The sequence below is a fragment of the Paraburkholderia sp. GAS32 genome, from assembly GCF_050434225.1.
GTDB classification, from domain to species: Bacteria; Pseudomonadota; Gammaproteobacteria; order Burkholderiales; family Burkholderiaceae; genus Paraburkholderia; species Paraburkholderia madseniana.
On record NZ_JBNPVS010000006.1, the window covers coordinates 57672 to 115342 of the forward strand.

The following is a 57671-nucleotide window of genomic DNA, read 5'->3' on the forward strand; positions in this document are numbered from 1 at the left end:
CGCCGAAGAAATGATGACGCTCTATGCACGGCTCTCGGAACGCGGCGCGGGTGCCGCCGAAAGCGGGATGCTGCGGGTCGGCGCGATCGCGTCCGCGCAGGTGTCGTTTCTCGCCGACGCGCTGGCCCGCTTTCGCGACGACCGTCCCGGCTGGCGGATTCGCGTGGTGCCCGGCGTGTCGCTGGGACTGCTCGGGCAGGTGGACTCGGGTGAGCTCGATCTCGCAGTTATCATCAAACCGCCGTTCGCGCTGCCGTCCGAACTCGAATGGCGCACGCTCGTCACCGAACCGTTCGTGCTGCTGGTGCCCAAGGCGCTCGCGCGTGGCACGCCGTCCTGGCGCGAGCTGCTCAGGAGCGAACCGTTCATCCGCTACGACCGCGGATCGTTCGGCGGCAGGCTGGTGGACCGCTTTCTGCGGCGCGCGCGGCTGAACGTGCACGACGTGATTGAACTCGACGAGTTGCAGGGTATCGCGCAATTCGTCGCGCGCGGCATCGGCGTGGCACTGATTCCGAATACGGCGGGATTGGGCAAGTGGCCCACCAATGTCACCGCGCTCGAACTCGGCGACGCGACGTTTCACCGTGAAATCGGGCTCGTGCAGCGTCCACGGCATAGCCGGCAGGCGGTGGCGGGGGCTCTGGCGGATTGCATCGAAACGGCGGCGGAGTCGTGAGCTGGCTGAGTTGGCTGCGGCGGCTCACTGCCCGCCGGAGTTGCCCCACAAACACCCGATTGTGCCGCCGCACAGGCCATCAACTGTATCTGTGAGATTCGCGCGTGGGCGAGCAGAATCGTTGTTCGCGCATCGATCCATGCGATTCCCCCGTGCCGCAACGAGCGGCGCAGTTTGCCCGCCGCCGAGGTTCACACGCCCATGACCGCCAGTTCCTTCCTCACCGCCGATGTCCTGATCGCTTACAGCGCCTACTTCGTCGGCACGGCGAGTCCGGGGCCGAGCAATCTCGCGATCATGTCGCTGGCGATGAGCGCCGGCAGAAAATCCGCGCTCACCTTCGCGCTCGGCGTGGTGTCCGGTTCGTTCTTCTGGGCGTTGCTGGCGTCGCTGGGTTTGTCGGCGGTACTCGCCACTTACTCCGAATGTCTGGTGGCGATCAAGATTGCCGGCGGACTCTATCTGCTGTGGCTCGGCTTCAAATCCGCGCGCTCAGCATTCAGCGCGGAAGAGCTGCCGACGAATACCGCACGCGAAGGCGAACCGCTCAAACGGCTCTATCTGCGCGGCCTGCTGCTGCATCTCACCAATCCGAAAGCGATTCTGGTGTGGCTCTCGATCGTTTCGCTGGCTATGTCGCCCGCAGGCGGCACGTCGCACACCGCGCCGGTGGTGCTCGGCTGCATGGTTATCGGCGTATCCGTGTTCAGCAGCTACGCGGTGCTGTTTTCAACCGCGTCCGCACGGCGCATTTACGTCGAGATCCGTCGCTGGCTGGACGGGTCGCTCGCGATCATGTTCGGCATTGCCGGGATCAAGCTGCTGACGTCGAAAAGCTAGCCGCGCCTTCGGGGTGCGCCCGCTCTGCGATACTGTCACCCTGATGACACGAGCGGACACACGAACACGATGAGCGGTGGCAATGACCTGAATCCGGCAGCAAAGCGCTCGTCCTTGCAAAAACGGCTTTATCTGGCGGGCGCCGTCGTGCTGCTCGCCGGTTTGATCGCCGCGGCGATCATCTATGCCATGGCGCCAGCGCCAGACAGCGCCGTCTCGATGTACAGCATCGCAGACCCGCGCTATCAGATCGAATTGCAGCGCATTGGCGGCAACGCGGCGGTGGTGATGGCGCAGCTTCATCAGTGGTTCGACAGTCTTTGGCACGGTACCGCGCTCGCCTACACGGTGGCCGTACTCGGCGCCCTGCTCGCGGGCGCGTGCTTTTTTATCGGCTACTTCTTTGCCGATGAAGAGCCGCAGGTCTGAAGCAATCCACCACGTCTGGCCAAACAGACCAAACAGACCCAAATGACGACTACGACGCGGCTTTGACCTGCGTACCGGGCTGCTCCACGCCTGCCAGGCGCAGCGCGTCATGCAAGGTGCTGAAAATGCAGTTTGCGCCGACGATCGGCGTGATGCCATGCCGGTCCATATCCGAGCGCAGATACTGATTCACGCGCGCAAAAATCACTTCGACGCCGCTACGCTTGAGCATCTCGCACAACTCGCCGACCGAACGCGCCGCCGAGTAGTCGAGGTCGGTGATCGCGCCGGAATCGATCACGAACCAGCGCACCGCGCTCGGCGCATGATCGATCAGGCTGCGGGCATCGTCGACGAAAAAGTGGTCGTTCGCGTAGAACAGATCGGCGCCGAAGCGATAGACGATCAGTCCCGGCCCGGTCTGGATTCCGGGCGCGGCCGGCACCGGCACCCAGATGCCGCCTTCGCCGGGCACGAGGACCATGGTGTGCGGCCGGTAACTATGCCGCACATGCCGCAGCAGCGATAACGCCACCGCCACCAGAATGCCGTGCTCGACACCGATCAGCACCACCGCCGCTGCGGTAAACACGGCCAGCGTGAATTCACCGGGACTTTCGTGGCGGATCGAAAACAACGTCTTCAGATTGATCAGGCCGATGGCGATCGTAAACACAATGCTGGCCAGAATGCAGTGCGGCAGGTACTGCAAATAACCACTGAAAAACAGCAGCACCACGACCACCACCACCGCGAAAACGACCTGCGCGAACTGGCTGCGCGTGCCGGCGCGATCGGCCATGGCGGTTTGCGTCGGACTGCCGTTCACCACGAAGGCGCCGGAAAATGCCGCCGCGGCGTTGGCGGCGGCGATACCCAGCAGGTCGGCATTGGTATCGACCGTCTCGTGATAGCGCTCGGCAAATACGCGGCTCGCGGCGGCGCTTTGCGCGACGATCATCACGAAGCACGAGGCGGAGACCGGCAGCAGTTCGAGTAATTGCTGCCACGTGACCGATGGCATACGGAGCGGCGGCAGTCCCCCTGCGACCGGCCCCAATACAGAAATGCCGTGGGCAGCGAAACCGTAAATATCGCTTGCGGCAATACCCGCCACCACCGCGATCAACGGCACCGGCAGGCGTGGCGAAAAACGCTTGAAAACCAGAATGGAGATCACCACCAGCGCGGAAATAGCGAGCGTCGGCAGATTGATCTGCGCCGACTCGCGCACCACGAGCGCGAGTTGATCGATGCTGCGTGCGGCATGTCCGGGGACGCCGAACATGTCGCCCAGCATGGCGATGCCGACCTGCACGCCGACACCGGCGAGGAAGCCGACCAGCACCGTGCGCGAGAGAAAGTCAGCGAGAAAACCGAGCTTGAAGATCCGCGCGATAAGCAGAAGCGCGGCAGTGAGCAAGGCGACCATCCCGGCGAGCGCCGCATATTCCGCGCTCGACGCCGGCGCCATGGTCGAGAGGCGGCTCGCAAAAATGGTTGCGGTGGCGGAGTCGGCTGCCACGACGAGGTGCCGCGAGGCGCCGAAGAACGCAAACGCGATAAGCGGCAGAAAGACAGTGTAAAGACCGGTAACGGCCGGCATGCCGGCAATGCGCGCATAGCCGAGCACTTGCGGAATATCCATCGACGCAAGCTGCACGCCGGCCAGCGCATCGCGCGCCGCCGCGGCACGGCTCAAAGGAAGCACGCCCTTCAAAACGCCAAGGCGCGTCGTGATGTTTGTCAGAAAATCTCGCATACGCGATAGTGCCCCAAACTTAGGTTATCGCGCATCGTGCCGTGACTCGGCATGCCAAGGCAAGGGTTGAGGCTTTGATCGGCGAAAGAGAATGGTTAAAACCAGCAATGGCTTGAACACCCCTGCCGAAACTGCCCCATTTTGGGTCTAACGCCTGAACTGCCCTGTCAGCGGATCCACGTGCCGCGCGAAACCGAACAGCGCGGCGATGCAGATCGGACAGGCGATGATGAACACGGCCAACATCTCGCACCCCGTAACAAATTGTTACTGCCAAGTTTAAGCGATTGCCGTGCGAAATGAATGAGGGAAAACGCAAAACACTGTTGCGGACTATTACAACACCGTTACTGCCGGGCGGTAGGTGGCGCGTGAAAAAACCCCTGAAAACGCGGCAAATAATGTGAAAAAATACGCGCTTGATACCGTGCGCTATGATGCGCAAACGTTCGCCCACCTACAAACCGATTACGCCATGTACACGTCAACTTTCATCTTCGCGACGAGACAATTAGACGAACGCTTCTACCGGCTCGACGAGACCATTGCCACCGCCGCCAAGGCCATTCCCGGTTATCTCGGCGAAGAGGCGTGGGAAAACGCGTCGACTGGACTGACGTCGAATGTGTACTACTGGGCCTCGCTCGACGCATTGCAGGCGTTGATGCAGCACCCCGCACATCTGGAAGCGAAAGCGGCGCAGGCGAACTGGCTCGATGGGTATCAGGTGATCATCTCCGAGGTGCTGCGCACTTACGGCGATGCAGGGTTTGCGCATCCTGCAGCGGCCCATCAGGTCCAAGATGGACCGCTTGCCCAAGCCACATCGCCCGCACCATGAAAGTGCAGCCCTATTTCGCTTCCTTGAACAGCACCACGCCGGCGAAACTCACCAGTCCGCACGCCAGTACGTACCATGCCGGCGCGTAAAAACTACCGGACATGCGCCACAACGCGCTGACGATCAACTGTGCGAAGCCGCCGAAAATCGTCACGCCCAACGCATAGATGATGCCGAGCGAGGTCGCCCGCACGTCCGGTTTGAACGCTTCGAGAATCAGCACGAAACCCGCTGGACTCGAAAGCGTCATCAAACCGATCAGCACGAACACGACCAGTACCACCGTGTAGATCGACGGCCAGGTTTTGATCGCGTAAAACGCCGGCAGCAGCACCATCAGCGACACCACCGACACCGCGTACAGCAAAGTCTTGCGACGCGGCATGCGGTCGGCGAGACGGCCGGCGAACGGCGAGCCGATCAGCAACACGAGGCCCGCCGTGCAACCGGCCAGTAGCGAAACAGCGGCCGGCATGCCGGTCGTCATCGTCAGGAACGACGGCAGGAAAAACACGATCACGTACATCGACGAAGTGCCGCCGATCACCAGCATCGTACCTGCCACGATCTGCCGCCATTCGATGCGAGCCTTCGGCCGGGCCGCGTCGGGCCGGGCCGTTTTCGCTGATTGCGCGGCAGGCAAGGTCTCGTCCAGATGTTTGCGCAGATAGAAACCGACCGGACCGATCAAAAGCCCGATCAGAAACGGCACACGCCATCCCCAGGCAAGCAATGCCTCGTGCGAGAGGCTGCGCGAGAGCGTCGCCGCCACCAGCGCGCCGGCAAGCGCCGCGCCGCCCTGCGAGGCCATCTGCCAGCTCACCAGCGAACCTCGCTGCCCCGCGCTGCCCGACTCCATCAGCAAGGTGGTCGCCGCGCCCACTTCTCCGCCCGCCGAAAAGCCTTGCAGCAAACGGCCCAGCACGATGATCGCCGGCGCCGCCAGACCGATCGTCGCGTAAGTCGGCGCAAGGCCGATCATGCCCGTGCCGAGCGCCATCAGCGAAACGGTGAGCACGAGGGCCTGCTTGCGGCCCGCGCGGTCGGCATACGCGCCGATCACGATGCTGCCGAGCGGCCGCACGACGAAGCCGACGCCGAAGGTTGCGAGCGACATCATCAGCGCGCCCACGTCGCCGCCGGCCGGAAAGAACAGCTTGCCGATCAGCGCGGCGAAGAAGCTATAGACCGTGAAGTCGAAGAACTCCAGGCCGTTGCCGAGCGCCGCGGCGAAGACAGTCCGGCGCGACGCGTGCCGCTCTTTCACGTCGGTCGCCTCGGTCGCGACAGCACTAGCGGTGTGTTGGATTGCATTCATCGGGAGACTCACGCCTAGAAGTTGTGATACATGCCCAGCGACACGGTGACCGGCGTCGTGCCGAGTTCCGGTGCGGTGCTACCGGTTTGCGTCGGCAGCGGATTATTGTTCAGCAGTACGGTGGAAATACCGTAGTTACGGATGAAGCCGGCGCGCGCGTAGAGCCCTGTGCGTTTGGAAAGGGTGTAGTCGTACCCGAGCATTACGCCGAATGCCGAATCTTTCGCGGGATTATTTGCCGGGTCATGCACGCCGGACGTATCGCGATACACCACCGAAGCGCGGAACGCATTGCGCCCGACCGGCCAGATCGTGCCGAGCGTATAGACGCGCGCGATGCCGTCGTTGGCGAGCTTCGGCGCGTACTGGTTGAACGCGCCGGACAGCACGATCTTGCCGGTGTCATACACCACGCCAAAACCGTACAGATCGTTACGCACGGTGCTCGTGCCGCCTGTTCCGGTCGCGCCCCACACCTGGTTGTAGGTGCCCGTCACGTAAGTCGTGCCGTCATACCACTGCAGCAGCGCGCCCTGCGCCGCCGCTGTCGGCGACTGCCCGGCCACATTGCTCGGCGCGTACATCAGTTCCGTGCTGAAGCCCGCAAAACTCGGCGACAGGTACGTGATCGCGTTATTCACCCGCGCGGGCAGTTGCGTCGCGCCGGCGCCGAGGTCGCTGTTGTAACCGAAACCCTTCGACGTTTGCACGACAGCGGTGCCGAGCCACGTGTAGGCCGAATTGGTGCCCACCGTGCCGAACACGTCGACGAAGAGCGGCAAGCCCGTGCCGATCTGTTTGCCGAAACGCACTCGCCCATAAGTCGACGAGTTCAGCCCCACCCATGCCTGGCGATTGAGGAACGAGGTGTTGTCCTGCATGGCGCCGCTATTGGCGAGAAAGCCGCTTTCCAGATTGAATTCGGCACGCAGGCCTCCGCCCAGATCTTCCCGTCCGAAGAGGCCGAATTTCGACGTCCATTCGCCACCGCTCTGGGTCTGCACCAGCGACTTGCCGCCCACGGTCTGATAGTTGATGCCCATATCGACCGACCCATACAGCGCCACGCCTTCGCGCAGGCTGCCGTTGAACTCCGGCAGTGCGCTCAGCAAAGTCATCTGATACGGCTCGGCGTCCGCTGTCCCCGTTCCGAGCGTCAGCAGTGCCGCGCTCATTGCGATGCATTTTTTCATGGGTCTCCCTACTCCTCGCGTGCAAATGATGTCTAGAAATGAAGTGCAAGACGGAACTGAAGATTCCAGCGCACTGGACGCCGGATCGAAACCCGGCGAGTGGACCGTGCTCAGGTAGCGCTCAGAGCATGCTCAAACAGCGCTCGGCAAGTCCGACGAAGTAAGCGGCCCCCCAACTGATCGCCGCGTCGTTGAAGTCGTATGCCGGGTTGTGGACCGCGCAGCCGCCCTTCGAGTCGACGCCGTTGCCGAGCACCACGTAACAGCCCGGCACCATTTCGGTCATCCACGAAAAGTCTTCGCTGCCCATTACCGCATCGGGCATGAGCGTGTAGCCCGCCGGGCCGGCCAGGGCCTCGATGGTTTCGATCGCGAGGTCGGCCGCGCCGCGATGATTGACGAGCGGGCGGGAGATCTGCTGGTAGTCGACTTCAGCCGAGGCGCCGTAGGTTTGCGCCTGTAACTGCGCGATGCTGCGGATCCGCGCTTCGACCAGGTCGCGCGTTTGCGAATCGAGCGCGCGCACCGAGAGTTTCAGCGTCGCCGTTTCGGGGATCACGTTGGGTGCGCTACCGGCGTGGATCGCACCGACCGTCACCACTGCCGCACGGGTCGGCTCGATGTTGCGCGCGACGATCGATTGCAAGGCCAGCACGATGCTGGCCGCCGCGACGATCGGATCGCAGCCCAACTGAGGCATCGCGCCGTGCGTACCTTTGCCGGTCACGGTGATCGTCACCGAATCGGACGACGCCATCATGCAGCCGTGGCGCAGTGCGAAATGGCCGACCGGCAGGCCGGGCGCGTTGTGCAGCGCGAACACCTGGTCGCAGGGAAAGCGCGCGAAAAGACCGTCCTCGATCATCTTCGAGGCGCCGCCCAGGCCCTCTTCCGCGGGCTGGAAGATCACGTTCAGCGTGCCGTCGATTTCGCCCCGGCTAGCGACGCGGTGCGCGGCGGCCAGCAGGATCGCGGTGTGGCCGTCGTGGCCGCACGCATGCATGGTCTGCGCGACGGTGCTCGCGTACGGCAGGCCGGTGGCTTCCTGGATCGGCAGCGCGTCCATGTCGGCGCGCAGTCCGAGCGTTCGGCTCGACGTGCCGCGCCGCAGTTGGCCGACCACGCCCGTGCCGCCGACACCCGTTGTCACTTCATAGCCCCACTCCGCGAGCTTGCGTGCGACCAGTTCGGCGGTGCGCGTTTCAGCAAAGCCGAGTTCAGGATGCGCATGGATGTCGCGGCGAATCGCAAAGAATTCGTGTTCGGTCTCGCGCAGTTCGGCGAGAAGCTGGGGAAAAGATTGCGTCATTCGTTGTGCTCCGATTAAGCCGGCTGTCGTTTCGCAACCGTCGAAGCAAAGCGTAAAGATCCGGCCCGAAAACAAATAAGCACAAATTTTGATGCGCATAACTGCCAGTGCTATATTCCGCATCATGAAAATCCATCATCTGCGAGCACTGGTTGCGATTGCCTCGACCGGCAGCATCAACGGCGCGGCCAAAGCGCTGTTCGTGACGCAACCGGCCATCACGAAGGCGGTGCGGGAACTGGAAACGGAATTCGGCGTGCGGCTGCTGGAGCGCAACCCGTGGGGCGTCGTGCCCACGGCCGAAGGCGCGGCGCTGGTGAGCCGGGCGCGCACCGTGGTGCGCGAGATGGAGCGCGCCGAGGAGGATATGGCGCATCTGAAGGGGCTGCGCGACGGCAGCCTGGTGATCGGCATCACGCCGATTGTCGGCACCACGGGACTTGCCGAGGCCTTCGTCGAATTTCGCAAACGCTGGCCGATGGTGACGCTGGAGTTTCGCGAGCTGGGTTTCAACCAGTTGCATGAGCAACTTCGCAATCGCACGCTGGATCTGGCGTTCGCCGCGTTCGCGCGACCGGTGAGCGATCTGGGCAGCGTAAAGCGGATGGTCTCGTTCGAAACCGTATTCGTGACGCGCGCGCAGAGTCCCTATGCGGACGCGGCGTCGCTCGAGGCGGTACAGGAAGCCGAGTGGATTCACACTGACGTGACGGACAAGTACCCGGGCTTTATCCGCGCGATGTTCGAATGCGCCGGGCTCACGTCACCCCGGCGAATCACGCGCTGCACGTCGTACGCGCTGTTTTACAGCCTGACCATCAGCACCGACGCGATCTTCGCGTGGACCACGCATTCGCTCGAAGAAACCGCGCTCGGGCAGAGCTTCGTGCGTCTCGCGCTGCCGGTCGCGCCGCCGCCGTTGCAGTTGTATCTGCTGTCGCCGCAGGAGTCCCAACTGACGCGGCCGGCGGAATATTTCGTCCACTGCATCGAGCAGGCGATCGAGCCGTTGTTGAAGAGACCAGTGGCGTAGGGAGCGGGTTTGGAGCGGTTGCACCGACCATTGACCGCCCTATTTTGTACGATACTTCAGGCTAAATTACATTAACTGCCTAAAGTATCGTACGAATCTCAGAAATTTTGGACCAGATCAATACACCTAGCCCCCTGATTCAGCAAATTTGTCCGATACTTTTGACATACTCTTCATATTTGCCTAATCTATCGGACATGCCCCGTACCTTTCAACGTCCCTTTCCGTCGGTCGAGAAGCAGATGCGTGCGCTCGGCGAACGGCTGAAACTCGCCCGCCTGCGACGTGAACTCACGACCGTTCTGTTCGCTGAAAGGCTGGGCATTTCGCGCGACACGCTGAGCCGCCTCGAGAAAGGCGATCCGAATATTGCGCTCGGCACCTATATGCGGGCGCTTCGCGTGTTGGGTCTCGACAAGGACATGGACGCCATCGCCCGCGACGACGAACTCGGCCGCAAGCTGCAGGATCTCAAGTTGCCGGGTCAGCGCAAACCGCGGACGAACACGCCCGGTGCCGCTCCTGTCAAAACCGGGCAACCGGCAAAAAAACCCCCGAAGAAATCTGATGGTCAGCAATAAACCTCGCGATGCGTTCAAGGTATTCCTCGACGCAACCGAACTGAGCAGCCGGCAGCAGGTCGGCACCTTGTATCGCCAGACTGCACGCACTGACTTGCCGGCATCCTTTGCCTATGCGAAGAGCTGGGTAGATGGGCGTAACGCATTCATGCTCGACCCGTGCCTCGAGTTATGGACCGACGAGCAATATCCGCCTGCGAAGTCCGCCGCATTCGGCGTCTTCATGGACTCGGCGCCGGATCGCCGGGGCCGCGTGCTGATGGAGCGCCGCGAGGCCGCGGCGGCAGATCGCGAAGACCGGCCCATGCGTAATTTGCAGGAGATCGATTTCCTGCTGGGCGTGCATGACCTGACACGAGTCGGCGCGCTGCGGTTTCAGAACGTGGACGGACATTTTCTCGACAACAGCGCCGATGCCGCGCCGCCGGTCACCGACCTCGCGACCCTGGCCTATATCAGCCTGCGCATTGAAGAGGCAGATATCGAAAAACTGCCCGAGTACGAGCAGTGGCTCGCGATGCTGATCGCGCCTGGCACCTCGCTCGGCGGCGCTCGCCCGAAAGCCAACTTCACCAGCCTGGGTAATGATCTCTGGATCGCCAAATTCCCCGCGAAAGACGACCGTTATGACATCGGCGCGTGGGAAACCGGGACGATCATCTGCGCAATCACGGCTTCATTCGCGAGGCTTCGGGCTGGCGGCTCTCGCCAGCGTTCGATATGAATCCAAACCCGAGCAAGCGGGAACACGCGCTCACGCTGGACGGTATGAGCGCCCTGCCGGATCTTGAAACCGCGATCGACACCGCTGAGTTTTATCGACTCGACGACTCAGACGCGCGCCGCGTCGTTGCGGAAGTTCAAGACGCCGTCAACACGTGGCGGGAAGAAGCCACCGCGCTGAATCTGTCCCGGCCCGAAATACAGCGAATGGAGTCTGTATTTCAGGCGTGATGTCTTCGCATAGCGGCCACACGTTCGAGCCGTGCCAGTCACATCCGGCACCTGGACGCTCGTGTTCCGGCACATGTCTCCATACCCTTTATAATCCGGCATGATCCGAATCCCGCACCTCCCCTCGCAATCGGCCACACATGGCCGATCAGCCCCCCACCGCGCTCCGGTGGCCGCATGAAAACACCCAAACGTCTGCTCCCGCTGGTCGAAGAGGGCCTGATCGACGAAGTCATCTCGCAGTTGATGAGCGGCAAGGAAGCCACCGTCTACGTGGTCCGCAGCGGCGAGTCCACGCGCTGCGCGAAGGTCTATAAGGACGCCAAACAGCGCAGTTTCCGCCAGGCCGCGTCCTATCAGCAGGGCCGCAAGGTCAAGAACAGCCGCCAGCAGCGCGCCATGGAAAAGGGCAGCCGCTATGGCCGCGAAGTGCAGGAACAGGCGTGGCAGAACGCGGAAGTCGATGCGCTGTTCCAACTCGCCAACGCCGGCGTGCGCGTGCCGCAGCCTTTTATCTGCACCGACGGCGTGTTGCTGATGGAATTGGTGACCGATGCGGACGGCAACGTCGCGCCGCGTCTGAACGATGTCGAGATGACCGAAGCACGCGCGTTCGAACTGCACGCGCTGCTGCTCAACCAGGTGGTGCGCATGCTGTGCGCCGGCATGATTCACGGCGACCTGTCCGAATACAACATCCTGCTCGCGGCAGACGGCCCGGTGATCATCGACCTGCCGCAAGCCGTGGATGCCGCCGGCAATCTGGAAGCGCCGGCCATGCTCGAGCGCGACGTGAATAACCTCGCCACGTATTTTGGCCAGTTCGCGCCCGCATTGCTCGATACGAGCTACGGCAAGGAAATCTGGTCGCTGTACGAAGCAGGCGCCTTGCACGTGGATGCCGAATTGACCGGCCGTGTCGAACTCGACACTACGCCGATCGATCTCGAAGCCGTACTACAGGAACTTGAAGACACGCGCCTCGACGAAGAAGCGCGCCTGCGCTACGAGCAGTCGCTGCGCAGCGGGACGTAAGCGGGGCCAAAGCAGCCCCTACGCAACACGTAAGCGACCAATAAGCGGCACCTGCGTGCCGCTTCGCGAAGAGGCTACGACGCGATGCGGCAGTTGGCCGCCTTGCCCCTGGTCAACGAAGCCGCCGTACCCGGTGCCGGCCCCACCGATTCCCGCATCGTCACGCTCACCGGAAACTCGCGGATGATCTCCCATGAGGTCCGGTAGCACTGATTGACCAGCCAGCGCACGGCGTTCTGCGTCAACTCCGCTGTCGGGATATGCACCGAGGTGAGTCCAGGCGCGGCATACGCGGCCGAATAATCATCGTCGTAGCCGATCACCGAGACTTCGTCCGGCACGGCAATACCCGCCTGGTGGAAACGCGCCAGCGCGCTCACCGCCATCGTGTCGTTCGCGCAAAAGAGGCCGGTGAAGCGCCGCTTCGAATCGAGCAGCTTCTGCGCGGCAACGTAACCGCCTTCCGGCGAGAAGTCCGATTCGATCAGCGTGACGTCCTCGCGCGCGATGCCTTTGCGCGACAATTCGGCAAAGAAGCCTTCGAGTCGGGTGTGATTGTCCGAAGCGCTGAACGGCCCGGAAATCACCGCAATGTCCCGATGCCCATGTTCGAGCAGCGTGCGTGCCGCCAGTTCACCCCCGCGCCGATGATCCGCGCAAAACGACGCTTCAGGCAACTGATCGAACGCGCGATTCAGAAACACCATCTTTGGATGCATGCGATGCAGCATGTCCAGATCTTCGTCGTGCAGATCGTGGCTGATTACCACCACGCCATCGCAATCCCGACCGATCAGAAAACGCACCGCCTCGATCGCCTGCTCGCGCGGCGACACTTCCCCGCAACCCGTCGCCACCACCACGTGACGGCGCACCGCGCGCAGTTCGGTGTCGGTCTGTTTGAGAATCGTGCCGTAGTAAGAGCCGAAGAAAGTCGGCACGAAAATGCCAACCATGCCGAGCGACTGCGTCGCCATGGCCCGGCCGATGGACGACGGCCGGAAATTCAGCGCTTCGATGGCGGCCTTCACACGCGCGGCGGCATCGGCTGAAATGGGTCCCTTACCGGAAATGGCTCGCGACGCAGTCGACATGCCGACGCCGGCCAGTGCCGCGACATCCTTGAGTGTTGCCACGCGGTTCTCCGTCAAGCTTGCTGTATTCAACGACGCTGCGTCCCGTCACTACAGACGCGCACCGCCTTCTTCCTCGAACAGCGAAATATGTGCGCCATCGAACGAAAACGCCGCGGCATCCCCTATCGCCACCGGTGTCTTCGTCTGGTCGATCGACGCGATTTGCACTCCATGATAGTCGAGCCAGATGACACGGTGGTTGCCCATCGGCTCGATCAGTGAAATGTTCGCGCGCTCGCTCATTTTTGTGTTTGAACCGCTTGAACCGCTTGAGCCCTCGCCCACGTGCACGTCTTCGGCCCGTACGCCGAGTACGCAAGACAGACGATCCGTCGGCAGGTTCTTGAAAGGATAGTGCGACACATCGAGCCGCAAATGCGCTGTACAAAAGTGTAGCGCGCCGTCGCGCGGCTCAAGTGTGCCCTTGAGCACATTCATTGCGGGCGAGCCCAAAAACGTCGCGACAAACAGATTGTTCGGCCGCGCATAGACTTCGGCGGGCGTGCCGAACTGCTGGATCACGCCGCCGCGCATCACCGCCATACGCGTGGCAAGCGTCATCGCTTCGACCTGATCATGGGTCACGTAGATCATCGTCGCGCCCAGACGCTGGTGCAGTTGCTTGAGTTCGCGACGCAATTCGGTGCGCAATTTGGCGTCGAGATTCGAGAGCGGCTCGTCGAACAGGAACACATCGGCCTCGCGCACGATCGCACGGCCGATCGCCACCCGCTGCCGCTGCCCGCCGGAGAGTTGCGCGGGCTTGCGCTTGAGCAACGGGCCAAGTTGCAGCATGTCGGACGCCCGCGCCACACGCCGCTCGATTTCCGCCTTCGGCGTGCCGTTGATACGTAACGCAAACGACAGATTGCGCTCGACACTCATGGTCGGATACAAGGCATACGACTGAAACACCAAGGCGATACGGCGATCTTTCGGGTCGGCCCAGGTCATGTCAACGCCCGCAATTTCGATGCTGCCGTCGGTCACGTCGATCAGACCAGCGATGCTGTGTAGCAAGGTGGATTTGCCGCAGCCCGATGGGCCAAGCAGCACGACGAACTCACCCGCTCGCACATCGAGATCGAGATTCTCGATCACCGTATTCGCGCCGAGCCGGATCTTCAGATTGCGCACCGATACGTTGGCCGGATTCGACAGACCCGCGGTGTCCGCCACGTGGCCGACATTCGCCGCATCTGCCGGGGTAGCCAAGTCTGCCGCATTTACCGCCGCACCTACCGCCACATTTGCCATCGCGTTTTCCACATTCGCCAGGTTTGCCATGCTTTATCGCCCTATCCCTTGACGGCGCCGGACGCAATGCCGCGTACAAACCAGCGGCCCGAAATGAAGTAGACCGCAAGCGGCACCATGGAGGTCAGAATGGTCGCCGCCATATTGACGTTATAGAGCCGCTCGCCAGTCGTCGTATTGATGATGTTGTTCAATTGCACCGTCATCGGCAGGTTTTTCGTGCCGGCGAACACGAGGCCGAGAATGAAGTCGTTCCAGATGCCCGTCACCTGCATGATGACCGCGACGACGATGATCGGCGTGGACATCGGCAGCATCAGTTGCAAAAAGATGCGCCAGAAACCACCGCCGTCGATGCGCGCCGCCTTGAACAGCTCCTGCGGAATCGACGCGTAATAGTTGCGAAACAGCAGCGTCATCACCGGCATGCCGAAGATGGTGTGGATCACCACGATACCCGGCAGCGAGCTGAACAGATGCACGCTCGCGAGTACACGCACGAGCGGATAGACCATCACCTGCACGGGAATGAAGGCGCCCATCAGCAGCACGCCGAACAGCAACCCTGCGCCGCGCGGCCGCCAGAACGACAGCGCATAGCCGTTCACCGCGCCGATCATGATCGACAACACCGTGCTAGGTACGACGATACGCACCGAATTCCAGAAGCCGACCTGGATGCCGTTGCAATCGAGCCCCGTACAGGCGGATTGCCACGCGGCGCTCCATGCGTCGAGTGTGAAATGCGCGGGGAACGCGAGCAGATTGCCGAGGCGAATCTCGCTCATGGGCTTCACGGATGTGACGAGCATCACGTACAACGGCAGCAGGAAGGACAGCGCCGCTGTGAGCAGAAACGCGTAGACGCCGAGTCGTGCGGGTGTAAACGCATGGCGGCGCCGGCGTGTACGGCTCGGCGTGCCGCTTTTGAGCGGCGGACTGAGCGTGTTCATCACACCTCCTTGCGCAACGCAGCGCGGCTGCGGGCATAGAAGAACGGCGCAAGAATCGCCAGCACCGTGGCCAGCAGCACGATCGACGCGGCCGACGCGAGGCCGATATTGGCCCGGCCGAACAGGTAGTCCATGATGAACTTCGCCGGCACTTCGCTCGCGGTGCCGGGGCCGCCTTGCGTCATCGCGACCACGGCGTCGTAAAGCTTCACGACCATCACGAAGAGCAGCACGAAGGCGGTGGACAGGGAAGGCCCGAGCATCGGCACGACGATGCTCGCGTACACGCGCCAACGTGGAATCCCGTCGATACGCGCGGCTTTCCACAGTTCGTCGTCGATGCCGCGCAAGCCGGCCAGCAGCAGCGCCATCACGAGACCGGACGCCTGCCACACCGTCGCAATGACGATGGTGTAGATCACCCAGTCCTGATCGACGATCCAGTCGAAGCGCGCATGCGCGAAACCGAGCTTGTGCAACACGGCCTGCGCACCAAGCTCAGGATTCAGAATCCACTGCCAGACCAGACCGGTTGCGACAAACGACATCGCATACGGATAGAGAAACACCGTGCGCAACGCGCCTTCGGCCACTACGCGTTGGTCGATGAAGATCGCCAGCAGCAAGCCGATCACCATGCATGCAACAATAAAGCACGCACCGTAGATCACGATGTTTTGCAGCGACAGCAACCAACGGTCGTTATTGAAGAGCCGCGTGTACTGCGTGAGGCCCGCGAAGTCGCCGGAAGGAAACGTACGCGAGTTGCTGAGGGACACGCGCGCGGTCCAGACCATCGTGCCGAGATACGCGAACACGACGGTCAGGACCATCGGCAGCAAGGCTAGCCATGCCGCTATCGGCAAGCGCTTTTTTAGCGGCTTTTTCAGCGGCCCTTTGCGAGGCTTGGAGCCGGCGGCTGGCAGCTTGAGCGCGTGCATGGCGAGCGCCTAGCTCTTCAATGCACTGGCAAACGCCTTCTGCGCATCGTCGACCGACTGGTTCTTGTTCCAGAAGTTCGTGATGACGTCGATCAACGCGCCCTGCGTGTCAGGCGAGAGCAGCATCTCCGGATTCGGCAACTGACGCGACTTGTCCTTCATGATCGCCATGCCCTCCTTCGCGCAGATGTCGAGACTGCTCGCGTCCACATCGGGGCGAATCGGAATCGAGCCTTTCTTCGCGCTGAATGCGACTTGCGCGGCCGGCGAGGTCATCACCGTGGCAAGCAGATTTTGCGCCTTGATCGCGTTGGCGTTGTCGGTTTTCGGAAACACGAATACGTCGCCCGCGACCAGATACGGCGAATGCGGACCGAAACCCGGGAAGCAGCCGAAGTCCTTGCCGGCCGTCTGGTTGGCCGCCGAGAATTCACCCTTGGCCCAGTCGCCCATGATCTGCACACCCGCCTTGCCGGAAATCACCAGCGCGGTGGCATCGTTCCAGTTGCGCCCAGGCGAGCCCGCATCGACGAAATCATGCAGGCGCTTGAACGATGCGAGCACTTTCTTGAACGCATCCGACTTGACCGCGTTCATGTCGCGATCGCGGTACACCTTCAGATAAAGATCGGGACCGCCGACGTCGGCGAATACCGCGTCGAACGTGATCTTTTCCTGCCACGGCTGACCACCGAGCGCGAGCGGAATCACGCCTGCCGCTTTCAGCTTGCCGAGATCGGCGAGGAATTCGTCATAGCTCTTCGGCTCGGCGGCAATGCCGGCCTTCTGGAACACCGGCTTCGAGTAGAAGAACCAGGCCGGCATGTGAATATCGACTGGCGCGGCGTAGTAGTGACCCTTCACCCGGATGCTGTCGATGATCGATTGCGGGAACACGCCGTTCCAGTTTTCTTTCGCGGCGACGTCATCGACATTGTTCAGCAGGCCCTGGTCGATCAGGTCGTGAAACTGCTTGGAGGTATTGAACTGTGCGGCGGTGGGTGGATCGCCGCCGACGATCCGGTTGATCGCGGTGGAGCGCGCCTGATCGGCGCCGGCCACCGCGTTGTCGACCCACTGGCCACCGGCCTTGTTGTACGCATCGGCGAACTGGCGGATCGCGGCGGATTCGCCGCCCGAGGTCCACCAGTGGATCACGTTGGCTTTCAGCGGTTCAGCCGCATGCGCGACGACGCCGTATAACACCAGTGCCGCAACCACGCCTCGCAAGACCATTTTTCTGCTGTGCATTCCGTCTCCCCCGGGCTTTGCGCCCGTGCTCCAAGTCGACATACCAACCAGCTTCACCTGCCGTTAAGCCCTTGCTTTACGCTCCTTCAGGAATTTCGCCACTAGCTCCGCGCTGCGTTTGATCGTGCGCTTCTGCGTACTGTAGTCGACATGTACGACACCAAAGCGACGCTCATACCCAAACGCCCACTCGAAGTTATCCATCAGCGACCACAGAAAATAACCGCGAATATCCACACCGGCCTTGATCGCCTGATCGACCGCTGCGAGATGGCGCTTGAGGAACGAGATGCGCTGCGTATCCTCCACATGACCGTCGGTCACTTGATCATCCGAGGCCATGCCGTTTTCGGTGATGTAGATCGGCGGCAGGTTGTGATAAGTCTTCTTGAAACCGGTCAGCAGATCGCGCAAGCCATCGGGATACACCTCCCAGCCCATCTGCGTGCGCTCGACGCCTTCGAGCGGCACGTCCCGGAATCCATGCGCACCGTCGCTCGCGACGTTGGTGCGGAAGTAATAGTTGATGCCGAGGAAATCGAGCGGCGCGGAAATGGTTTCCATGTCGCCGTCGAGCACCAGCGGCTCGGTGCCTGGCCACAGCTCGAACAGGTCTTGCGGATACGCGCCCTTGAGCAGCGGATCGAGAATCCAGGCATTGTGCTGGACTTCGAACAGATGCGCCGCGCGCTGATCCGCCGCGCTGTCGCTATTGGGCGTGCCGCGGCCGATGTTGGCGACGATACCTTTCTGCGAAGCCGGATCGTTGGCGCGCAATACCGGCACCGCGAGGCCGTGTGCGAGCAATAGGTGATGCATCGCCTGCGTCGCGAAGCGGTCGTCGGCGAGGCCCGGCGCGTGGTGGCCGTTGCCGTAGCCGAGATACGCCGAGCACCACGGCTCGTTGAGCGTCGCCCATGCGTCGACCGTGCCGGCCAGTTCGCGGCTCATCAGGTCGGCGTAGTCAGCGAAACGGTAAGCGGTTTCGCGATTGAGCCAGCCGCCGCGATCTTCCAGATGCTGCGGAAGGTCCCAGTGATAGAGCGTCGCGAAAGTTGTGATGCCCTTCTCTTTCAGACGGTTCAGGAGGCGCTTGTAGAAGTCGAGCCCTTTGCGATTGGGCACGCCTGCCGCGTCCATCACGCGTGGCCACGCAATCGAGAGCCGATAGCCTTCGAGACCGAGCGAGACCAACATCTCGACGTCCGCTTCCCAGCGATGATAGTGATCGCAGGCGACGGCGCCGGTGTCGCCGGCCAGCACCTTGCCGGGCGTCGCCGAGAAGGTGTCCCAGATCGACGGCAGGCGGCCGTCTTCATTCACCGCGCCTTCGATCTGATACGAAGCGGTGGCGGCGCCAAGCAGGAAGTTCTTGCGCCACAGCGTAGAGTCCGCCGGTGGGGTGAAGAGATCGGCGAGCGAGCCCTTGGAAACTGCTGGGGATAGGGTGTCGGATACAACGGATGCGTCGTTTGCCACGGATTCTCTCCTGCGCTGAGGTCATTGAACCGGGTACGGCAAAACTCGATGTGAATGCTGCCTGGCAGCTAAAGTGGAAGCGCTTCCACAAAGACCAGCGAACGATAGCAGTGGCGGATTGAACGCAGCAATCAGGGTTTGTCTGGAGGACTTGCTGGCATGCGCGGCGCCACGATGCGCCGCGCATACGGGTATTGCGTGAACCTAAATCAACAGGCTGTTGGTGCTGCCCAGCGATTTAAAGTGAATTGTGCTGCGACAGTCAGGTGTTACGCTGACTGGTCACATGACGGGGCAAGTTACGAACCCGATCCGCCATATAGATGGCACAAATCTGCCCCACCGACCCTCTTGTTTCGCTCGACAATCATTAACCCGTCGCCTGCCTCAGGATAGTTAACAAGCGGTTCTCCATCGAGGCGATCAATGTTGAATGAGTGCAAAACGAAACCTGCCTGGGTGTTATGGACGATTGCGTAAATAAGCACCGGCACTCCCTCGTCGACGGCTATCAATTCATGTGCCAGCGTCTTGGAGTTTTCCCAACCCCCATAGCTTTTCTCGTCGTGACTGATCGACAGGCAATACTGAACGTTGACTTCGCGAACCGTACAGGTTCGAATCTGCTCCATCCAGCGAGCTACGTCGGTCCTGTAGAGCGGCGCATTGACGGATATAAGAAACTCAAGCAGTTGGCGTTCTTGAGGTTTAAGAGTTCGTCGCATCAATATTCCCTGCGATCTCAGGGAAGCTTAAAGCGCGGTGGCAGATCCGACTCCTTGTACACATGTCGCAAATCTGCCCCACCTATGCGTTTACCGGCTTCCATGATCATGAGGCCATCGCCTGGGTCGGGATAAGCCACAAGAGGCTCCCCATCGAGACGATCGATGTCGAAAGAGTTGAGGACATAACCTGACTGCGTCTCCACCGCGCAAGCATAAATCAGCACTGGTACGCCCTCGTCAACGCAAACCAGCTCGCGCGCGAGCGTAATGAAGCCGCCTCCTGAAAGTCTGATTTCATCGTGGCTGATGGCCAGACAGTAGGGCACATTGACCTCATGGACCGTGCACCGTTCAACCTGATTTTTCCACCTTAGTACGTAAGCGCCATAAAAAGATTCGTTCGCTGTAAGAAGAAACTGCAGAAGCAGACGCTCGTGGCTTACCAATGGCCGTTGCATGATTAGCGGTTGTACTTGTTTGAATCCCAAGCACCCTATAAGGAGCATTCCACCCCAACTATCCGACAATTCCTAAAATTGCGATATCCATGCGCCTACGCAACAGGCACTTTCAACGTGGACATCAAGGTCCGTAAGGAACCACGCAAGAGTCTGTGAGTCTTTGCCACATCCCCGCGACGAAAATCGGAACGCCGGACGTGGAAGGGCCGCACACGGGTCCAGTGACGCGAGACAAACCTGCATGAAGATGGACGGGGACCGAGGGGTCCGGTCAGAGACAGCCAGAAGGAAAAAGACGGGGTGCGGCGGCAGCCGCCCCAAAGAAGCGATACAACGCGCCGGGCACCGCGTTAAGTGCCCAGCGTGACGCGCCGTTAAGGCTTCTGTGCCGGCAAATTAAACGCACCACCATCATAAGCTTCGCAATACGCTTTCCAGTCGGCGTTCACGAGAGCCTCGCATTGCGTCGCGAGTTCAATCAACGGCAATTGCCAATCCTTGCGATTGCCGAACGCGATCAGCTCGTCCGCAATCGACGACTTCTGCCGGCCGCCGCTGCGCAACTGCGCCCACGCGCTCAATTGGGCCATGCTGTTGACCACTTCTTCGAGCCGCGGTAGCTTGCCGTCCCAGTCGCTCAATGTCACACGGTCTTCCGAAGGCTGCAAGCTGCGCAGCACATACGAGCGCTGATTGAAATCGACTGCATGCAGGAACGCCTGCGAAACCGCCTGATTGCGCCGCTGAACTTCAACCACACGCTGCGCCTCGCTCTGCCACTTCGGCTGCGGTGTGCGTACATGCGGCGTTACCGAAGAAGGCAGCGCCTCTTTCAGATCGAGCAGATAGTTGCCGTCCGGTGAGCCCTTGCCTTCGACGAGGATCGCGTAGCGGTCCACCCCCAGACTACCGGTGCCGGCAATCCGTCGCGTCACGTCGATGATCCGATAGAAGTCCGGATTGGGTTGACCGGCGGCGAACTGACGCATGAACTCCGTGACTGCAGCGCGCGCTTTGTCGCTGACCGGCAGCGCTTTCTTGCCGTCCACTTTCAACACGCGGATCTTGCCCTTGAGCGTGGTGCGCCGGTCGAGATACTCGGCGCGCTTGCGAGTCGCCAATGCGTCGAACAGATCGCGCACCATGCCGGTCGACGTCTCCGCTTCGATCCAGCGTGCTTTGCCGAAGGCGAGCGCCGCGCTATAAGCATCGACCGCGGTGTGGCAGAGCGCAAGTGCCTGCGCGCGGCTCAGCTTGAGGTCGCTCGCGCCGACCAGCACGCTCGTGAGGAGCCGCACCAGTTCGTAAAGACTCGGCGCGAGACAGGCTTCGTCGAAATCGTTGTTGTCGAAATAGACGAGGCGGTTGTCGCCCTTGTAACTGCCGAAATTTTCCACATGCATATCGCCGCAAATCCACACCGGGGGCGCTTCGTCGAGCACCTTGTCGCGCGGCAGACGCGCGTAAAACAGATGGCAGGTGCCGCGCAGAAACACAAACGGCGAGCCACGCATGAGCTTGTATTTCATCGCGAGCCGTTCAGGATCGCGGCCGGTATTGAAGCTGGCAATGGTCTGTGCGATATCGGACATGTGATTCTCCTTCATACGACTCGATGCGGGTTCAGTACAGGTTCAACGCGAGCGGAACGAATCCGCCAGCGCATGGAGATTGAGTGGCTTCACACGAATCACGCCGCCGCGCGGACTGTCGATATCGGCGACCAGCATAAACGATAGCGACACGATCAGCGGAACGATCAGCAACAACCCGGCTCCCGCTTTCAAACCACGTGCGCTGTAGCCGACCAGCACATTGGCGCACACCGCGATCAGCACCATCAGTGTCCACGCCGCGACAGGAATGCGATTCCACCACGCGGCCTGCGTGTAACCCTGCGCATTGAGCACGTCGTTCATTCCGGCGACAGCGAGCGCGGCCACTGGCGTGGGCTGCGCGGCAGCGGCGTTCTCCACTGCAGTCCACATTGCGCCCTGCAGGCGCGACGTCTCGGCGTTGACTTTGGCGAGTTCATCGGCGTCGCGCGTCGTGTAGAACAGCACCCGTTCGTCGAGATAGGTTTTCAGCAAGCCGCGGACGGTCGCCGCATCGGCGGCGGGCAACAGATCGGCGCGGACGTATTCGGTGCCGATCGCATTCGCCTCCTCTTCCTCGTAGTTCTTGCGTTGATCGTAGCGGCCTACCGCCATCGAAAAAGTGAAACCGATGATCAGCGCAAGCAGCGTCAACGTGGCGGCCTGAATCACGCTGAAGTCGTCGCGTGCGTCCTCGTCGATCTTTCTGAAACGCCGCAGCAGCGACGCGCCGATGCGCGCCGACAGCCACATCGCAACAAAGCAAATGATGAAGACAAGTGCCGGATAGTCGAGGAGCTTCTGCATGGCGAGCGTTTTTTTTATCAGAGTTTTGTTGGCGGGAACGCTTTGGACAGCGGTAAAACGTGCACGGCCACTGCATCATAAAAGACGCAGCGCGGATGGGAAAGCATGCAGGCGGCAGATGGACAGGCTCGCAACCTGCAGCATGCCGACTGTCAGGAGCCTGTCATCAAATAGTAACGTCCGTCCGCGCTGACGTTGAAGCCGAATCCGCATTCGGTTAGCGAGCCGTGCGTCGCTACATCGAGCGTTTCCGGTGCGGAGAGTTTGAACTCGATCAGGCATCTGTCCGCACGTTTGTCCGTTGGCTTGTCCTCATGTTTGTCATAAGGCGCGAGATTGGTGATCCTCGCGGTTGCGTCGAGCGTTGCACGGCCTCCGTCATCAGTCACCGGCACGCGCGCCACGCCATCGTAGAACCGCACGTAGGCCGACAGGCTGCCCATGTTCGCGCTCGGTTGACCGTCGGCGCCGACTGTCGGATACACGAAGTCGCCATCGATCCGGTAGACGCCGTGCCGCCCTTTCACCGGCTTCACCTCGATACTGTTCCACGCGCCAAAAAACATGTAACTGGCAAAGCGCGCGCCGTTCGGCGGCACACCGGCCACCACCGCTTTGTCAGCAATCGCTTCGAGACGTTGACGCGCGGCCGCTACCGCGCGACCGAGCAGCGCGTCGTTGGGATAGTCGTTGCCGCGGCTCACCGCGGTGCGGTAATACGCGCGCGCGTCCGGCAGCGCGCCCAGCCTCACTTGCACGTCACCCTGATGAACCAGCGCCATTGCCACGCGAGCCCGCGCAGAACTGGTCGCTTTCGGCGAGTTCTCTTCGTTCGCCTGCATGGCGGTGGCCTCGGCGAGCGCGGCTTCCATCGCGACCAGCGTTTGCGCGTCCTTGAGGCGCCCTGCTTCGAGCGCGGCCACGCCCAACGCCGCGCACGACGCGTTCGTGCGGCACGGCACGTCCTTGCCCGCCAGCAGGTTGCGGCGATAAAGTTCGGCGCGCGAATCGGCGGCTCCCGTTTGCGCCGCGACGAGCGCGGGCATGAGCGCTGCAATTGCAGCAGAAACGACAACGGCAGCAGCGGCGGTTTTGACGTTCATGAGCAAGAGAGGACGGTGGCGATGACGCGTTTCGAACACGCGCTTCAAGTAGCCGTATGCACCGCACGTTTGTTGACGTGGGTTGCCACGGACGCTGGCCGTGATGCTGACAGAAAACCGGCGATTGCGCGAACCCTTGCATGGCGGCGAAGCGGGCGGCCAATCGCGCGATTCGGTCGCAACGCCCGGCACGCGGCATTCCGTGACTTTTGAGCATGCACAGTTGCTTGCATGAAACGCATTCGACCGGTCATGCGGCACGCATCAAGTCGCCTGTCATACCCGAGCCCTAGATGATTTTGCGCATTGGCAAGCGTTCGTTTGAAACTGTTCCCCTATGAGGGAACAGCAGAACGAAAAGCGACGCGCCTCTATCCGGGTGTCTGCACCCCGGCCTGCACCCCGAACTTCTTACGATACGCGCCTGGGCTCGTCAACGCGATACGCCGGAAATGCCGCCGCAGCGATTCTTCGGAACCGAAGCCCGCCAGCTCAGCCACGCGCGCCATCGGCAAAGGAGCCGGCGCCTCAAGCAGTTCTCGCGCGATCGCCACGCGTTCACGCACCAGCCATTCGTAGGGCGCCATGCCCGTCGCGTCGTGGAACTGCCGCTGCAGCGTACGCGGGCTCATCGCCGCCCGTTCGGCCAGCGAGCGCAAGGTGTGCGGCAACGCGGGATGGCGGCGCACCCAGTCCATCAGTTTCGCGAGGCGCCCGCCTTCGTCTTGTGGCATCGGCCGCGGCACGAACTGCGCCTGACCGCCCTCGCGATGCGGCGGCACCACGAGCCGCTGTGCGACCCGGTTGGCGATCGCGCTGCCGTGATCGCGCCGCACCAGATGCAGCAGCATGTCGAGCCCTGCCGCCGATCCCGCCGAGGTGATGATCTGTCCTTCGTCGACATATAACGCATCCGGCTGCACGCGTAATTGCGGATAGCGCTGCTGCAATTTGTCGGCGTAGCGCCAGTGTGTCGTGACGGCCTTGCCGTCGAGCACACCTGACGCGGCCAGCACGAACACGCCGGAGCAGATTGAGCAAAGGCGCGCGCCGCGTTCGTAGGCGGCGCGAATCTTTTTCAAGAGCGGCTCGGGCGGCAATTCGTCGGCGTCGCGCCAGCCGGGAATCACGATCGTGTCAGCGCGATCGAGCAGCCTGAGCGTGTACGGCGCGGCGACGGTGATGCCGCCGGCCGCGCGAATCGGACCGGGTTCGCTCGCGCATACCGCGAAGCGATACCAGTCGACGCCGAGTTCGGGACGTTCGAGCGCGAACAGTTCGGTCACGCAGCCGAATTCGAATGTACAGAGCCGGTCGTAAGCCAGCGCGACGACAAGGTGATTGAGCATGGCGTAATGTTACCGGAGATTGACGATTACGCCACTTACCCGGCGCTTACGGCGTCGCGACAATGAAGGCTCCAGAATCGCTTCGCCACACAACCACGCTCACTGTTCAACCGGAACCTCGCCATGTCGACGCTCAACACCCTCACCGCCCACAACGCCGTCACCGCCATCCCTGCTGCCGATAGCGCCGCCGCCCTTGCCCACTTCCAGGCGTCGCTGCAATTCGAAACCGACTGCTCGGACGTGTCCGCGGCACTCGCGAGCGGCACGCCCGGCTTCGTGCTGCTCGACGTGCGCAGCCCGGCGCTGTTCGAACAGGGCCACGTGCCGGGTGCGCTGAACCTGCCGCACGGCAAGATCGTGGCATCGAAGCTCGCCGGGTACCCGCAGGAAACGTTGTTCGTCACCTACTGCGCAGGCCCGCACTGCAACGGCGCCGCACGCGGTGCACTGCGTCTCGCGCAACTGGGGCGCCCCGTCAAACTGATGATCGGCGGCATTACGGGCTGGCTCGACGAAGGATTAACCCTGGTACACACCACGCCAGCCGCGTGATGCTCGAATCCGATGACTAACATATTGAAAATCAATTAAATAAACGCCACCAACTGTCGATAACAAGTTCAGCCGCTTCCCTCTCGCGGTTGGACTTAACATGCAGAGCTCATACAATTTTTGGCTGGTTGCAATCTCGTTCGTCGTCGCGACGCTGGCGTCGTACACGGCGCTCGATTTGACGGGCCGTATCTTTCTGCTGGCGTCGGCCGGCCTGCGGCACGCGTGGCGTCTCGGCGGCGCCGCGGCGCTCGGTGTCGGCATCTGGTCGATGCACTTCATCGCCATGCTCGCCTTCTCGCTGCCGATTCCGCTCGGCTACGATTTCGCGACCACTGCTTATTCGCTTGGACTCGCGATCGGCGTGTCGTATCTGGCGCTGGTCGTGGCGACCCACGCGCGGCTCACGCTGCTTCGGCTCGTGGCCGGCGGCGTACTGATGGGCTTCGGCATTGCCGGCATGCACTACACCGGCATGGCGGCGATGCAAATGGAGCCGGGCATCCACTATCAGCCGGCCTGGTTCGCAGGCTCGCTGGCGATCGCGATCGGCGCTTCGACCGCCGCGCTGTGGATGGCGCGCGCACTCAGTAACGACGACGAGCGCTACGTCTTGCGCAAACGTTTCATCGCGGCGCTGGTAATGGGCGTCGCGATCAGCGGCATGCACTACGCCGGCATGGCCGCCGTCGAATTTCCGCCCGGCTCCGTGTGCGGCGCGGCCAAGGGCGTGAACGCCGCATGGCTCGCGACTTCGGTGATCCTGTTCACGTTTGCGATTCTGATCGTCACGCTGATACTGTCGCGTTTCGATGCGCGCACCAGCTTTCTGGTCGGTGCGGTGTCGAAGCTGAACGGCCAGATCGTGCGGCTCGCCACGCTCGACACGCTGACGGGCCTGCCCAACCGCAGCACGCTGACCGAACGCATCGACCGCGCCATCCATAGCGCGCGCCGGCAGCGTACGCTGTTCGCCATCCTGTTCATGGATCTCGACGGCTTCAAGACCATCAACGATTCACTCGGCCACTCGGCCGGCGACGAAGTGCTGTCCGCGTTCGCCCAGCGCCTTCTGCTGTGTGTGCGCGCGAGCGACACCGTAGCGCGTCTCGGCGGCGACGAGTTCGTGGTGCTGTCTGAGAACCTGACGTCACGCGAAGACGCCGGCACGATGGCCGAAGACGTGCTCGACCGGATGCGCCAGGGCGTATGGACCGATTCGCAGCCGCTGCAGGTGATGCCGAGCATCGGCATCGCGCTCTTTCCCTACGACGGCGATACCGTCGAGACGCTGCTCAAGCATGCGGACGCAGCCATGTACGAAGCCAAGCGCGCGGGCCGCAGCACCTATCGCTTCTTCGAACAAAGCATGAACGAAGCCGCGACGCGCACGCTGCAAATTCAAAGTGCGCTGCACGAAGCGCTCACCGCCGGCCATTTCTCGCTGCACTTCCAGCCGAAGTTCCACGGCAGCGGCGACTCGCTGGCGGGTGCCGAAGCGCTGATCCGCCTGAATCATCCGCAACTCGGCGCACTGGCGCCGCTCGAGTTCATTCCGATTGCCGAGCGCTCGGGCCAGATCGTGCAGATCGGCTACTGGGTCCTGCGCGAGACGTGCCGGCAGATTCGCCGCTGGGTCGAGCAAGGCCTGCCTTCGATGAAAGTGGCGATCAACCTGTCGCCGCGCCAGTTGTCGCAACCGAACCTCGTCGCGACGATGCTCGAGATCGTGCAAGCCGAAGGCGTGCAATGCGAACAGATCATGTTCGAAATCACCGAAACCGTCGCGATGCAGGACGCGCCGAAAACCATCGAAATGATCCGCGCGTTCCAGGCAAGCGGCTTTGAAATCGCCATCGACGATTTTGGCACCGGCTATTCCAGCCTCGCCTATCTGCAACGTTTTCGGGTCAAGCAGTTGAAGATCGACCGCTTCTTCACCAACGGACTCGACGAGCACGGACCGGAAGGCAGCGCGATCGTTTCCGCGATCATTGCGCTCGCCCACTCGCTGGAAATGGACGTGGTGGCCGAAGGCGTCGAAACCGAATCGCAGCTCGACATGCTCAAGTCGATGATGTGCGACGAGATGCAAGGCTTCCTGCTAGGCAAGCCGCTCACCGCCGACGACTTCGGCGAACTGCTACGGGCAAGAATGGTGTCGGCATGAGCATCCGGATCTGTTTGAAAGACGTGTACCTTTGCGACTCGGTTCGCCTATCATGGCGCGCCCGCTGCGTCGCCTCGTTTTACCTATAAGCAGGAACAAACAGATTGGTTGCTGGAGACTTCATGAAAATTGACGTAGCGACGTTCCAAACGGTGTGGCTGATCACGTTCCTGTGCAGCGCCCTCATCACGACAGCGCTTTCGCGGATGTTTGCGCAGGTGGGCGCCTTCCGCTTCTGGGCCGTCGGCTTTTATCTGCTTGCCACCGCCACGGCATGCTTCGCGTTGCACAAGATCTGGCCCAGCGATCTGCTGTTGCTGGCCACCGCGACGCTGGCGTTGCAAAGCCGCATTCTGATCTGGGCCGGCACGCGCGATCTGTTCGGTGAATCGGCGCCGTGGCGCGCCGGCCTCGTCGTCACTGCCGTGTTCTGCGTGCTGTATGGGAGCGTGCTGGCGTGGAATGCGCCGCTGGCGGTCCGCGCCGGCTTGCTGGCGCTGTTTTTCGCGCCATGCCGCGCGGCAACGCTGTATGAAGTCTACCGGCGGCGCCGTCCGCAACTTGGGGCGGCACGTATGCTGGTGGCGGTGGGTAGCGGCATCGCGACGCTCAATGCCATCGTGCCGCTCGTGCTGGTGTTGCTCGACCGCTCCAACATGACGCTGCTGTACGGCAATCCTCGCACCACCTCGGCGCTTTACGCCGTCGTGTTTGCAGGCGATCTGCTGCTGACCATCGGCCTGATCGTGCTGGCCCTGCACCATCTGATCGTCGAACGCGACATGCTCGCCACGCTCGACCGCGGCGCGCTGGAGCGTCTCGCCGAGTCACGGGAAATGCGCGGACTGCGCGAATCGCGGTCGCCGCACTGCGATGCGCTCGGCCACGACACGCCCGCGCAATGCCAGTCGCTACCGGGGCCGGTTTGACGCAGCGCGCGGCCGCCCAGCCGGTCCGCCGCCTAGCCGGCCTTGCGCGCCTCGCGTGCGGAATCGGCCACCGACACGAGAATCGGCGTCGCCGCCTGCGCGGCTTCACGCTTGGTGAGCTTGCCATCCACCGAGGCGCCACAATCCATCCGCAACTGCTGGTAGTAGATGTTGCCGGTCACGTGCGCATTGCTCTGCAGCTCGACGAAGTGATCGGCGATCACGTCGCCGACGATCCGGCCGTTGACCACCACGTCATAGCCATGCACGTTGCCCTCGATCGAGCCGCGGTCGCTCAATACCAGCAGCGTCTGGGTGCCGGACTCGCCGCTGACGTTGCCTTTCACGTGGCCGTCCATGCGCAGGCCGTCGCTGAATACGAGGTCGCCCGTGATCCGCACGTCCTGTGCGATGAGGGTGGCAAGCTTGGTCTGCTGGATGCCCGCGTGTTTTTTCTTGCTGAACATAAGTATTTCCTGGAAATGAAAATGTTCGTCGCGTGATGCTTTCCGGGCGACGAGCCGGGAGGTGGGTTGCTCAGGTGCTGCGCTTGCCGCGTTGCGGTGCCACCTGCCTCGGGTTAGTGCGGCGCTGGCTGTGGTGCGACGCGGGGTTGCCGCATACCGTGTCGCGCTCACCCACGGTTAGCGGCGCGGCGCCCCCGTTTGTGCCGGCGGCTTCGTCTTGCTTTGGCCGCGTAGAAACTGCAATTCGGCATTCAATCGCGCGACGTCGGCGGCGGCGCCGTCCGCGGTTTTCTGCACCGCGGCGCGCGCCGCGGATTCCTGCGCCAGCGCAAGCCGCGCGCGGGCGAGTTCCGTCTGCTCGCTGTCTACATCGACGGGCGCCGCGTTGCATTGTTCGGCCGGTGTGCCGGCGCGCTGCGCTTGCCACGCCACAACGGACGCCGCGCCACCCGCCGCACTGAGCGCGCACACCAGCCCCCACAGGGCGACGCGCAGAACGAGCGGCCGCGTGGGCTGCAACGTATAGGCGCGATGGGTCAGACTGCCCGCATCGCGGGAAAAACGTCGTTCAACCATCGGGCATGGGCGCGAAGAGCGCGAGGTAGGCAGCGGGATCGACCGGCGCGCCGTTGACCAGCACTTCGAAATGCAGATGCGGACCGGTGGAGCGGCCGGTCGAGCCGACATCGGCGACGTACTGGCGCGGCAGCACCAGATCGCCGACGTGCACGACGATGCGCGACGCGTGGCCGTAACGGGTCACGAGGCCGTTGCCATGATCGATTTCGACCGCGTTGCCATAACCCGATTTTTCGCCGGCGAAGATCACCCGGCCGCCCGCTGCCGCAAGAATCGGCGTACCGGTTTTGGCGACCAGGTCGAGGCCCGGATGAAAACTCAAACGCTGCGTGAACGGATCGGTGCGATTGCCGAACGGCGAGCCGAAGCGCGCGCTGTCGGCGGGCATGCGGCCGGGAAAGGCGGCGTACGCGATCGCGTGGTCGGCAGTTTGTTGCTCGAGCGCGGACAGCGTCGCTGCGATGCAATCCAGTTGTTGCCGGGTGCGCGTGGCATCGGCATGACCGGCCGGTTGCGGCATGACGTCCGTACAGCGACGCGGCGGTAATGACGGGCCCCCCTCGCCTTCGCTATCGGTAGCGGAAGTGTCCGGTTCAGAGGCAGAGCCCGAGGTAGCTGGTGCAACCGGTGCGCGCGGCGCCGGTCGAGGTGTATTCAGACGTGCCTCGAAATCGCGCAAGGCGCCGACCTGCGCCGTCAGGCGCGCGATGCGCGGTTCGATCTGCGCCACGGATGCATTCAGCTTGCCGAGTTGATCGATCGCGTAGTCGTGCTCGACACGGTTCGCCGTCTGATCGCCGGAGCCGTGCGCCGGCCAATGCATGCCGATCGCGATGCCCGCGGCGAGCGCCAGCGCTGCTGCGCCGCACGCCGTGGCCACCGCAATGGTCAGCGCGGTGCGGCGTGTGACGAAGCTGACCGATCCGCTGGAAAGCTGACTGCCGGCGCGAAACACGGAGGACATCAGCGGTTCCCGGCGCGCGCCATGCGGCCCGCGCAAGACTGCGCACGGGCTGCACAAGGCACGTTCATCGTGTTCGGCTTATTGAACGTAATGAACGCACTGAGCGTGCTGAAGCGGGAGAGGAAATCGGCGGACAAGGCTAACGGCATGCGGCATCTGCCGGACAACATGCCGGCGGCGATAATGGACAAAGGGCGCCGATTATCGCCTGGCATCACGAACCATCATCTCAAATACAGATGGCCGCAAGCGAATCCGCACTCAAGCCGACGCCGCCGCGTGCGCCTCTACCCGATCAAGCCCTTCCAGTTCCCTGAGCCGCGCAACCAGTGCATCGCCGGCACGCGTCATCGGCATGCGTAATTCGTCGCGTATCAGGCCTTGCGCGGCGAGCAGGGCCTTCACAGGTGCCGGATTCGGTTCGGCGAACAGCGCGTGGATCAGCGGCACGAGCTCGTGAAAAATACGCCGTCCTTCGTCGAGCCGTCCCGCTGACAGCGCACGATACAGCGCGACGAACCGTTCCGGCCTCAGATGCGCCGAGGCCGCGATCGCTCCGCTCCCACCCAGACACAGAGTGTTGAAGATGGTGATGTCCTCGCCGGTCAGCACCTGCAAGCGCCCGTCGCGAATCAGCGCGATCGTGGTGTCGAGCGAACCGGCGCAATCCTTCACCGCTTGAATCCGCGGATGCGCGGCGAGCGTCAGCAGCGTGTCGAGTTCGAGCCGCACGCCGGTTCGATAAGGAATGTCGTACAGCACGACGGGCTTCTCGCTCGCATCGGCAAGCGCCATGAAATGCCCGACGATGCCCGCTTGCGAAGGCCGGATGTAATACGGCGCGGCCATCAGCACACCGGCGATCGGCAGTGCGTTCAGTTGCTCGATGCGCTCCTTCATGCTCGCCGTGTGATTGCCCGACACGCCGACCAGCACCGGCAGCGCCTGTGCGTCTGCGCCGTCTGCGCCGTGAGCGGCGGCTCGCGCTTCGTCGAGAATCGTCGCCAGCACGGCGTCCTGTTCGGCGGCGTCGAGCGCGGCCGGCTCGCCAGTGGTGCCAAGCGCGACCAGCCCGGCGATGCCTGCGTCGGCATAGCGGCGCACCAGCGCACGCAGCGCGGCGTGATCCACCTCGCCGTCGGCGAATGGCGTGACGAGCGGAACCCAGATACCCGAAAAAATAGACATGTCTTTACCTCGATGACGACCGTATCGATTCCGATCAGTGGTGCGAGGGAGGAAAAACAGGGAATGCCGCAGGGGGCGTTGACCGGCTGTTCCGTCGCAACATCTGACGGAACAGCAGCTCCGGTCAGATGAGCGGCTGTTTTTTGGCTTTGGCGCTAACGCTCGGGAAACCCGCGCGTGCAACCACGACGCTCGCAAAAGCGAGACGGGCGATGGTTGACGGACGGAGTCGGAGCGTTTGGCCGGGATGCATGAAACGCAGTGTAACCGCGTCTAGGGCGAGTTTGCAAAGCGGGTTTGGCAAACGGGTTTGCCAAACCCGCAAAATTGCTTGACTTCTGCGACAGGGAAACTAATATACGCACCGCGTACATAGCCGATACGCAGCCCTTTCCCGACAGGTGCCCGCATGAGCGTCCCACAACAAGCTTTCCTACGCGACGCGATGCGTCGCATGAACATGACCCGCGAGACGTTCGCGAGCCGTATTGGCGTGTCGCGCCGCGCGCTCGACACATGGCTGCTGCCGGACGATTCGCAGGAATCGCGGGCCATGCCGGAGATCGTGGAGCGTTTCGTGTCGGAAATCGTGGTACATGGCGAGCCCGGTGAAAACTATACGCAAAGCGTAGACTCACAGTCGCTGGCGAGCCAGATGCTGTTCGAGGGCAAGCCGCAGCTGCTGTCGGTCGATCAGTTCTCGCGCGACTCGGTCGAGGCGCTGTTTCGCGTCGCCGACATCATGCAGCCGATCGCGCGGCGCCGGAAAATCTCCCGCGTGCTCGAAGGCGCGGTGCTCGGCAATCTGTTTTTCGAAGCCAGTACGCGGACCCGCGTGAGCTTCGGCGCGGCATTCTGCCGCCTCGGCGGTTCGGTGTGCGACACCACCGGCTTCACGTTTTCGTCGATGGCCAAGGGTGAGTCGATCTACGACACCAGCCGCGTGATGAGCGGCTATGTGGATGCGCTGGTGATCCGCCATCCGGAGCAAGGCTCGGTGGCCGAATTCGCGCGCGCCACCAACGTGCCGGTGATCAACGGCGGCGACGGCCCGGGCGAGCACCCGAGCCAGGCGCTGCTAGACCTGTACACGATCCAGCGCGAGTTCTCGCGGCTCGGCAAGATCGTCGACGGCGCGCATATTGCGCTGGTCGGCGACCTGAAATATGGCCGCACGGTGCATTCGCTGGTCAAGCTGCTGGCGCTGTATCGCGGCATCAAGTTCACGCTGATTTCGCCGCCCATGCTCGAAATGCCGAGCTACATCATCGAGCAGATTTCGCGCAACGATCACGTGATCGAACAGACCCACGATCTGCCCGCCGGGCTGCGCGGCGCAGACGTGGTGTACGCCACACGCATCCAGAAAGAGCGCTTCACCGACGAATCCTTCGAAGGCTATACACCGGACTTCCAGATCAATCAGGCGCTGATGGACAGCGTGTGCGGCCCCGACACGCTGATCATGCACCCGCTGCCGCGCGACAGCCGGCCGGGTGCGAACGATCTGAGCGTCGACCTGAATCACGATTCGCGCCTGGCGATTTTCCGCCAGACCGATAACGGCATCCCGGTGCGGATGGCGATTTTCGCGGTGCTGCTGGGTGTCGAAAAGCTGGTCCAGCATTCGATGCGCGACGCCGCGTGGCGCCCGCCCGTTTATCTCGGTCCGGACGATGCGGTATTTCACGGTATCGATTGATCAGGATTCGATGATTGAAAGAGACGGCCTTGCGGCTCAACCGCAAGGCCGTTTCCGCAAGCGCAACACCGATCTTCAGTACCCACCCGATTAAATCCGGACTAGACTGGATTCGTCAGTCCCCTCCTCAATCGCAGCATCAACCGTGTCAGTCGCCTTTAAAGAAGTCGCTTATTGCAGTGCGTCACGGATCGATTCGATCCCGGATTCACCCACATACGAACAGGACGACTCATCATGGCTGACACGGGTTATATGGCGCGCAAATCCGTCGCGGATATTGTCGCAAGCGCGGAGGGCGGTGAACGCCACCTGTCGAAATCGCTGGGCGCGCTCAGCATTACGGCGATGGGTATCGGCGCGATCATCGGCGCCGGCATCTTTGTTCTGACCGGCACGGCCGCGGCCCATTACGCGGGCCCGAGCATCATTCTTTCGTTTGTCCTCGGCGGGATTGCCTGCGCTTTTGTCGGACTCTGCTACTCCGAGCTGGCTGCCATGCTGCCGGTCTGCGGCAGCAGTTATACGTACACCTATGCCACGCTCGGCGAATTATTCGCGTGGGTCATCGGCTGGGATTTGATCCTCGAATATGCGATGGGCGCGGCGACCGTTGCAGTCGGCTGGTCAGGCTACATAGTGAGCCTGTTGCACAACGTCGGGATCAACATTCCGTCCACCATGGCGGCTGCGCCCGGCACCACGGTGACGCTCGCCGACGGCAGCACGGTGGCCGGTATCGTCAATTTGCCGGCGGTCTTCATTATCGCCGTGCTGACCACCATGCTCGTGCTCGGTACCAAGGAGTCGGCGCGGCTCAACAACATCATGGTGGCGATCAAATTGACAGTGGTGTTCGCGTTCATCGTCATCGGCGCCTTCTTTGTCCATCCGGCCAACTGGCATCCGTTCATTCCGCAGAATACTGGCGAATTCGGCAACTTCGGCGCGAGCGGCATTCTGCGCGGATCGGCCGTCGTCTTCTTCGCTTTCATCGGCTTCGATGCGGTGTCCACTGCGGCCCAGGAGGCACGCAAGCCGCAGATCGACATGCCGATCGGCATTCTGGGCTCGCTGGTGATCTGCACGCTGCTCTACATTGCGGTCGCCGGCGTGCTGACAGGACTCGTTCCGTATGCCGAGCTCAACGTCCCGGATCCGATCGCGAAAGGTGTCGATGTGATCGGCGTCACCTGGTTTTCCGTGCTCATCAAGATCGGCGCGCTGACCGGCTTGACGACCGTGATACTCGTGCTGCTGTATGGCCAGAGCCGCATCTTCTTCACGATGTCACAGGACGGCCTGCTGCCGCAACTGTTCGCGCAAGTTCACCCGCGTCTGCACACACCTCATTTGAGCCAGATGATGATCGGTGCCATCGTCGCGGTTGTGGCGGCGTTTACGCCGATCAACGTGTTGGGCGAGATGGTCAGCATCGGCACCCTGTTCGCGTTCATTCTCGTCTGCGGTGCCGTGATCTATCTGCGCCGCAGCGACGCAGACGCCGCGAGGCCATTTCGCGCGCCTGGCGTGCCGGTGATCCCGATCCTCGGGATTCTGTTTTGCCTGCTGCTGATGGCCGGGCTGCCGCTCGTCACGTGGTTACGGCTCTTCGTCTGGCTCGTGATCGGGCTCATCATCTATGGGATCTACGGTCGCAATCATTCGCGCCTTCGCTATCCGGAGCGCAAGCGCGACTGATATCACAGACGATGCGGTATTTCACGGCATCGATTGAACGACTGACTAACCGATTACGATTTGCCCATATATAAAGCGGCCTTGCTGTGAATCAGCAAGGCCGCTTTTTTATGCCGTCGCAGTTAAGCCGCTACACACTCAACTCCACGCTTGCGGCGACTTGGCGTCCACGACCGTGCATTGCAGACCGGACATACGGCCGGCGGCGTCGATGGCCGCCTCCAGTTCAGCAAACGGATACGACTTCAACTCGACCGCCGCGAGCGGAATCTGCCCGGACGTGACGAGCGAAACCAGCGCGAGATAGTCAGCGCGCGTGTACATGAAGTGGCCGATCAATTCCCAGTTGTTCAGCAGCATCTCCCTGTAGGTAATCGGCAGGTCCACTTGCATGCTGCCCATCAGCACGAGTCGCCCGCCGCGGCGCAGGCTGCGCAATGCGACCAGGGTTGCGTTTGCGTCCGTGGCCTGCCCGACCATGTCAAACGCGAGGTCCGCGCCGCCACCGCTTGCGGCGCGAATCGTCGCTATGTCTTGCGCGGCATCGCCGCTCAGTACGACGGGGACCACCCGCCCGCGGCCTTGCTCGACCAGCGCTTGCAGCGGTTCCGGACGCCGGCCGAGCGCGACGACCTTGCTCGCGCCGAGGGCCAGCGCAGCGAGTACGGCAGCCGAGCCGAAGTAACCGCTTGCGCCGTTGACCGCCACCGTCTCGCCCGCCGACAGACGGCCGCGTCGCAAACCCCCGAAGGGCACCGCGAACTTCGCCAGGACCGCGAGACGTGCGGCATCGATTCCATCCAGACCGTCCAATGCAATCAGCGTTGACGCAGGGAATTCGGCCAGTTCGCGCAAGGTGCCGTGCGGAAACTCAGCCAGCAGCGCCCCGCTGTCTGCGCTAATAGTGGTGAGCCCTAACAGCGCCTGCGCCGGCTCGCGCACCGTTTCGTCGGCGATCCAGTACGGATTCACGGCAACGCGTTGGCCGGCGCGAAATGCCACCACGCCCTCGCCGACCGCAACGACCCGGCCAACACCATTGGTGCCGGGCGAAAACGGCGTCGGCGGATACGCGTAGGGCAACTTCCCTTCGACATATTCACGCGTGTAACTGAGCAGAGGCACCGCCTCCATCCGCACCAGCACGGCGTTCCTGCGCGGTTGCGGTTGTCTCACGTCGCGCAAGGCCAGCGGCTTGCCGGGTTCGTCGAGCATCCAGGCTTTCATGTTGAGCTTCCTTCAGTTCGTTTCGGTGCTTGAACTGTAGTAGCGCGGTACGTATTCTAGAAATCAATTACTCATATGCGACCTATCAACATGATTGATCTCCGCGGTATCGATTTGAATCTGCTGGTTTCGCTCGACGCGCTGCTCGTCGAGTCGAACGTCACGCGTGCGGCCGCGCGGCTGCATCTGACGCAACCGGCCGTCTCCACGCAGCTTTCGCGCTTGCGGCAGATCTTCGGCGATCCGCTGCTGCTGCCCGCCGAAACCGGCCGCGGCATGACGCGCACGGCCAGGGCGCTGGAGTTGATGGAGCCGCTTCATGCCGCGTTGAAGAATCTCGAAGCGGTGGTGCGCCACCAGCCTGCCTTCGATCCTCATACCGATACGCGGCGCTTCGTGATTGCCGCGCACGACAACGCCACCGCGGTACTCGGCATGCGCCTGATGGAGTGCTTGCCGGCGTCGGCGGGGCCGGGCGTGCGCGTGGCGTTCGTGATCGGCGATCAGCCCACCGCCGCGTCCCGGCTCGAAAGCGGCGAGATCGACCTGCTGCTCGGTTCCGACCGGATGATTCCGCCGTCGATGAAAGTCCGCAAGCTCTACGACGAGCATTTCGTGTTCGTGCAGCGCAAGGGCCACCCGCGCGGCGACGCCCCACTCGATCTCGACACCTACTGCGCGCTCGATCACGTGCTGGTGTCGACCAGCGGCGGCAGTTTTCACGGCTTCATGGACGAGCATCTCGACGAACTCGGCCGTGAACGGCGCGTCGCGCTGTCGCTCCAGCACTTCGCGCTGGTGCCGGAGTTGCTGTCGAAAACCGACTACGTTTCGACGCTGCCGTTGCGCTTCGCAGCACGCTACCTCGACCGGCTCGACACCTTTGCGCTGCCCTTCGAGGCGCGCGGCTTCACGTTGTACGCAGGCTGGCATCCGCGTAACCAGGCCGATCCGGCGCTCGTGTGGCTGCGGGAGATGCTGGCCGAGTTGGCCGCACAGTAGGAAATCGGGCGGACACCGTCCGCCGTTCGATCAGAAAATGCGCATCACGCGCTACAAACGCCGCTCGCAAGACCGACGCACAGTCAGTCATCTCCGCGCCAGCCGCGGTCGTCAAACTCACCCCTTCCCCAGCCATCCTCGTCGATCAGCCCGCCAACTTCACGAATTGGCACGCACGTCCAATTCCACGACCAAAGATTTTTGATGAGAACGCTTCTCAATTACAGTCAGATTGCATAGAATGCACGCCGAAAACATTTTGTAATAAATATGGAATGCCTGGGTAAGGAATGCGTTGTTCACCCGGGCACCAGCACTCATGACGGGGATAAAAATGAAGTTGCGGTCCGACGAACCGAAGCTCGGCAAAATCAGCACGACGCTGTGCAGCATGCTGGCGGCAGGTCCCGCGCTCGCGCAGGGCACGGCCGGCACGGCGCCGCCTGACAAGGAAAGCCAGCTCGCGCCGATCGCCGTGCAAGGCCAGGCGGACGACGGCTTCAAGACCGACCACTCGGCGTCGGTCAAATTCACCGCGCCGCTGGTCGATACGCCGAAGTCGGTGACCGTGATTCCGCAGGAGTTGATCAAAAGCACGGGCGCCTCGACGCTGACCGAAGCGCTGCGCACGGTGCCGGGCATCACGTTCGGCGCCGGCGAAGGCGGCAACCCGCTCGGCGACCGGCCGTTCATTCGCGGCTACGACGCCCAGGGCAGCACCTTCGTCGACGGCATGCGCGACATCGGCGCGACCACTCGCGAAGTGTTCAACATCGAAAGCGTGGAAGTGACCAAGGGGTCGGACGGCGCCTACGGCGGCCGCGGCGGTGCGGGCGGCAGCATCAACCTGATCACCAAGACCCCGCATCTGGGCAATTCCGCCGACGGCAGCGCGGGCCTCGGCACCGACCGCTATCGCCGCTTCACCGCCGACGGCAACTGGCAGATGGCCGATCACGCGGCCTTCCGCCTGAATGTGATGAGCCACAACAACGACGTGGCCGGCCGCGATGCGGTCAACAACGAGCGCTGGGGCATCGCGCCGTCGTTCACCTATGGTCTCGGCACGCCGACCCGCGTCACGGCGAGCTACTACCACCTCTCCACCGACGACCTGCCCGACAGCGGTATTCCGTACTTCTACACGACCACCAACAAGCCGGCCAACGTCAATACGATCTATCCGGCCAACGTGGATCGTCATAACTTTTACGGCCTGATCGACCGCGATTTCCGCAAGACGACTTCGGACGTCGGCACCGTGCGCATCGAGCACGACATCAACAGCAATCTGACGATCCGCAACACCACGCGTTATACAAAGTCGACTCAGGACTACATCTGGACGCAGCCGGACGACAGCCAGGGCAACGTCGTGAACGGCATGGTGTGGCGCCGCGCGAATACGCGTGCCAGCGACGTCTATAGCCTCGCGAACCAGACCGAACTGTTCGGCGAGTTCAAGACGGGCTTCCTGAAACACAGCTTCACCACCGGCATCGAACTGTCGCGCGAAACCAGCGTGAATGATTCGTACACCGTCGCAACGGCCACCGGTGCGATCTGCAAGACCAAGGGCATCGGCGCGGCGTCGGGCTATAACTGCACGAGCCTGTGGTCACCGAATCCGAACGACCCGTGGGCCGGCTCGGTCAAGCAAACGAACGATCCGAGCGAGCAGCGCACCACCACCAAGTCGCTGTATGCGTTCGATACGATCGAACTCACCAAACGCTGGCAGGCCAATGTCGGCTTGCGCGTCGACGATTACTCGACCGATTTCCGCAACACGGTGGCCAACGGCGGCAAGCGCACCTCGCGCGACGACACGTTGTTCAACTACCAGTTCGGCCTCGTCTTCAAACCGGCTTCGAACGGCAGCGTGTATGCGTCGATCGCAACCTCGTCGACGCCGGCCGGCGCCCTGCTCGGCCAGGGCAGCGAAACGCAATCGTTGACGCCGGGTCGTGGCGGTGTCGGCGCGAACGCGGATCAGCTCGCGCCGGAAAAGAACCGTAGCATTGAACTCGGCACCAAGTGGAATGTGCTGGACAACCACCTCTCGCTGACGGGCGCGCTGTTCCAGATCGATACGACCAACGCCCGTGTCACGCTGCCGAACAACGAATACGCAATGGTCGGCAACAAGCGCGTGCAAGGCTTCGAATTCGGCGTGGCCGGTCAGTTGACGAACAAGTGGCAGGTGTTCGGCGGCTACACGTATATGAAGAGCCAGTTGCGCGACAACGGCAAGACCACCTCGGATAACGGCCACCAGTTCCCGAATACGCCGAAGAACAGCATTAGCCTGTGGACCAACTACGACGTGCTGCCGAAGTTCACGATCGGCGGCGGCGCGTTCTACATGTCGCAGGTATACGGCGATACGGCGAACCTGCGTGCGGTGCCGTCGTACTGGCGTTTCGACGGCGTGGCGACGTACCGCATCAACAAGAAGGTCGATCTGCAACTGAACGTGCAGAACATCTTCAACCGGACGTATTACGACCAGGCGTATCCGGCGCACTACGCGTCGATCGCTGCCGGCCGTTCTGCCTTCCTGACGCTCAACGCACATTACTAAGCACAGGCATGACGGAACAGGTAACGCTGAAGGCGTTGGCGAGCGTGTCGCATGACGAGCTCGCCGCGATTTTCTCCGGGCCGTCGGCCAAAGCTGCCGCGTGGGTGGCGGCGGCCGCGCATAACGGCATCGTCGAAGCGCAGGCGGTGTACGGACAATATCTGCTCGACGGCCATGGCGTGGCACGCAACGCCGAGGAAGCGTTAACCTGGTTCAAGCACGCGGCCCGGCAGGATCATCCGATGGCGATGAACATGTTGGGCCGTTGCTATGAACACGGTTGGGGAACCACCGCGTGCGCGCCGGTAGCGGTCTACTGGTACCGCCTCGCAGCGCAGGCCGGACTCGACTGGGGGATGTACAACTATGCTTCAGCGCTGGCGCTCGGCAATGGTGTGGCGTGCGATCGTGCGCAAGCGTTGGTGTGGTTCCGGCGTGCCGCCGAAATAGGTCACGTTAAGTCGATCAACTTTATCGGCAGCTTTTACGAGGACGGCTGGGAAGTCGATGCGGACGCAAGCATCGCGCTCGACTATTACCGGCGTGCAGCGGTGGGCGGTGACTTCCGCGGCCAGTTCAACTATGCGCGGCTACTGGCTGAACGCGGCGAGATCGATGCCGCGCTGCAATGGTTGCGGCGTGTGCCACACACCGCAACGGCGGCGTTCGTCGAGAAAATGCAAGCGTGGCTGGCCGCTTCGCCGGTGGCCGCATTTCGTGCGCTGGCCAAAGAGATCGATGAAGATATCAACGATGAGGTGCGCGCATGATGCTGCATCTGCAAGGCGTGCTCAGCAAACAACAAGTCGCGCAATGCCGCGAAATCCTCGACGCGGCACCATGGATCGACGGCAATGCGACTTCCGGCGAGCAGTCGGCGCAGGCCAAGCGCAACCAGCAATTGCCCGAAGGCTCCCCCGCCGCGCGCGCGGTTGGCGATGCGATTCAGGACGCGCTCGGCCGCAGTCCGCGCTTCTTTTCCGCCGCGTTGCCGCTGAAAGTCTTTCCGCCACTCTTTAACCGCTATGCAGGCGGCGATGGTTTCGGCACGCACGTGGACAACGCGATCCGCCAGTTGCGCGGCACCGACTTCCGCATCCGCAGCGATCTGTCGGCCACGCTCTTTCTGGCCGAGCCGGAGTCCTACGACGGCGGCGAACTCTGCGTCGAAGACACCTACGGCGTGCATCGCGCGAAGCTACCGGCCGGCGACATGGTGCTCTACCCCGCTTCGAGCCTGCATCACGTGAGCCCGGTGACGCGTGGCGTGCGGGTCGCGTCCTTCTTCTGGATTCAGAGCATGGTGCGCGACGACGGCGAACGCGCCATGCTGTTTCAACTCGACAACGACGTGCAGCGGTTGGCGGCCGAGAAAGGTTCGAACGATGCAACCGTGGTAAGTCTCACCGGCGTCTATCACAATCTGCTGCGCCGCTGGGCCGACGCCTGATCTGGCGGACTCGTCGTCCCACACAAAACAGTCTTTCTTTTTGCACGCAGAAAGAAGGCCCGTCCGCATATTTACTTTCCCGTTCGTTAAGCGCAACGTCCGTGGTTGACGCGCGTCGCTACGTTTCTGGTTGCGCTCGCAAGGATTCGATCCGATTCGCCGTGACTCGATAGCCGGGTCGCAGCGGACCCCGTTGCGCCGCGTCGGCATATCGTTGCATTCGCAACGGCACCGAAATTGCTGAGAACAATGAGTCAGGCCACGATGCTTCGGATGCCAACGTGCGGGTATTCGCGCGTCGATTACCCGCACGTCGGTTACCCGCATGTCGCCAGCCTGCATTGACCTTTCAATGGAGCCAGCAGACCTTCATGTCCACGAAGAACGAACGTCAGGATTCGGGCGACGCGCCCGCCACTACGCCACCCCAACCGTCACGCCGCCGCTTTCTGCAGTCGGCTGCCGCAGCCGCCACTGTCGGCGCGGCGCCGCATCTGCGCGCGCAAACACAAACACCCACCCCGGCCGTGCCGCCTGCGGAGGTCCGTTCACCTGTGCCGGGCCGTCCGGTCACGCTGACGATCAACGGCCGCGCTTACACGCTGCAACTCGAACCGCGCGTGACCTTGCTCGATGCGCTGCGCGAGTACGCGGGCCTGATGGGCACCAAGAAAGGATGCGACCGCGGGCAGTGCGGCGCATGCACGGTGATCGCCGACGGCCGCCGCATCAATTCCTGCCTGACGCTCGCCGTGATGCATGAAGGCGAGAACATCACGACGGTGGAAGGACTCGCCAGCAGCGGCGTGCTGAGTCCGTTGCAGCGCGCCTTCATCGAACACGATGCGTTCAAGTGCGGCTACTGTACGCCCGGGCAGTTGTGTTCCGCGACTGCCCTGCTGAACGAATTCAGCAATGGCACGGCCAGCACCGTGACCACCGATGTCCGCAGCCGGCCTCCACAACTTTCCGACGACGAGATCCGCGAACGCATGAGCGGCAATATCTGTCGCTGCGGAGCGTATGTGAATATCGTCGCGGCGGTGCGCGCCGTGCATGAAGGCGGTAGGCAGAACGTTGCAAACGGAAGTGGCAGTGCCAGCAACGCCAGCAACGGTAGCGATAACCGACACAACGCCTGACGGAGCGACCAGCATGGATGCGATCTCTTACGAACGCGCCGGCGACGTCGCCGGCGCCGTGCGCGCGGCGCAGCAACCGGGTGCGGTGTTCATCGGCGGCGGCACCAATCTGCTCGACCTGATGAAGGGCGGCGTGGCGCGGCCGCTGCGGCTCATCGATATCACGCACATCAGCGGACTCGATACGGTTACCACGCTGCCCAATGGTGGCATCCGCATCGGCGCCTTGGTGCGCAACAGCGATGCCGCCAATCACGCGCTGGTGCGCGAACAATACCCGTTGCTGACGCAAGCATTTCTGGCGGGTGCGTCGTCGCAACTGCGCAATATGGCGACCGTGGGCGGCAATCTGTTACAGCGCACGCGCTGCGGCTACTTTTACGACACCGCCTTCACGCAGTGCAATAAGCGCATACCAGGCAGTGGTTGCGCGGCGCTCGAAGGCCACAATCGCACGCACGCGATTCTCGGTGCGAGTCCGCAATGCATCGCCGTGAACCCGTCGGATATGAGCGTGGCGCTCGCCGCGCTCGACGCCGTCGTGCGCGTGAGCGGACCCATAAGCGGACCCATAAGCGGCCCCGCAGGCGAGCGGACGATTCCGTTTGCTGACTTTCATCGACTTCCCGGTGACCGGCCCGATATCGATACGACTTTGCAGGCGGGCGAGTTGATTACCGCTGTCGATTTACCGCCACCTTTGTTCAGCGCGAACGCCCACTATCTGAAGGTGCGTGACCGGGCCAGTTACGCATTTGCGCTGGTCTCGGTGGCCGCCGCGTTGCAGATGGACGGCGACCACGTGAGAACCGCACGCATCGCGTTGGGCGGCGTCGCGCACAAACCGTGGCGCGCAAGCGCGGCCGAGCAGATGCTCAACGGCCAGCCGCTCACGCAGGCGAGGTTGCATGACGCCGCAGCCGCCGCGCTTCACGATGCCAGGCCGCAGCATGACAATCGTTTCAAGGTGCAGCTCGCGCAACGCGCGATCGTGCGCGCAGTGAATCTGGCCGCGGGCCGCACCGGAGGTGTCGCATGAATCTGATCGGTCAACCGCTCGACCGCATCGACGGTCTGCTGAAAGTCACCGGCGAAGCACGCTACGCCGCCGAGTTCCCCGAGGCGCGGCTCGCGCATGCGGTGCTGGTCACCAGCACGATTGCAAGCGGCACGATTGCGTCGATCGACGCGAGCCGCGCGCAAGCGTTGCCCGGCGTGCTGCTGGTGATGACGTATCAGAACGCGCCGCGCCTGCCGAATGGCGGCAAGCCCGCGTTGGCGTCGCCGGCAGGCAGGCGCCTGTCGCTGCTGCAGGACAATCAGATTCACTACAACAACGAGCCGGTCGCGGTGGTGGTTGCCGATACGCTCGAACATGCCACCGATGCCGCACGTCAACTGCGCATCACTTATCAGAGCAGCGCCGCGGTACTCGATTTCACGCAAGCGAAGCCGAACGGACATGCGCCCGACAAACCGCAAGGCCGCACCACGGACACGCAACGCGGCGACTTCGAGGACGGTATGCGCACGGGCCCAGTCCACGTCGATGCCGTCTACACCACGCCGATCGAGCATCACAACCCGATGGAGCCGCACGCCACGATGGCGCACTGGGACGGCCCGCAACTCACGCTCTACGACTCGACACAAGGCGTGAGCAATGCGGCGCAGGCGGTCGCCAGGACGTTCGGCGTGTCGCCCGGCGACGTGCGTGTGATTTCGCCGTTTATCGGCGGGGGCTTCGGCTGCAAGGGCTCGTCGTGGTCGCACGTATCGTTGTGCGCGATGGCGGCGAAACAGACCGGGCGCCCGGTGCGCCTCGTGCTCGAACGGTCGCAGATGTTCGGCTCTGTCGGCGCGCGGCCGCGTACCGAGCAGCATTTCACGCTTGCCGCGCGGCACGACGGCACGCTGACGGCGATGCGCCATGACAGTGTTTCGAACACGTCGATGTTCGAAGACTGGACCGAGACCTGCTGCATGGTCACGCGCATGTTGTACGCGGTGCCCAATCAGATCACGACGCACCGGATCGTGCCGATGAATCTCGGCACGCCGACCTTCATGCGCGCGCCCGGCGAGACAACCGGCTCGTTCGCGCTCGAATCGGCGATGGACGAACTCGCCGTAGCGTTGAAGATGGACCCGCTCGCGCTGCGTCTGAAGAATTACGCCGAAACCGATCCGCAGGAAAACAAGCCGTGGTCCGGCAAGTCCTTGCGCGAGTGCTATCAGATCGGCTCGCAGAAATTCGGCTGGTCGCGGCGCACCGCCGCTCCACGCTCGATGCGCAACGGCAACACGCTGATCGGCATGGGCATGGCAACCGCCACCTATCCGGCCAACCGCAGCGAAGCCGCAGCCATCGCGCGGATTCTGCCGGACGGCAGCGCCATGGTCGCCTCCGGCACACAGGACCTCGGCACCGGCACCTATACGGTCATGACCCAGGTGGCCGCCGACGCCCTCGGCTTCGCGCCGGAAAACATCCACTTCGCGCTCGGCGATTCGTCGCTGCCAAGAGCGCCGGGGTCGGGCGGCTCGCAATCGGCGGCGAGCGTTTCGCCCGCCGTGCGCGAGGCCGCAAGCCAGGCGCGCAGCCAGTTGATCGCGTTGGCACTCGCCGACGAAGCCTCGCCGGTGCACGACATCGCGCCCGACGACATCACGGTGGAAAACGGCTGGGTCATGAGCCGCTCGCAACCGGCGAAGCGCGATCCGGCAGCGGCGATCATCGCGCGCTCAGGCGGCAAGCCGATCGAAGCCACCGCGACGGTCAAACCCGGCGATGAACGGCAGAAGTACTCGCTTCACTCGTTTGGCGCAGTCTTTGCCGAAGTCCACGTCGATGCGGACCTCGGCACGATTCGCGTGGTGCGAGTGGTCGGCGTCTATGACGTGGGGCGCGTGCTGAACCAGAAAACCGCGCGCAGCCAGATGCTGGGCGGCATCGTGTGGGGCGTGGTAGCGGCGCTCCAGGAGGAGACCTCGCTCGACACGCGCTATGGCCGCTTCACCAACGCGAATCTCGCCGAGTACCACGTGCCGGTGAATGCCGACATCGGTTCGCTCGACATTGCGTTTATCGATCGGCCTGATCCGTACGTCAACTCGCTCGGCGTGCGCGGCATCGGCGAGATCGGCATCACCGGCGTACCGGCGGCCATCGCGAATGCGGTGTATCACGCGACCGGCGTGCGCGCGCGCGATCTGCCGGTGACGCTCGACAAGGTGATGGGGACGATGCGCGCATAACGGCCCATACATTGCCGCTTGCCTGCCGATGCGTTGCATCGCACAATCGGGCACATCCTTCCTATCGGTGCCCGCCCATGGCCTACGCCTCGCTCGCTACTGGCGTGCTGCTCGCCGCCGGCTTCGGCTCCCGCTTCGACCCGGACGGCCTGCACAACAAACTGCTCGCGCAGATGCCCGACGGCACACCCGTCGCGCACGAAGCGGCGCACCGGCTGCTACGGGTTGTCTCGCGCGTGCTGGCCGTGGTGCGGCCGGGCTCGGACGCCCTCGCGCGCCTCCTGAACGACGCCGGCTGCGACGTGGTGTTCGCCGAGAGCGCCAATCGTGGCATGGGTGCGAGTCTCGCCGCCGGCATCGAAGCCAGCGACGACGCCGAGGGCTGGATCGTCGCGCTTGCCGATATGCCGCGCATCGCCACCCCGACGATCGAAGAAGTGGCGCGTGCGCTCGACGGCGGCGCTTCGATCGTCGCGCCGTTTTATCAGGGCCAGCGCGGCCATCCGGTCGGCTTCGGCATCGAGCATCGGGACGCATTGATCGCGCTCGACGGCGACACCGGCGCACGCGCGCTGTTGACCTCGCAGCGGGTAATGCGGCTGGATGTCGACGATCCCGGGATTTTGCGCGACGTGGATACGCCGGAAGATCTGCGCAACGTTTAGCTTGAGCGCGACAGTGCCGTGGACAAACCGGCGCGGGAATTGAATGGTCGAGACCGAACGTAGAGGCTGATCACATGCCTTGTGACACCTGCTGACGGCACATTCTGAGAACGAGCTGCCGAAGCCAACGATGAACCGGGTCATTCTCCAGACGAGGATGCCACAATGGATCGCCGGATCGGCGCCTCCCGCGGCCTTGGGTTTGCGATGGTCGAGCAGTATTTGAAGCGCGGCTATCAGGTCATCGCCACCGGGCGAACTGGATCGACCGACAAACTTCGGCATGTCGCGGAAGCCTCCGCTGGTGCGCTCGAGGTAGAAACTGTCGATATCACGATTCCAGAACAGATCGCAGCGTTGCGCGCCCGCCTTGCAGATCGGCGTATCGATGTGCTCTTTGTGAACGCAGGCGTCGTAAACGATGGTGGTGAAACGATCGCGGACGTCTCGACCGAGGAGTTTGTGCGAGTGATGGTAACGAACTCGCTGAGTCCGATGAGAGTCATTGACGCGTTTCAGGACCTCGTCCCGCCGACTGGAACGATCGGTGTCATGTCGTCGGGGCAAGGCAGCCTCACGAATGCCACCAACGCGAATTACGAAGTCTACCGGGGGAGCAAGGCCGCACTGAATATGTTCATGCGGACCTTCGCAGCGCGCAGCGCCGAGTATCCGCGCAGCCTCCTGCTGATGGCGCCTGGATGGGTCCAGACAGACATGGGTGGTCCTACGGCGCGCTTGACCATCGAGGAAAGCATTCCGAACCTGGTCAATACGATCGAGGCTTATGAAGGGCGCGCCGGCCTGCATTACCTTGACTATCTCGGAAGGGTCGTTCCCTGGTGATGTGCCGCGTAACGCGCAATACCTGTCTGTCTGATTGCGGACATGTCTCTTCCCCTGCTGCAATGATGCGCGCCCGTTGCATCGGCTTGATCCGGCTGACTTGATCCGGGTCGGCGTTTTAGCGCATACTGTACATCCATACAGTATTTTGGCCGCATAGGTACACGCATCTCGATGCGCGCATCCACGGCGCGTCGGCATGAAACGCATTTCGATCGAACCGTCTTTCGCCATATGGCGGCGCGCCGCGCGGGTGCTGCTGCAGCAAGGTGTCGAGCCCTCGCAGATCGAGTGGGTTGAGTCTGAAGGTAAAGCCGGGGCGCCGGGCGTGCTGGCTACTGAGTCCGCCTTCGCCACGGCAGGCGCCTCCGAGACAGGAATCGCCCCTGCCCCTGCCCCAGTCCTCGCCACGCCTGCGATTCCCCGCGAACTGCTCTCCTGGCTGAAAACGGCGGCGTGCTTCCGTGCGCCGGACCGTTGGGCGCTGCTGTACCGCGTCCTATGGCGCTGGACGCGCGGCGAACGCAACGTCCTCGAACTCGACGACCCCGACGGCGCGCTGCTGGATCGACGCATCCGGACTATCGAGCGCGAAACCGAGGATCTGCTGACACTCACCTTGTTCAGACGGCGTGATCCGTCGATGGAGCCGCCCGAATTCGTCGGCTGGTACGAGCCGCATCATGACTTGCTGGAGCGTGCCGCCGAGCGGTTCGCCAAGCGCACGGGCAATTCCACGTGGATGCTGGCCACGCCGCACGGCGCGGTGTTCTGGAACGGCATGCTGCTGCGCATCGACCGGCCACTGGTGGCGGAGTGCGAGCAAGCCGCGCCTGTATTGGAGGTCAACGCCATGACCGGCGAAGCCATCACCAGCACCCCCACGGAAGCGCTCTGGCTCGCGTACTACTGCAGTGCCTTCAATGCCCAGCCGTCGCCGGTGCCGCTGCGCTACTGGAGAAGGCCGCCCGCGGGTCCACCGCTGCCCGCACACCTCGCGCGCGAACGCAGTCGTCTCGGCGCGCAAAGCGCGGCCGTCACCGTTCCGCCCATGCCACCGATCGAGTATTCGGCCGTGACGCCCCCTTTGCGGGAGCCCACTGGCCCCCTCGCCATCTGCCGGCGCTGCGCGTTATGGCGCAACGCGAAGCAGGCGGTTGCGGGCGCCGGGCCCGCGCCTGCCGCGATCATGGTGATTGGCGAGCAACCGGGCGAGCACGAGAACCAGCACGGCGAGCCCTTCACCGGGCCGGCCGGTCAACTGCTGGACACCGTGCTGGCGCGCGCCGGGCTGGAGCGCGAGGCGCTGTATCTGACGTATGCCGTCAAGCATTACAAATGGGAAACGCTCGACCAGCAGCGCGTCCATCGCACACCCGTGTGGCGCGAAATCGAGGCTTGCCAGTACTGGCTGGAAAAAGAACTGGCGCGGGTCGCGCCACGCGTCATCGTCGCACTCGGCGCGACGGCGTTGCAAACACTGACCGGCCCGCACGTCAATCTGTCCGAATACCTCGGGCAAACCATCGCTCACGGCGGCCGCCTGATCGTGCCGACCTGGCATCCGTCGTATGCATTGGGACTGGCCGACGCCACGTTGCGCGACGACGTCATGGCGACCATTGCGGCCGCGTTCAGCCGCGCGGCGGCGCTGGCGGGAAACAGCGCGCCCGTTAAAGGTGAGCATGTTCGGGATAGGCTAGATGCACAACGGTGAGCCTCTGCGGGAACCCACAGCAGAACCGGCCCGCCCAGGCATGCAGTTTGCGTCGATCACACCGGTTACACAAACCGCGCCGATTCCGCCTAAGCTGATGTGACGCCGCCAATCCAGCAAGTTTGTCGCGCGCAATATCGAAGCTTCGAATGCGGCCCGCGCGTTTCGAAACTACCCCATGTCCCATGAGCGAAACCAGTCCACGCCTTTTCATCGTCTCACCCCATTTCGACGACGCCGTCTTCAGTTGCGGCGCATTACTCGCCGCCTATCCTGACGCCGCGGTCTGCACGGTGTTCGCCGCCTCGCCCGAGCACGAAATGCATACCGAATGGGATCAAAAATCGGGTTTTGCGAGCGCCCATCAGGCCGTCCACGCCCGCACGCTCGAAGACAACCTCGCGCTGGAAGTGCTCGACGCGATTCCGCTACGCATGCCGTTTCGCGGCAACCAATACATGGACTCGCCGTCGATCAGCAAATTGGCGGCCGTGCTTGAAGAGACCATCTACCGCACGACCGCGAACACGCTGCTCATGCCGCTCGGCCTGCATCATGACGATCATGTGCTGGTATTCGAAGCCTGCTGCGAAATCCTGCCGCGCCTGTCGCATCTCACGTGGTTTGCCTATGAGGACGCGATCCACCGCCGCACGCCCGGCGTCGTGCAGGCGCGGCTCGCCGACCTCGCGCAACGCGGCATCGTCGCGACGCCGGCCTATCCGAGCGTCGGCCACACGATTGATCTTCCGCGCCGCACGCAGCTCAAACGCGAAGCGGTGAACGCTTACGCAAGCCAGCTACGCGCCTTCGGCGCAGGCAATTACGACGACGTTTTCGCCACCGAACACTACTGGCAATTGAGCGTGGGGCGCCGCAGGAAAAAGTAAGGGGTGCGCGGCGTGCTGGATCGCCTACGCTAGAAGGAAACGGTTGGCGTGTAGGTGGAGTCGACCGCCAGCGGCCGTACCACCCGCTTCCCGTTCGCCTCTCAACTCAAAGGTGATGCAATGAGCTACGACATGCATACCAGCCCGATTCCCGACCCGAACGCCGATCCGAACCGGGACCCGGAAGCCGATCCGCTAGTGCCGCCGTCGCCGGGTCATCACACCGAGGAGCCGCAGCGGCCCGATGGACCGCCGGACAAAGACCCGGTGTGACGCCACGGTGCGCTTGCTACCGGATCGCTACCGGACCATGTCGGCGCGCGCGACTGATCGCGTGCTTTAGCGCGTCAGCTCGCTAAAACCTTGCAGCAGACGGTCGATGTCGGCGGCGTGGATGTTGCCCATCGTCGAGATGCGGAACAGTTCGGCCGACAGCCCGCCTTGACCGGCATAGATGACGAAGCCGCGTGCCTTCAGCGCGTCGTGCAGTTGCGGATACGCCACGCCGTCCGGCAAGCGATACGCGCGCAGCACCACCGACGACTGCTCCGGTGGCAACACGCTGCCGATGCCCCGCTCCGCCAGGCCCGCGCGAGCCTGCTCGGCGAGCGCCGCGTAACGCGCGTGGCGAGCCTGCCAGCCGCCTTCGTCGGCGAGTTCGCGCAGCGCTTCGACCAGCGCGTAATACGCATGGACCGACGGCGTGAACGGCGTATTGCGCTGATCCTGCAAACGCGCGAGGCGCCCGAGGTCCAGGTAGTAGGTGCGACTCGCCGCCTGCGCGAGCGCCGCGCGCCGCACCAGCACGAACGACGCGCCCGGCACGCCATGCAGACACTTGTTCGCGGTCGCCGCAACGGCGTCGAGACTCGCGTCGGCGAAATCGATCGCTTCCGCACCGAAGCTGCTGACGCCATCCACCAGCAAACGCAGACCGCGTTCGCGGCACAGCGCGCCGAGCGCTTGCAGATCGTTCAGACGGCCGGTCGTCGTTTCGTGATGAATCACGGCCACGTGAGTGAACGCTTTGTCCGCGTCGAGGCGTTCGGCGATCTTCGCGAGATCCGGCGCCTGCATCCAGTCGTGTTTCAGCGACTCGTGTGCGATGCCGTATTGCGTGGCGATCTGCGAAATACGTTCGCCGTACACGCCGTTTTCCACGACCAGCAGCTTGCCGTTTTGCGGCACCAGCGCGGCGGTCATGCTTTCGACAGCAGCCGTGCCGGAACCGGTCATCAGCACCGCTTGCCATTCGCCTGCGTCGAGGCCATACAGATCGACCAGACGCGTGCGCGCCTCTTCCTGCAAATCGAAAAACTCGCTTTCGCGGTGGCACAGGTCCGTTTGCAACAGGCTGTTGCGGACGCGTTCGGTGAGCGTCACCGGGCCGGGATTGAGCAGCAGCATCGAGCGCACTCCTTAAGCGGCGCCGATGTGGCGCATAAGGCGCGTCTTCACATCGGGCGGGGTGATAGTGGGACGCGGCAGGCCATCGGGCGTACCACGGCGAATCGCCAGTCGTGCGAAGCGCGGACCATGAGGCGACGGCGCGGTTTCGAACAGCTCGTCGATCACGTTGACGTCGTCGCTTTCGACCGCCGACGCGTAACCGCACGCCGCGGCCACACCCGCAAACGAGACTTGCGACGACACCGTCGCCTGGCCGCCGGTCGAGTCGTGCGCGCCGTTATCGAGCAGCACGTGCGTGAGATTCGACGGGCCGTACGAGCCGAGCGTCGCGAACGCGCCCATGCGCATCAACGCGGCGCCATCGCCGTCGAGCGCGACCACGTGCAGGTCAGGGCGCGCAAGCGCCAGACCCAGCGCGAACGGCGTCACGCAACCCATCGAGCCGACCATGTACAACTGGTTGGGACGGTCGTCGATGGCATAGAGTTCGCGACCGCAGAAGCCGGTCGACGCGAGCACCACCGTCGATTCGAGCGGCGTGTGCGCGATGATTTTCTGCAGCGCGTCGTGACGTGAAGCCAAATCATTCGCCGCGATGTTTTTGAATTGCGAACGCGGCGCGACCGGCACGCGGCGAGCGCCCGTGGCGCCCTCTTTCAACTCGTACGGCGCCACGCTGCCTTTTTGCATCACGAGCGCGTACGGCCGGCCGGTTTCATCCATATGAGCAATCGCGCGATCCAGCGCCGGGCCGATCGCGTCGGCTTCGGTCGGGAAGGTCTCCCACGGAATCTCCATCGTATCGAGCATCGCGGGCGTGACCGGGCCCATCAGCGCGTGCTGCGGTTCGTCCGCGACGCCGGGTTGCCCGCGCCACGTCACGATCAGCAACTGCGGCAGACGGAAGGTCCACGTGAGAGAGGTCAACGGACTCACGGCATTGCCGAGGCCGGAGTTCTGCATCATCGTGATGCCGCGCCGGCCGTTCTGCGCGCCGAGCGTGACGCCCGCGATCAACGCGACCGCATCGCCTTCATTCGCCGCTGAGACGTAATGCAGCGACTCGTCCTGCAACACGTAGTTGATAAACGGCGTCAGATACGAGCACGGCACACCTGCATACCAGTCGAAGCCGCGTTCACGCGCCGCCTCGACGAACTGTGCTGCCTCGATCATTGCGCGGCTCCGCTGGCTGCGCCCTTGCGGTTGTCGGCCGCCGCCGCGAACGGCGCTTGTGCATGTGCGAAATCGCCGGCACGACGGAAGTCGTCCAGATCGTTCACACCGCGCCAGTGGCCATGCACGTATTGCACTTCGATCGATTCACCCGCTTCGATCAGCGCGTTCAGGAGCGTAGGCATATCGAGCGAATCGAAATCGGGGCGCGCCTGCAGTTTGCCGAGGACCGCTTGCAAACGCTCACGCCCCTCGCCGCGCACATTCAGCAGACCGACCCAGCGGCCATGCGGCGTTTGCGAAGCGATGGCCGACGCGGCCTCCAGCCCGCTCGACACATGACGCAGCGTGACCTTGTTGCCGAACAGCCCGCGATCGTCGGCTGCCGAGCACCATGCGAAGTCGCGCACGCTGGCGTTTTCCGCATCGGTCAGCGACGAATCGACCACCACGCTGAACGCGGCTTCGCTCTCGACCAGGTCGCGCAGAATGTAGCTGCGGAACAGCAGATCGCCGTAGGAGATGACCGTATCGCCCGCGAGCTTGTCGACGGCGCAGGCGAGCGACGCCAGCTCGCCGGTTTGCGCGTGACGTTCGTTGACGACCAGCTTGATGCCGGCCGTATCGATCGCATCGGCGCGATAACCGCCGACCACGGTGATGTCGTTGACGCTCTGCTTCTTGAACGCATCGATGAGCCAGCGCAACAGCGGCTTGCCCGCGATCGGCAGCATGACTTTCGGACGATCTTCAGTGACGGCTTCGAGGCCCTTGCCGCGGCTGGCCGCGAGCACGATGGCGGAGCCCGCCGAGCGTCCGCTCGACAGATAGCGGTCTTCGGCTTCCGAGTATTCGTCGGCGTCTTGCAGACGGAAGATTTCGTTGACGGCCGCGATGCTGTCTTCGACGTTGACGAGCGTTTCGCTCGAATGAATTTCCTTGGCGACGGCCTGCATGGCCGAGGTCGCCGCGCGGATCAGATGATTTGCCCAGATAACCGTGCTGATGCCGGCTTCGCGGAACACTTCGGTGGGCGTGCTGTAGTACTTGGTCGGCACGATGACGAGCGGCCCGCGGCCGGCCCACTCGCGCGCGAACTCGAGGATTTCATCGGGACGCGAGAGCTTGCTGTGAATCAGGATCGCGTCGGCGCCGGCTTGCCGATAGGCTTCCGCGCGACGCAGTGCTTCGTCCATGCCCCAGCCGGCAATCAGTGCTTCGACGCGTGCGACGATCGAGAAATTTTCATCCGACTGCGAGTCTTTACCTGCTTTGATCTTGCCGCAGAACTCGTCCATATCGGCGAGCGGCTGCGCTTCGCCGTTGATGAAGCTATTCGTTTTCGGGAATTGCTTGTCTTCGATGCAGACGCCGGCGATGCCGCGTTGTTCGAGCTTGCGCACGAGACGTCGCACGTTGTTGAAGTTACCGTAGCCGGTGTCGCCATCGAGGAGGATGGGGAGATCACTGGCGTCGGCCATGAATTCGAGGTTGTCGACGACTTGCGTCCAACTGGCTTCGTTGTTGTCGCGCACGCCGAATTGGGCGGAGATCGCGAGACCCGAACCCCAGATCGCCTTGAAGCCGGCTTCGCGGACGATACGGGCGGAGAGACCGTTGTGGGCCTCCATCATGAATTCGAGTTCGTTGCTGATGAGCATCTGGCGCAGGCGTGCGCTGCGCGAAGCGGAGATGAAAGCGGGTTCGCGGGCGTTCATTTTTTTGACTCCTGTTGGCGGGCTTATTGGGGCTCTTTTTTGCCCGGCTGGTGCTGGAAAATGGCGACTATAGCTGAAATCGTTTTTATTCGGCGTTGAAGCGGTATTGGGGGTTTTTGATGTTGTTATTAAGTGGGGAAATGTGTTGTTTTTTGCATTTCATGCAATGGCGTTTGGGTTTGGATTTTTTTGGCGTTATGTGGAGGAATGTGATTTGGCCCTGCGGGGCTTGGGGTTTGGGGTGGTTTTTTTGTTTTTCTTATTTGATTTTGATTTTAATTTTTTATATTGTCTTTGCTTATTATGATTCTTTATTAATTAAGTTATTTGGCTATTAGCGTTTGCCCCTGCGCGGGGCAGCGCTTTTGTCCGTGTTCTTATGGCTTTGGCCTTTCCTTGATTTGCTAGTGGTCTATTAGCGTTGCCCCTGTGCGGGGCGGCACCTACTTCTCTTTGCCGGCTGCAAAGAGAAGTAGGCAAGAGAAAGCAGCTCAAACCGCTAATGCTAAGTGGGCGCCGTGGTCTGCTGCGGGTAGTGGTGCATCTGGAATCCGTGTTCTCGCACATTCCGCGTGAGTGACAAAGGACTCATCAGCTCCCACTCCGCACTGCGTGCGTCGCGGACGGGTCTGCATGGGAAACCACCGGCTTCGGTTCCGCGCCGTGGGGGCCGTCGGCTTCGCCTCGGCGACGCGCCTCTGCACTCATAGGCGAAGCCCGCCTCGAATCAAGTTGCGCGATGCCGTAGTGACAATCACAGTTGCAGTTCCAATCACAATCGCGGAGGCGGAGGTGAAGCAATGATGGGCCACGGCCCGGTGGCGAGACGAGGCACCAAAACGTAGCGGGTGGTTTTAAGAAATACGCTTCGGCGCGCGCAGCGCCGCCGGAAGTATGACGCCCTTGTCACTGGCGTATGCAGGGGCACGAACACAGATTCCAGATGCGCCACTACCCGCAGCAGACCACGGGCCCCACTTAGCAGTAGCGGTTTGAGCTGCTTTCTCTTGCCTACTTCTCTTTGCAGCTATGTCTCCGGTCTATACACAGCCGGCAAAGAGAAGTAGGTGCCGCCCCGCACAGGGGCAACGCTAATAGACCACTAACAATTCAAGGAAAGGCCAACACCCCAGGAACACAGACAGCAAGCGCCGCGCAGGCAAAAAACCAATCAAAAGGCCAACGCCGTAGGCAACCAAACACCACCCCCAATTAGTCAGACAAAAACAACGGGTTTCCCCTCCCCTGCGGAGCAAAGCAAAACAAGCCGTAAACACAGTCAGCAACAAGCCACTCGCTGCAAGCGAAAAAGCAAAGAGCGAAAAGCGAAGTGCCCACCCTGACCGACCACCTCGCGAAAGCGAAAGCAAAAGCGAAAGCAAAAAGCCCATTGCTATGACTCTGAACAAAAAACTAGCCTCAATGATCGCGGTCCTCTGGACCGGCCTGATCCTGATCGGCGGCTTCGGCGCATGGCAAAACCGCGCGTCGATGATCTCGGATCGCCGCGATCAACTCGTCGCGCTGATCGACCAGGCCAATCACATCGTCAACCGCTACTACACCCTCGCCCAGCAGCACACGATCACCGAAGACGAAGCCAAAAAGCAGGCGCTCGAAACGATAGCCGCCATGCGCTACGGCAAGGACGGCTATATCTCCGTCAACAACTCGCAATCGGTCATGCTGATGCACCCGATCAAGCCGGAACTGGTCGGCAAGAACATGGCGCAATTCACCGATCCGGCCGGTAATCATCTGTTCATGGATATCGTCACCGCAGGCAATCACGACGGCGGCGGCTATGTCGACTATCTCTGGGCCAAACCCGGCAGCGACAAACCCGTGGCGAAAACCAGCTTCTCGCGCCACTTCGAGCCGTGGGACTGGTATCTCGTCACCGGCATGTACATGGACGACGTGCAGCGCGCGTTCTACGCCAACCTGCTGCGCTGGCTCGTCATCACCCTGACGCTCGGCGCGATCGCCACGACCGTCATGGTGCTGGTGTTGCGCAGCATCCGCCGCACGCTCGGCGGCGACCTCGAAGTCGCGGTCGAAGCGGCTCAACTGATGGCGAGCGGCAACCTCGCCACGCGCGTGCCGCTGCAAGCGAACGACACCGGTGGCAGTCTGTTGCACGCGCTCCACACCATGCAGGCCGGTCTCGTCGATACGGTTTCGCGCGTGCGTCTCGGTACCGACAACATCAATATCGGCGCGACCGAAATCGCCGCCGGCAATACGGATCTGTCGCAACGCACCGAGGAACAGGCTGCGGCGCTCGTCGAAACGGCGTCGAGCATGGATCAGATGACGGTCAACGTGAAGCAGAACGCGGACAGCGCCCTGCAAGCGGCACAACTCGCCGGTCAGGCGGCGGATGTGGCCACGCGCGGCAGCCGCGTCGTCGACGACGTGGTCCGCACGATGGGCGAAATCACCAGCAGCTCGCGGCAGATCGGCGACATCATCGGCGTGATCGACGGCATCGCGTTCCAGACCAACATCCTCGCGCTTAACGCCGCGGTTGAAGCGGCTCGCGCGGGCGAACAGGGTCGCGGTTTCGCGGTGGTCGCCGCGGAAGTGCGCAGCCTCGCGCAGCGCTCGGCCACGGCCGCGAAGGAAATCAAGGCGTTGATCGAAACGTCCACCCATACCGTCGAAGCGGGTGCGTCGCTGGTCGCCAACGCCGGTTCGACCATGGGCGAGATCGTGCAGTCGGTGCGCCGCGTGAACGAAATCCTCGAGGAAATCAGCAACGCGTCGCGCGAACAGAGCGCGGGCATCGAACAGGTCAATCGCGCAGTCGGCGAAATGGATCAGGTTACGCAGCAAAATGCCGCGCTGGTCGAAGAAGCCACCGCCGCAGCCCATTCGCTGAAGGATCAGGTGGGTGTGTTGCGCGAGGCAATCTCGAGCTTCGCTTTGCCGGCCTGAGGCCGCCGGCTCTTTTCAGGCAGCGGGACACGAGCAGAAAAGAGGCGCACAAAAAGAAGGCGCTCAACAGGCAGAGAGCGCCTCTTTAACACGCCGCGTCGGAGTCGACGCATTAATCGAACGAGCCAGCCGCGCGGATTTTCAAGTCCACGCGGCTTTTTTGTGGCCGCCTGAGTTTGCGCCTGTGCATGCGCCGGCTTCGTCTCGCGGCTACGGCTATGCCCGTGTCTGCGACGGCGCCCCGTTCAACGAACGCTTACCCCGCCCGATCCCGCAACGAGGTTAAGCCGAATTTGGCATCGCCGAATTCGGCTTAAGGCATTTTCATCATGATCCGCCGCTTCCGATAATGGCCGC

General features: G+C 62.7%; 51 protein-coding genes (1 of these 51 only partly in view). 27 read left to right on the top strand and 24 right to left on the bottom strand.

Annotation, left to right across the window (positions count from 1 at the left end; genetic code table 11):
• The 3 genes from P3T25_RS09425 to P3T25_RS09435 all read left to right on the top strand — a co-directional run.
• Positions 1-679: the 3' portion of a LysR family transcriptional regulator gene (locus P3T25_RS09425; RefSeq protein WP_429357964.1), read on the top strand. 197 nt of this gene lie to the left of the window's left edge; 679 of the gene's 876 nt are visible here — the last part of the coding sequence; the start codon falls outside the window, past its left edge; its stop codon occupies positions 677-679.
• Between the two features lie 201 nt (positions 680-880).
• Positions 881-1519, top strand: a complete 639-nt coding sequence (locus P3T25_RS09430; protein WP_429357965.1) for a LysE family translocator — start codon at positions 881-883, stop codon at positions 1517-1519.
• A gap of 69 nt (positions 1520-1588) precedes the next feature.
• Positions 1589-1948: a hypothetical protein gene (locus P3T25_RS09435; RefSeq protein WP_154560023.1), complete on the top strand. Its 360-nt coding sequence runs from the start codon at positions 1589-1591 to the stop codon at positions 1946-1948.
• Positions 1949-1997: 49 nt separating this feature from the next.
• Here the strand turns inward: P3T25_RS09435 and P3T25_RS09440 are convergent, their stop codons facing one another.
• Positions 1998-3710, bottom strand: a complete 1713-nt coding sequence (locus tag P3T25_RS09440; protein WP_266241685.1) for a SulP family inorganic anion transporter — start codon at positions 3708-3710, stop codon at positions 1998-2000.
• Between the two features lie 475 nt (positions 3711-4185).
• Between P3T25_RS09440 and P3T25_RS09445 the strand changes: the two genes are divergently transcribed.
• Positions 4186-4551: an antibiotic biosynthesis monooxygenase family protein gene (locus P3T25_RS09445; protein ID WP_154560066.1), complete on the top strand. Its 366-nt coding sequence runs from the start codon at positions 4186-4188 to the stop codon at positions 4549-4551.
• Between the two features lie 10 nt (positions 4552-4561).
• On the opposite strand, the gene P3T25_RS09450 is transcribed toward P3T25_RS09445, so the two are convergent.
• The 3 genes from P3T25_RS09450 to P3T25_RS09460 form a co-directional block, all read right to left on the bottom strand.
• Positions 4562-5869, bottom strand: a complete 1308-nt coding sequence (locus P3T25_RS09450) for an MFS transporter (RefSeq protein WP_266256620.1) — start codon at positions 5867-5869, stop codon at positions 4562-4564.
• Between the two features lie 14 nt (positions 5870-5883).
• A complete protein-coding gene (locus tag P3T25_RS09455) occupies positions 5884-7062 on the bottom strand; it encodes a porin (protein WP_154560026.1) in 1179 nt (392 codons plus the stop codon).
• Between the two features lie 121 nt (positions 7063-7183).
• Entirely contained in the window at positions 7184-8371 is a 1188-nt protein-coding gene (locus P3T25_RS09460; protein WP_429357966.1) for a M20 aminoacylase family protein, read from the bottom strand.
• 124 nt (positions 8372-8495) lie between these two features.
• Between P3T25_RS09460 and P3T25_RS09465 the strand changes: the two genes are divergently transcribed.
• From P3T25_RS09465 to P3T25_RS09485, 5 genes are all read left to right on the top strand, one after another.
• Positions 8496-9404, top strand: a complete 909-nt coding sequence (locus tag P3T25_RS09465) for a LysR family transcriptional regulator (RefSeq protein ID WP_429357967.1) — start codon at positions 8496-8498, stop codon at positions 9402-9404.
• 107 nt (positions 9405-9511) lie between these two features.
• Positions 9512-9985: a helix-turn-helix transcriptional regulator gene (locus P3T25_RS09470; protein ID WP_408517265.1), complete on the top strand. Its 474-nt coding sequence runs from the start codon at positions 9512-9514 to the stop codon at positions 9983-9985.
• Complete coding sequence (locus P3T25_RS09475) at positions 9972-10709, top strand: hypothetical protein (protein ID WP_429357968.1); 738 nt, start codon at positions 9972-9974, stop codon at positions 10707-10709. The genes P3T25_RS09470 and P3T25_RS09475 overlap by 14 nt, the downstream gene beginning before the upstream one ends.
• Complete coding sequence (locus P3T25_RS09480; RefSeq protein ID WP_429357969.1) at positions 10625-10939, top strand: HipA domain-containing protein; 315 nt, start codon at positions 10625-10627, stop codon at positions 10937-10939. Before P3T25_RS09475 ends, P3T25_RS09480 begins: the two co-directional genes overlap by 85 nt.
• A gap of 177 nt (positions 10940-11116) precedes the next feature.
• Entirely contained in the window at positions 11117-11974 is an 858-nt protein-coding gene (locus P3T25_RS09485; RefSeq protein WP_429357970.1) for a PA4780 family RIO1-like protein kinase, read from the top strand.
• A 74-nt stretch (positions 11975-12048) separates the two neighbouring features.
• On the opposite strand, the gene P3T25_RS09490 is transcribed toward P3T25_RS09485, so the two are convergent.
• The 12 genes from P3T25_RS09490 to ftrA all read right to left on the bottom strand — a co-directional run bounded on the left by P3T25_RS09490 (position 12049) and on the right by ftrA (position 25034).
• Positions 12049-13110 carry a LacI family DNA-binding transcriptional regulator gene (locus P3T25_RS09490; protein ID WP_429357971.1) on the bottom strand — a complete coding sequence of 354 codons (1062 nt, stop codon included), beginning with the start codon at positions 13108-13110 and terminating at the stop codon, positions 12049-12051.
• A 48-nt stretch (positions 13111-13158) separates the two neighbouring features.
• Complete coding sequence (locus P3T25_RS09495; RefSeq protein WP_429358046.1) at positions 13159-14367, bottom strand: ABC transporter ATP-binding protein; 1209 nt, start codon at positions 14365-14367, stop codon at positions 13159-13161.
• A gap of 41 nt (positions 14368-14408) precedes the next feature.
• Positions 14409-15320, bottom strand: coding sequence for a carbohydrate ABC transporter permease (locus tag P3T25_RS09500; protein WP_429357972.1), 912 nt, complete (start codon positions 15318-15320; stop codon positions 14409-14411).
• Positions 15320-16261: a carbohydrate ABC transporter permease gene (locus P3T25_RS09505; RefSeq protein ID WP_408517261.1), complete on the bottom strand. Its 942-nt coding sequence runs from the start codon at positions 16259-16261 to the stop codon at positions 15320-15322. Before P3T25_RS09505 ends, P3T25_RS09500 begins: the two co-directional genes overlap by 1 nt.
• Positions 16262-16270: 9 nt before the next feature.
• On the bottom strand, positions 16271-17512 hold the full coding sequence (locus tag P3T25_RS09510) for an ABC transporter substrate-binding protein (protein WP_266241704.1): 1242 nt from the start codon (positions 17510-17512) through the stop codon (positions 16271-16273).
• Positions 17513-17575: 63 nt separating this feature from the next.
• On the bottom strand, positions 17576-18991 hold the full coding sequence (locus P3T25_RS09515) for a GH1 family beta-glucosidase (RefSeq protein ID WP_429357973.1): 1416 nt from the start codon (positions 18989-18991) through the stop codon (positions 17576-17578).
• Between the two features lie 299 nt (positions 18992-19290).
• Positions 19291-19716: a hypothetical protein gene (locus P3T25_RS09520; RefSeq protein WP_154560037.1), complete on the bottom strand. Its 426-nt coding sequence runs from the start codon at positions 19714-19716 to the stop codon at positions 19291-19293.
• A 17-nt stretch (positions 19717-19733) separates the two neighbouring features.
• A complete protein-coding gene (locus P3T25_RS09525) occupies positions 19734-20177 on the bottom strand; it encodes a hypothetical protein (protein ID WP_154560038.1) in 444 nt (147 codons plus the stop codon).
• A gap of 377 nt (positions 20178-20554) precedes the next feature.
• Positions 20555-21772 carry a DUF2252 domain-containing protein gene (locus P3T25_RS09530; RefSeq protein ID WP_408517257.1) on the bottom strand — a complete coding sequence of 406 codons (1218 nt, stop codon included), beginning with the start codon at positions 21770-21772 and terminating at the stop codon, positions 20555-20557.
• Between the two features lie 42 nt (positions 21773-21814).
• Positions 21815-22582 (bottom strand): hypothetical protein, encoded by a 768-nt coding sequence (locus P3T25_RS09535; RefSeq protein ID WP_429357974.1) that lies wholly within the window; start codon positions 22580-22582, stop codon positions 21815-21817.
• Positions 22583-22734: 152 nt separating this feature from the next.
• A complete protein-coding gene (locus tag P3T25_RS09540) occupies positions 22735-23628 on the bottom strand; it encodes a hypothetical protein (protein ID WP_429357975.1) in 894 nt (297 codons plus the stop codon).
• Between the two features lie 428 nt (positions 23629-24056).
• Positions 24057-25034, bottom strand: coding sequence for a transcriptional regulator FtrA (ftrA, locus tag P3T25_RS09545; RefSeq protein WP_429357976.1), 978 nt, complete (start codon positions 25032-25034; stop codon positions 24057-24059).
• A gap of 123 nt (positions 25035-25157) precedes the next feature.
• On the opposite strand from ftrA, the gene P3T25_RS09550 reads away from it, so the two are divergent.
• The 3 genes from P3T25_RS09550 to P3T25_RS09560 all read left to right on the top strand — a co-directional run bounded on the left by P3T25_RS09550 (position 25158) and on the right by P3T25_RS09560 (position 28688).
• Positions 25158-25589 carry a rhodanese-like domain-containing protein gene (locus tag P3T25_RS09550; RefSeq protein WP_266242714.1) on the top strand — a complete coding sequence of 144 codons (432 nt, stop codon included), beginning with the start codon at positions 25158-25160 and terminating at the stop codon, positions 25587-25589.
• A 100-nt stretch (positions 25590-25689) separates the two neighbouring features.
• Positions 25690-27759 carry a putative bifunctional diguanylate cyclase/phosphodiesterase gene (locus tag P3T25_RS09555; RefSeq protein WP_429357977.1) on the top strand — a complete coding sequence of 690 codons (2070 nt, stop codon included), beginning with the start codon at positions 25690-25692 and terminating at the stop codon, positions 27757-27759.
• 122 nt (positions 27760-27881) lie between these two features.
• Positions 27882-28688: a hypothetical protein gene (locus P3T25_RS09560; protein ID WP_266242719.1), complete on the top strand. Its 807-nt coding sequence runs from the start codon at positions 27882-27884 to the stop codon at positions 28686-28688.
• 32 nt (positions 28689-28720) lie between these two features.
• On the opposite strand, the gene P3T25_RS09565 is transcribed toward P3T25_RS09560, so the two are convergent.
• From P3T25_RS09565 to dapA, 4 genes are all read right to left on the bottom strand, one after another.
• The gene (locus P3T25_RS09565) at positions 28721-29155 is read right to left on the bottom strand and encodes a bactofilin family protein (protein WP_154560046.1); all 435 of its coding nucleotides are present in this window, start codon (positions 29153-29155) and stop codon (positions 28721-28723) included.
• A 177-nt stretch (positions 29156-29332) separates the two neighbouring features.
• The gene (locus tag P3T25_RS09570; protein ID WP_429357978.1) at positions 29333-29731 is read right to left on the bottom strand and encodes a hypothetical protein; all 399 of its coding nucleotides are present in this window, start codon (positions 29729-29731) and stop codon (positions 29333-29335) included.
• Complete coding sequence (locus tag P3T25_RS09575) at positions 29724-30698, bottom strand: M23 family metallopeptidase (protein ID WP_429357979.1); 975 nt, start codon at positions 30696-30698, stop codon at positions 29724-29726. The genes P3T25_RS09570 and P3T25_RS09575 overlap by 8 nt, the downstream gene beginning before the upstream one ends.
• A 261-nt stretch (positions 30699-30959) precedes the next feature.
• A complete protein-coding gene (gene dapA, locus P3T25_RS09580; RefSeq protein ID WP_429357980.1) occupies positions 30960-31886 on the bottom strand; it encodes a 4-hydroxy-tetrahydrodipicolinate synthase in 927 nt (308 codons plus the stop codon).
• A gap of 409 nt (positions 31887-32295) precedes the next feature.
• Between dapA and P3T25_RS09585 the strand changes: the two genes are divergently transcribed.
• On the top strand, positions 32296-33588 hold the full coding sequence (locus P3T25_RS09585) for an aspartate carbamoyltransferase (protein WP_054038849.1): 1293 nt from the start codon (positions 32296-32298) through the stop codon (positions 33586-33588).
• 237 nt (positions 33589-33825) lie between these two features.
• On the top strand, positions 33826-35289 hold the full coding sequence (locus P3T25_RS09590; protein WP_429357981.1) for an amino acid permease: 1464 nt from the start codon (positions 33826-33828) through the stop codon (positions 35287-35289).
• Positions 35290-35427: 138 nt separating this feature from the next.
• On the opposite strand, the gene P3T25_RS09595 is transcribed toward P3T25_RS09590, so the two are convergent.
• Positions 35428-36516 (bottom strand): zinc-binding dehydrogenase, encoded by a 1089-nt coding sequence (locus tag P3T25_RS09595; protein ID WP_429357982.1) that lies wholly within the window; start codon positions 36514-36516, stop codon positions 35428-35430.
• A 90-nt stretch (positions 36517-36606) separates the two neighbouring features.
• Here P3T25_RS09595 and P3T25_RS09600 point away from each other — a divergent pair, with 90 nt between their 5' ends.
• From P3T25_RS09600 to P3T25_RS09655, 12 genes are all read left to right on the top strand, one after another.
• Positions 36607-37518 (top strand): LysR family transcriptional regulator, encoded by a 912-nt coding sequence (locus tag P3T25_RS09600; RefSeq protein ID WP_429357983.1) that lies wholly within the window; start codon positions 36607-36609, stop codon positions 37516-37518.
• A 334-nt stretch (positions 37519-37852) separates the two neighbouring features.
• A complete protein-coding gene (locus P3T25_RS09605; RefSeq protein ID WP_429357984.1) occupies positions 37853-40102 on the top strand; it encodes a TonB-dependent receptor in 2250 nt (749 codons plus the stop codon).
• Positions 40103-40110: 8 nt separating this feature from the next.
• A complete protein-coding gene (locus tag P3T25_RS09610; RefSeq protein WP_429357985.1) occupies positions 40111-40872 on the top strand; it encodes a tetratricopeptide repeat protein in 762 nt (253 codons plus the stop codon).
• Positions 40869-41552: a Fe2+-dependent dioxygenase gene (locus tag P3T25_RS09615; RefSeq protein ID WP_429357986.1), complete on the top strand. Its 684-nt coding sequence runs from the start codon at positions 40869-40871 to the stop codon at positions 41550-41552. Before P3T25_RS09610 ends, P3T25_RS09615 begins: the two co-directional genes overlap by 4 nt.
• Before the next feature lie 371 nt (positions 41553-41923).
• Positions 41924-42694 (top strand): (2Fe-2S)-binding protein, encoded by a 771-nt coding sequence (locus tag P3T25_RS09620; RefSeq protein WP_429357987.1) that lies wholly within the window; start codon positions 41924-41926, stop codon positions 42692-42694.
• Positions 42695-42707: 13 nt separating this feature from the next.
• Complete coding sequence (locus P3T25_RS09625; RefSeq protein WP_429357988.1) at positions 42708-43733, top strand: FAD binding domain-containing protein; 1026 nt, start codon at positions 42708-42710, stop codon at positions 43731-43733.
• Positions 43730-45952 (top strand): xanthine dehydrogenase family protein molybdopterin-binding subunit, encoded by a 2223-nt coding sequence (locus P3T25_RS09630; protein WP_429357989.1) that lies wholly within the window; start codon positions 43730-43732, stop codon positions 45950-45952. The genes P3T25_RS09625 and P3T25_RS09630 overlap by 4 nt, the downstream gene beginning before the upstream one ends.
• Before the next feature lie 77 nt (positions 45953-46029).
• Positions 46030-46617, top strand: a complete 588-nt coding sequence (locus tag P3T25_RS09635; protein WP_154560059.1) for a nucleotidyltransferase family protein — start codon at positions 46030-46032, stop codon at positions 46615-46617.
• 165 nt (positions 46618-46782) lie between these two features.
• Complete coding sequence (locus tag P3T25_RS09640; RefSeq protein WP_429357990.1) at positions 46783-47463, top strand: SDR family NAD(P)-dependent oxidoreductase; 681 nt, start codon at positions 46783-46785, stop codon at positions 47461-47463.
• Positions 47464-47662: 199 nt separating this feature from the next.
• On the top strand, positions 47663-49180 hold the full coding sequence (locus P3T25_RS09645; RefSeq protein WP_429357991.1) for a UdgX family uracil-DNA binding protein: 1518 nt from the start codon (positions 47663-47665) through the stop codon (positions 49178-49180).
• 185 nt (positions 49181-49365) lie between these two features.
• Entirely contained in the window at positions 49366-50070 is a 705-nt protein-coding gene (locus tag P3T25_RS09650) for a PIG-L family deacetylase (protein WP_429357992.1), read from the top strand.
• A 120-nt stretch (positions 50071-50190) separates the two neighbouring features.
• Positions 50191-50343 carry a hypothetical protein gene (locus tag P3T25_RS09655; protein WP_165614491.1) on the top strand — a complete coding sequence of 51 codons (153 nt, stop codon included), beginning with the start codon at positions 50191-50193 and terminating at the stop codon, positions 50341-50343.
• A 66-nt stretch (positions 50344-50409) separates the two neighbouring features.
• Here the strand turns inward: P3T25_RS09655 and P3T25_RS09660 are convergent, their stop codons facing one another.
• From P3T25_RS09660 to aepX, 3 genes are read right to left on the bottom strand one after another with little or no spacing between them, the layout of a single operon-like run.
• Positions 50410-51477 carry a 2-aminoethylphosphonate aminotransferase gene (locus P3T25_RS09660; protein WP_408309226.1) on the bottom strand — a complete coding sequence of 356 codons (1068 nt, stop codon included), beginning with the start codon at positions 51475-51477 and terminating at the stop codon, positions 50410-50412.
• Between the two features lie 12 nt (positions 51478-51489).
• A complete protein-coding gene (gene aepY / locus P3T25_RS09665) occupies positions 51490-52656 on the bottom strand; it encodes a phosphonopyruvate decarboxylase (protein ID WP_429357993.1) in 1167 nt (388 codons plus the stop codon).
• Positions 52653-54374, bottom strand: coding sequence for a phosphoenolpyruvate mutase (gene aepX / locus P3T25_RS09670; RefSeq protein WP_429357994.1), 1722 nt, complete (start codon positions 54372-54374; stop codon positions 52653-52655). The genes aepY and aepX overlap by 4 nt, the downstream gene beginning before the upstream one ends.
• 1395 nt (positions 54375-55769) lie before the next feature.
• On the opposite strand from aepX, the gene P3T25_RS09675 reads away from it, so the two are divergent.
• The gene (locus tag P3T25_RS09675) at positions 55770-57314 is read left to right on the top strand and encodes a methyl-accepting chemotaxis protein (RefSeq protein ID WP_429357995.1); all 1545 of its coding nucleotides are present in this window, start codon (positions 55770-55772) and stop codon (positions 57312-57314) included.
• Positions 57315-57671 lie beyond the last annotated feature (357 nt).

What these genes read in the sequence shown, in the direction of transcription:
- P3T25_RS09560 (WP_266242719.1), top strand. Translation starts at nt 27,882, where the DNA reads ATGAAAATTGACGTAGCGACGTTCCAAACGGTGTGGCTGATCACGTTC.
- P3T25_RS09645 (WP_429357991.1), top strand. Translation starts at nt 47,663, where the DNA reads ATGAAACGCATTTCGATCGAACCGTCTTTCGCCATATGGCGGCGCGCC.
- P3T25_RS09620 (WP_429357987.1), top strand. Translation starts at nt 41,924, where the DNA reads ATGTCCACGAAGAACGAACGTCAGGATTCGGGCGACGCGCCCGCCACT.
- ftrA (WP_429357976.1), bottom strand. Translation starts at nt 25,034, where the DNA reads ATGCTCAATCACCTTGTCGTCGCGCTGGCTTACGACCGGCTCTGTACA.
- P3T25_RS09555 (WP_429357977.1), top strand. Translation starts at nt 25,690, where the DNA reads ATGCAGAGCTCATACAATTTTTGGCTGGTTGCAATCTCGTTCGTCGTC.
- P3T25_RS09525 (WP_154560038.1), bottom strand. Translation starts at nt 20,177, where the DNA reads ATGCAACGGCCATTGGTAAGCCACGAGCGTCTGCTTCTGCAGTTTCTT.
- P3T25_RS09440 (WP_266241685.1), bottom strand. Translation starts at nt 3,710, where the DNA reads ATGCGAGATTTTCTGACAAACATCACGACGCGCCTTGGCGTTTTGAAG.
- P3T25_RS09660 (WP_408309226.1), bottom strand. Translation starts at nt 51,477, where the DNA reads ATGCTGCTGCTCAATCCCGGCCCGGTGACGCTCACCGAACGCGTCCGC.
- P3T25_RS09540 (WP_429357975.1), bottom strand. Translation starts at nt 23,628, where the DNA reads ATGCCCGCGCTCGTCGCGGCGCAAACGGGAGCCGCCGATTCGCGCGCC.
- P3T25_RS09630 (WP_429357989.1), top strand. Translation starts at nt 43,730, where the DNA reads ATGAATCTGATCGGTCAACCGCTCGACCGCATCGACGGTCTGCTGAAA.
- P3T25_RS09485 (WP_429357970.1), top strand. Translation starts at nt 11,117, where the DNA reads ATGAAAACACCCAAACGTCTGCTCCCGCTGGTCGAAGAGGGCCTGATC.
- P3T25_RS09510 (WP_266241704.1), bottom strand. Translation starts at nt 17,512, where the DNA reads ATGCACAGCAGAAAAATGGTCTTGCGAGGCGTGGTTGCGGCACTGGTG.
- P3T25_RS09435 (WP_154560023.1), top strand. Translation starts at nt 1,589, where the DNA reads ATGAGCGGTGGCAATGACCTGAATCCGGCAGCAAAGCGCTCGTCCTTG.
- P3T25_RS09465 (WP_429357967.1), top strand. Translation starts at nt 8,496, where the DNA reads ATGAAAATCCATCATCTGCGAGCACTGGTTGCGATTGCCTCGACCGGC.
- dapA (WP_429357980.1), bottom strand. Translation starts at nt 31,886, where the DNA reads ATGTCTATTTTTTCGGGTATCTGGGTTCCGCTCGTCACGCCATTCGCC.
- P3T25_RS09550 (WP_266242714.1), top strand. Translation starts at nt 25,158, where the DNA reads ATGTCGACGCTCAACACCCTCACCGCCCACAACGCCGTCACCGCCATC.
- P3T25_RS09565 (WP_154560046.1), bottom strand. Translation starts at nt 29,155, where the DNA reads ATGTTCAGCAAGAAAAAACACGCGGGCATCCAGCAGACCAAGCTTGCC.
- P3T25_RS09460 (WP_429357966.1), bottom strand. Translation starts at nt 8,371, where the DNA reads ATGACGCAATCTTTTCCCCAGCTTCTCGCCGAACTGCGCGAGACCGAA.
- P3T25_RS09575 (WP_429357979.1), bottom strand. Translation starts at nt 30,698, where the DNA reads ATGTCCTCCGTGTTTCGCGCCGGCAGTCAGCTTTCCAGCGGATCGGTC.
- P3T25_RS09450 (WP_266256620.1), bottom strand. Translation starts at nt 5,869, where the DNA reads ATGAATGCAATCCAACACACCGCTAGTGCTGTCGCGACCGAGGCGACC.
- P3T25_RS09600 (WP_429357983.1), top strand. Translation starts at nt 36,607, where the DNA reads ATGATTGATCTCCGCGGTATCGATTTGAATCTGCTGGTTTCGCTCGAC.
- aepY (WP_429357993.1), bottom strand. Translation starts at nt 52,656, where the DNA reads ATGATCGAGGCAGCACAGTTCGTCGAGGCGGCGCGTGAACGCGGCTTC.
- P3T25_RS09675 (WP_429357995.1), top strand. Translation starts at nt 55,770, where the DNA reads ATGACTCTGAACAAAAAACTAGCCTCAATGATCGCGGTCCTCTGGACC.
- P3T25_RS09655 (WP_165614491.1), top strand. Translation starts at nt 50,191, where the DNA reads ATGAGCTACGACATGCATACCAGCCCGATTCCCGACCCGAACGCCGAT.
- P3T25_RS09640 (WP_429357990.1), top strand. Translation starts at nt 46,783, where the DNA reads ATGGATCGCCGGATCGGCGCCTCCCGCGGCCTTGGGTTTGCGATGGTC.
- P3T25_RS09595 (WP_429357982.1), bottom strand. Translation starts at nt 36,516, where the DNA reads ATGAAAGCCTGGATGCTCGACGAACCCGGCAAGCCGCTGGCCTTGCGC.
- P3T25_RS09590 (WP_429357981.1), top strand. Translation starts at nt 33,826, where the DNA reads ATGGCTGACACGGGTTATATGGCGCGCAAATCCGTCGCGGATATTGTC.
- P3T25_RS09605 (WP_429357984.1), top strand. Translation starts at nt 37,853, where the DNA reads ATGAAGTTGCGGTCCGACGAACCGAAGCTCGGCAAAATCAGCACGACG.
- P3T25_RS09635 (WP_154560059.1), top strand. Translation starts at nt 46,030, where the DNA reads ATGGCCTACGCCTCGCTCGCTACTGGCGTGCTGCTCGCCGCCGGCTTC.
- P3T25_RS09585 (WP_054038849.1), top strand. Translation starts at nt 32,296, where the DNA reads ATGAGCGTCCCACAACAAGCTTTCCTACGCGACGCGATGCGTCGCATG.
- P3T25_RS09455 (WP_154560026.1), bottom strand. Translation starts at nt 7,062, where the DNA reads ATGAAAAAATGCATCGCAATGAGCGCGGCACTGCTGACGCTCGGAACG.
- P3T25_RS09530 (WP_408517257.1), bottom strand. Translation starts at nt 21,772, where the DNA reads ATGTCCGATATCGCACAGACCATTGCCAGCTTCAATACCGGCCGCGAT.
- P3T25_RS09625 (WP_429357988.1), top strand. Translation starts at nt 42,708, where the DNA reads ATGGATGCGATCTCTTACGAACGCGCCGGCGACGTCGCCGGCGCCGTG.
- P3T25_RS09475 (WP_429357968.1), top strand. Translation starts at nt 9,972, where the DNA reads ATGGTCAGCAATAAACCTCGCGATGCGTTCAAGGTATTCCTCGACGCA.
- P3T25_RS09535 (WP_429357974.1), bottom strand. Translation starts at nt 22,582, where the DNA reads ATGCAGAAGCTCCTCGACTATCCGGCACTTGTCTTCATCATTTGCTTT.
- P3T25_RS09500 (WP_429357972.1), bottom strand. Translation starts at nt 15,320, where the DNA reads ATGAACACGCTCAGTCCGCCGCTCAAAAGCGGCACGCCGAGCCGTACA.
- P3T25_RS09495 (WP_429358046.1), bottom strand. Translation starts at nt 14,367, where the DNA reads ATGGCAAATGTGGCGGTAGGTGCGGCGGTAAATGCGGCAGACTTGGCT.
- P3T25_RS09520 (WP_154560037.1), bottom strand. Translation starts at nt 19,716, where the DNA reads ATGCGACGAACTCTTAAACCTCAAGAACGCCAACTGCTTGAGTTTCTT.
- P3T25_RS09445 (WP_154560066.1), top strand. Translation starts at nt 4,186, where the DNA reads ATGTACACGTCAACTTTCATCTTCGCGACGAGACAATTAGACGAACGC.
- P3T25_RS09430 (WP_429357965.1), top strand. Translation starts at nt 881, where the DNA reads ATGACCGCCAGTTCCTTCCTCACCGCCGATGTCCTGATCGCTTACAGC.
- P3T25_RS09505 (WP_408517261.1), bottom strand. Translation starts at nt 16,261, where the DNA reads ATGCACGCGCTCAAGCTGCCAGCCGCCGGCTCCAAGCCTCGCAAAGGG.
- P3T25_RS09610 (WP_429357985.1), top strand. Translation starts at nt 40,111, where the DNA reads ATGACGGAACAGGTAACGCTGAAGGCGTTGGCGAGCGTGTCGCATGAC.
- aepX (WP_429357994.1), bottom strand. Translation starts at nt 54,374, where the DNA reads ATGAACGCCCGCGAACCCGCTTTCATCTCCGCTTCGCGCAGCGCACGC.
- P3T25_RS09570 (WP_429357978.1), bottom strand. Translation starts at nt 29,731, where the DNA reads ATGGTTGAACGACGTTTTTCCCGCGATGCGGGCAGTCTGACCCATCGC.
- P3T25_RS09615 (WP_429357986.1), top strand. Translation starts at nt 40,869, where the DNA reads ATGATGCTGCATCTGCAAGGCGTGCTCAGCAAACAACAAGTCGCGCAA.
- P3T25_RS09650 (WP_429357992.1), top strand. Translation starts at nt 49,366, where the DNA reads ATGAGCGAAACCAGTCCACGCCTTTTCATCGTCTCACCCCATTTCGAC.